Consider the following 52007-nt stretch of genomic DNA (forward strand, 5'->3'; position numbering starts at 1 on the left):
TACGCCAGCCGCGCAAAGGTGAGGCGCTACCCCAAAACTCACTTTTAGGCCAAGGCCGTGTCAGTATAGCCGTATACGGCTATACTGACACGGCCTTGGCCCACTTGGCATCGACACTGCGCTACCGCTCATCCTCCATCTCGTTTTTGAAGGCGTGCGATCTAGGCTCGGCGGCTTTCGTTGCGCGCCTTCCGCACCTCCCACATCCGTTCCGCATCGGCCCAGCGTTCGTAGTGCAGTTGGAAGACGGCAATCAGGTGCTTTCTGACAGGCCGCTACGTGCTAATTCCATGTAGGTGGTAGCTGTGAGCCAACACGCCTCCAGCGCCGTCGCTTGTCCTAATTTCACGTGAGTTTGCCGGTCGAGAGCAAGCCGATCGCCTATCATGTGGCAAGCTCGCCCTCATAAATTATTACGAGTAAATGGATGCCCTATGCCATGGGTGAGCCGTGGTGGTGGCGCTATTTCGTCGCCTGTGATTCCTAGATTGACGGGTAGAGACGATATGGCAGTTTATGCGGTTTGGAATAACAAGGGCGGTGTTGGAAAAAGCTACCTGACATTCCAGGTCGCGTCTGAATATGCCCGAACGCATCCTAATCAGCGAGTTCTTGTCCTCGACCTCTGTCCACAGGCTAATTCGTCCAGTATGATTTTGGGCGGGATTGAAGCGGGTGAAGCTGCTATTGAACAGCTTTCGGGGATGACGCCTCCCCGGACGATTGCGGGTTACATCAATGATCGCATTGTCAGTCCGTATGTCGACACGCACAGCGGAGCCAGTTATCTTACGCAAGCTCGGACCATTAATAACGCCGTTCCCGCCAATCTCTACCTTATTTGCGGTGACGAGGAATTGGAAATGCAAGCGTCGTGAATTCAACTTGCTTGTACGGCTGGTCCGCCCAACGCATGGCAGATTGTCCATACTTGGATACGAAACCTCATTGATGACGTTCGGAACTCGTGGAATCAACAAGATATAACGGTTTTTATTGACTGTAACCCAAGCTTCACGGTCTATACCGAGTTGGCGATTTCCGCCGCCGATCGGCTAATTATTCCTTTCTCGGCGGATGGCTCTTCAAAGCGAGCGGTTCGCTCGGTTTTATCGCTTGTATATGGTGTGGTCCGCCGCCCGGGGCAGATCCAATCTCAATACTACCGGAACACGCAACAGTTTCTTATGAGGCTTCCTCAGATATATAGCTACGTGGGTAACAGGCTCACGCAAATGAATAGCAGTTCGGCCACAGCATTTAGGACGGTCGTTCTTGAGATCTTTGCCGAGGTATTCAGGGTTTATCAGTCAAACCCTGGATTGTTTGCTATACACCCCGGGGGCAGCCCCGCTCCTATAAATAGGGCTACTTTTCGTGCAATGTTCGAAGAGCAGATCAATGATGCAAATACCGCATCGGTGGTTTCTGGTGCGAAAGGTATTCCGATTTGTTTCCTAACCTCGGGAACTAAGCAATTTTCAGGACGAACAGTTCAAGTGAATCAGTCGCAGCTAGATAAACAACAGCCAAACATTCGAGACTTTGTCGCCAGAATTGAATGATTCCGTTGGGCACCCGTCCTTTCGCGGCCTTCGCACTTTCCCTACTAGTATAACTGTATACGCCTATACCCGCCTACTTGCCCGGCTGCGTCCCTTCTTCACAAACAGGTCGTCCAGCGCCTCGCCCAGCAGGCTCTGCACAGTCGTCCCCTCCTCAGCCGCTAGGATGCGGAGCTGCGTGCTGACCTCCGGCGCGAAATGCCCACCGATCAGCTTGGTCCCTTGTCGTCCCGCCTGCGCGGGTTTGGCGGGGGTTGGCGTTGCCGCGACGGACGGGGCGGGCGTTGCCGGCGCGTCGCCGCCAGCCTTGGCCCGATCAAGCATCGCCTGAAGTGTATTGCCCTTCGCCATCATACCGCCTCCACTTCATCGTATAGGCGTATAGCCGTATACTCGTATAGACGCTTGATTTCCGCTGCGGCGGGGCCGTTAGGCTCGAACTCCTGCACTGCCTGGCCCGCAGCCTGAGCGCGGAAGAACGCCTTGCGGTTGCCGATCGTCACCGGACAAACCGCCGCGCCCAGCTCCTCTACCGCCTTCATCGCGTCGCCCGTCTCCTGTCCCTGCGGGGGGACGAATGTCAGCACGACGGCGAAGGCGCGATCGAGCTGCCGCACCACGTCGAGTGTGTGAGTCATGCTCATGGTGTCGAACACCGCCGTCTTCGTCGGTACGAGGATAAAGTCGGCGTGCCGCGCAGCCTCATAGGCAACATCGCGCGCAACGGCAGCGCCGTCGATCACCACAAGGTCTGTGCCGGCGTCGGCACACGCCTTGAGCATCGCCGCGAGCCGCACCGGCTGGATCGAAGCGACGGCCGGCGTATCGAGCTGGCGCACGTCTTTCCAGAACGATGCTGTCGCCTGCGGGTCCAGATCGATGATCGCGGCTTCCTTGCCCGCCTGCTCAGCCGCTACGGCGAGGCACGTCGCCAACGTCGTTTTTCCAACGCCGCCTTTCTGGGACAGGATGGCTAGAACCTTCATGCTGCACTCCTGCGGTATAGAATTATACTTGTATACTTATATACGACGTGGATGGGAAGGGAAGCGTTACGGCTTCGGATCATCGCCGTCAGTGTTGAGCGGATCATGATGCATCGGCCCGTGCCCCCAACCGGGCATAGCGGTGCGCCGGCCGTCTCGAGCCACTTGCGCGCGGTCCTGACGGTATAGCCACATGTCCCGCACTCGCATTTGAGCAACCGCGTCGCCTGCTTCTTCGGGCGCGTCGTCTCGCCGCCGGTATCGAGCCGGGCATGGGGAAGGGGGCCTGCAGCCGCGAGGATGGGCGCAACTGCGGAGAGGAAAGCATCGCCCGGCGTCGTGGCGGTCAGCCGCCAAGCGAGCGCGGGGCATCGCTGAATATTAGCAGCCGCTCTGGCTCGGCAGCAAACCAAGCGTAGCTGCCCCAAGCGAGGCTATCGACCGTCTTCTTGAATGGCCCAGCGCTGCGATCGAGAAACGCCGTCACGAATGCAACATGCTCGGCGGGGAAGCCCGTCTCGGCGACCAACGCCTCCAGCGCCTCCTTTCGACGTTCACTGATCGGGCCATCGGTCGCGACCACCTCTACGAACACCAGCAACGGATGCGTCGGCCCAAGGTCGACGAGGATCGTGTCGGGCAGGTTCCGGTCGGCTTGAATCGCGAGGCCGATCGACCGCGCCAGCTCGTCGTCGCGCGCGACCACCTTGTTGCCGCTCTCGCTGAGGAACAGGACGGCGGGATCGGTGAGGAAGGTGGGGGCGAACACCTCGACCACCGCCTTGGTGATCGCCGAACTGGGGCCGGGCTTCATCCGGCGCGTCTCGCCGTTCGGGAAGGTGACCAGTACCTGATCGGCGCTGACGCCGGCACCGCGGCGAACGATCGCCAGTCGGGCGAGCGCACCCTTGTTCAATGCCTCGGCCTGCCACGCCGCGATCCGGACCCGCAGCGCTTCGTCGGCGAGGTCCGGGTCGAACAAAGCGGCGAAGCCCGCCTTCAGCGCATAGCGCGGCTTGCTCGACGTAGTGGCAAGGTCGGTGCGCTCGGTCACTGCGCCGATCGCCACCAGTCCCTCGCGCAGCGTCTCATCACGGATCGGCTCGCGGGTGTTGTCCTGATACCAGCGTCGGCCCTCGACTTGGCTCCCGGTGCGCAGAACGCCGGTCGCATAGCTGGCCCGGTCGGCAGCATCAGTACGCGCCGCCCGTTCGTCGGTCATGCGATAGACGTGCTTGGGACCGAGATACGTCCCGCTGCCCTCAACCGCGTCGATATAGAGGGCGACGAACACTGTGCTCGCCGCCAGCATCCGGGTCAGATAGGCGCGATTGGGCGCTCCATCGGGGAAGATCTCCTGCAGCCGGACATGGACCTGTTCACGGGTTAGCAGCGGCGTCATGGGACGACCTGCCCATAGAGGCGCGCCAGTTCGTCCTCGATGGCGGCACCGCGGCGGACCAGCGCCTCCACCGTTTTCATCGCGGCGGGTGAGGGCAGGGGCAGCGCCTCCATCTCGAACGCCGATACCGCGACGCTACCGTTGATGCAGCGGAAGAGCTGATCGACGACCGCGCTGTTCAGCACCGCCGCGACCGTCGCCGGCGATACCGCGGGCCGCGCGGAGGGCCTGACCATGTTCAGGTGGTTCTCGACCACAACGCCGCCATGCTGCACGATGAAGTCCGCCGGCAGCTCGGCCGCGATCAGGCGACGCGCCTGCTCCTTCGCGGTGGTGCGCTGGACGAGGACGCATGCCTCCTCGACAAGCAGCCAGGCATCGCCCCGCTCGACCTTGAAATAAGGCGCGTGATTGCGCTTCTCGGCCCGGAACGCGAAGCGACCATCCGCCGACACCGCCTCCGCCCAGATCAGCGGATGTGCGCCGCGTGCGGGGCGGAGCCGCATCTGGTCCTTGTAGCGGTTCCACACCAGCGGTCCCGTCGAGACACGGTAACCCCAGTCGGCAAGCCGCGCTGGCATCGTCTCGGCCTTGGCGATCAAAGCGCTGTGCCGTGGCTCGCGCGGTGCGAGCCACGGTTGCGACGCCGGGGAGGGCAGGCCGATCGTACCGTTGCGGATGACGCGGGCCTCGCGCTCGTTCGCGACCTCGACATAATGGATCTGAGCGCGGCCAGGCTTTGCGCCGCGCTTGTAAGCCGCCAGCAACGTCTCCTGCAGCACGTCCTCGAACACGCCGCGCCGGGCATGGACGAAATCGATCGCGACGGGCGGCGCCTCCTTGGCGATCAGCTCACGCAGCGCGGAATAGTAACTGCCCGACAGGAAACTGGTCGGCGTCAGATAGGCGATGGTCCCGCCCTTCTTCGTCCAGCGCACGGCGATATCCGTGAACACGCCGTAGAGATTGGCGTGGCCGTAAAGGCTGCGTGCGAACCGCTGGCGCTGTTCGGGCGTGAGAGTGACACGGCCATAAGGCGGATTGCCGATCACCAGGTCGAAGCGGGCCACCGGCGCTTCCTCCAGCGTGTCGGCGACGCGCACGACGATCGGGGCTGCACGGCCTGCAGCGGCAGTCACATCCGCCAGCAGCAGTTCGATCGCATTCTGCCCGAAGCCCGCGGCATAGGGATCCAGCTCCAGCCCGGTCAGGCGGGTGCCGATCTGCCGCAGTACGATCGCCGGCTCGGCCGCGGGAAGCGCAGCGATCATCCGTTCGGCTGCAGGCAACAGGAACGCGCCTCCGCCGCTCGCCGGATCGAGCACGCGCGCACGGGTCCAGTCGATCCCCTGTTCCTCGGCCATGTCGAGCAACCGGTTCGCCAGCGCCGGCGGGGTGTAGAACGCCCCCATCGCCCCGCGCTCCCGTGCCGCGAGCAGGGTCGTGTAGAGGCCGGTCAGGAAATAAACCGCCTCGGCGATCGGCAACGGCGCGGCCTCACGCCCCACCACTGCAGCCAGCTCGGCGACCGCGCGATCGAGCCGGCCATAGGGTGCGGCGAATGGTGGACTGAGGATCGCATGGGGTCGGGCCTCGGCGCGATAGGTGTCGATCGCATCGCGAGTGAACAGCGCGGCCATGTCCCGGCGTCGCGGTTCGGGCAGCGTCTCTGCCCATGCCCGAGCGAGCTGGCGGGCACGGGCCAGCTCGTAGCGTTGCGCATCGAGGTCTGCAGGCAAGTCGCGGAGCAGGGCAGGGGCAAGGCTCATGCCACGGCCGATCGGTTACGATGGTCGCGAAGCACCCGCTGCACGGTGGAGCGAGAGACGCGGAACAGGCTGGCAAGCTGCGCCGGTGATCCTTGGCCGGATTCCGCTTTGGCGACGATCTCGGCGCGCTGCTGCCGAGTGAGGCTTGGTCGGCGACCCAGCAGACGCCCAGCTTGGCGCGCGTGCGCGAGCCCACTCATGGTGCGCTCGCGGATCATGGCGCGCTCGAACTCGGCGAAGGCGCCAAGCGTCTGTGTCATCAATCGTCCCGCCGGCGTCGTCGTATCCACGGCCTCGGTCAGCGAGCGGAATCCGGCACCGGCCGCCGCGACTTCCTCCAGCGTGAACAGAAGGTCACGCAGAGAGCGCGACAAGCAATCGAGCTTCCACACCACCAGCACGTCACCCGGCTGCAGGCTCCTGATCGCGCGCGCCAACTCGGGCCGATCGGTCTGTCCGCCTGAGGCTTCCTCGCGAAGGATCGGATCGCACCCCGCTGCAGCAAGCGCGGCGACTTGGGCATCGAGGTCTTGGTGATCGCCGCGAGACACCCGCGCATAGCCGATTTGCATACCGGCCTTCTGACACGGGATTCTGACACCTGTAAACCCGCGGAAATGCGTGTGTCAGTCGGTGGTGTCAGAACCGGACGGCTCCGACACCGTCCCGATTGGGATGGTATTTCGGGATTATGGAAGTAGATCGGTTAGCCGGTTCCACCTGAGACATCAGGAGCCACTTTGGGGTCTGGGTCCTGCGCCTTGCCGGTCGCGGGTGCCACCTTCTGGCTCGGCATAGCGGTGAGATAAGCAACGATCGCATCAACGTCCTTCTCGGCCACCGGCGCCTTGTACACCTCACGCATCTTGGTGACGGTCGCCTTCCACTGGTCCGCCGATAGCGCAGGCTGGGTCAGCGCCATGCTGGCCGAGTGGCACGAGGTGCAGTTGGCGTTGATAACGTCGGCGTGCGGGCCGTCGGGATAGGTCGCGTCGTCGACCGGCAGGTCAACGCTAGTTGAGGCAAGCGAAAAGCCGCGCGCCGACACGCTGGCGGGCGGCGCCGGCTCGGACGTCTCGGATATCGGAACGGGCGCCTTGCGGCTGCTCGGCGCGCCGATCGAGACGAGGATGATGCCGGTCAGGCCGATCAGGCCAGCGGCCAGCACGCCGGGGGAGAGGGTCTTCATGCTACTCGCTCCTCAAGCCGCGATGATGGTGGTGGTCTCAATGTTGCCGCGCATGAACCCGCCCGGGTTCCAGATCGGCTTCATCGGCTGGGCGACGCCGTTGGTATTCCAGCAGCGCACCATGATGGGGTTGGGCCCGCGTCGCAGCGGCACGCGACCATCCCAGCGCCGGAAGCTGTACCTGCCCTCGTCCGCGCCGAGCGTCGTCCTGTACCAGGTGCGGCCACCGTCCGACGACACATCGACCTTGGCGACGCCGCAATCGCCGCCCATCGCGATCCCGCCGACCGGGATCGACGCTTCATAGGCGATGGCCTGACCATCGGGCAGGCTCGTCATCCAGCTGCGCGGGATCATCCGGTTGATGGGGACAGTCGGGAAGTCCTTGGCACCGGGCGCGACATTCGCGCCGGGTGTCGCGGGGATCTTGTAGGCCTTGGCCATCCAATACTGGTCGTCAGGGCCGGGCAGTACCTCGATCGCGTTCAGCATCTTGACCCAGTAGGTCGAATACCAGCCCGGCACGATCAGCCGGCAGGGAAAGCCGTTGAGGAGCGGCAGTTGCTCGCCGTTCATGCCGAAGGCGATCATCACCTCGCCGTCGCGGGCATGGTCGATGTCGAGTGCCTTCTCGAAGTCAGGGGCGCCCGCCACGACCGGCTGATCGAGCGCGCCGAAGCGCACCTGTACCGCGCCTGCCTTGACCCCCGCGAGGTCGAGCACGTCGCGTAGCCGCACACCGAGCCATTTGGCGTTGCCCATCGCGCCGTTGCCCCATTGGGCACCGGCGACCCGCGGCTGGAATAGCCCGCGACTGTTGCCCGAGCACTGATTGACCGCCGCCATTTCGACCCGTGGAAGGCGCAGCAGCTGAGCGAGGCTGATCGACAGCGGCCGGTTGACGTGGCCGAAGACGTTGAGGCGGAAAGTCTCGACATCGATCGAGGTCGGGATGTCGGCCCAGTGCCAGCGGACGAAGAACTGGTCGTTGGGCGTGAACACCGACTTGTCGAACACGTCCATCGGCGTTTCCAGCAAAGGCGGATGGACACGCTGGAGGATCATGCTGCCCTTGCCGGGAAAGGCGCTGGTCATCGGCCGTTCGGCATTGCCGCCAGGCAGCTTCAGGTCGACGAGCTGCTGTGCCAGCGCAGGTGCTGCGGCAAGGCCGGCGCTGCCGAGCGCGGCATGCCTAAGAAAGCGGCGACGGCTGGTCTCACTCGCCAGCCCGGCGTCGAAATTGTCCATGACAAGGCTCTCCTGTGGCCAGCCACGCTGGCGGATCGAAGGGGCGTTCTGCAAGTGATCGAACCGACTGATCCGATCACCACGGCGGATCAGTTCGGGGTGGCGATGCAGGGCGAGACGAACAGGTTGCCCCGCCATGCGCCAGCCAGCGTCTTGGCACCGACCAGCAGCCACATCGCCGCAAGCGCGACTGTCAGCACCGTGCCAGCTATGCCGAAGAAGCCGAGGTTCAGCGTCGTGCCGAGGCGGAAGGTGGCGACGGTGTAGACGCCGAGCGGAAAGGTATAGCCCCACCAGCCCAGGTTGAACGGCACACCAGCGCGCCAGTAGCGGATGGTGATAAGCGTCGCGAGCGCCAGCCACCACAGGCCGAAACCCCACAGGCAGAGTCCGGCGACAACGCCGATCCCTTGAGCGACGCTACCGACATCGGCCAACCCGTGCGCCGCGAGGATCGCCGGCGCATCTGCCCCGAGCACCAGCATGCCCAGAGCACCCGTGCCGATCGGCCCCAGCGCCAGCCAGGAGGATGCCGCCATGCTTTCATGCGGCAACTTATGGAGTGCCATGCGCAGGATGAGGATGGCGAGGATGCCAAACGCGACCGGCACCGAATAGGCCCACAGCACATAGGAGGTCGCAAGCGTGACTAGCTGCGCGTGGGGATCGGCCAGATGCGGCGCGAGCAGCCCGCCGCTGGCACCCGCCACTTCGGCAGCGACGACCGGCAGCAGCCATACCGCGGTCATGCCGTCCAGGCTATGCTCGTGGCGGGTGAACATCAGGTACGGGATCAGCACGCCGCAGGCGAGCGACATGGCGACGTCGATCCACCACAAGACCTGCGCGACCGGTACGATGCCATTCCCGAACCGCGCGATGCCGAAGGCGAGGCAGCCGTTGATGATTGTCGCCAGCCCCATCGGGATGGTCCCGATGAACATTGACACGGTGTTGTGCCCGAAGATGCGCCGCGCCTCATGCCCGAACATCACCCAGCGCGCGCCATAGAGGCCGGCGAACAGCGCGAAGAGTGCGATGTTGAAGAACCACAACACCTCGCCGAATGGCTTCAGCGAGGGTCCAATGCCGGGTACCTGCGGCAGTGCGAGCGCGAGGATGCCCGTGCCCATCGTCGCGGCGAACCAGTTGGGCGTGAACTGGCGGATCATCTCGCGGGGGTGATCGAGCCGGCTGAGCGGCTTGAGGCCGCTCAGAACGGAGTGCGTGTCGGCAGTCATGCGACCTGCTCCTTGATGAGGTCCGTCAGCGCGTCGGCCGCGCGGGTGCGATAGCGTTCCTTGTGGCGCAGCGCGTGAAAGGCGCGGTCGGGCAGCCCGAGCGGCAGCTCGACAAGGTCACCGGCCTTGAGCGCACGAGCTACGACCAATCGCGACAAGACGGCAACGCCGGCACCGGCCTCGACCGCGGTACGCACCGCCTCGTTGGACGGCAGCGTCATCGCTATCGTCAGCTGGGCCGGATCAAACCCGCGCGTTCGCAGCACGTCCTCGAAGGTCGAGCGCGTACCGGATCCCAGCTCACGGACGATCCAGCGTTCAGTGCGCAGCCAGGCCTCGTCGACACGTTCGGCGTCCTCGCGGCCGACCAGCACCATCGGATCACGCCCGACAGTCCAGTGGGCGAGTGCCGGTTCGTCCACCTCGCCCTCGACAAAGCCGAGTTCCGCCGCGCCGCTCAGGACCTGCGCTGCCGCACCTTCGGTGTTGTCGATCGCGAGCTCAACCGCGATCTGCGGGTGGCGTTCGTGGAAGGCGGCGAGCTTTGCCGGCAACCAGTAGCTCGCGATCGTCTGGCTGGCGACGATCCGCAATGAACCACGGGCAAGCCCGGCATAGTCCGCCAGCATCGTCTCGGCATGCGCTGCCCGCCCCAGCACCGCGCGCGCTTCCTCCAGAAAGCCGCGGCCTGCTTCGGTCAGCTGGATGCCACGCCCGACGCGGTGAAACAGAGGAACCCCGTAGCGCGCTTCGAGGGCAGCAATCGCGCCGGAGGCAGCAGACTGCGTGACGTTCAGCACCTCCGCTGCCTTGGTGACGTGTTCGCGCTCCGCGACACCGACGAATATTCTGAGCTGCTCCAGGGTCATGCAGCTTATATCGCGCAATCTGATCGATACGACCAACCGTTTGATCTGCTCATTCCAATCTGGATATCAGAACGATCGGCAGCCTTTCGTCTGTGATGGTCTTGAAGACTTGAAGCGATCCGCGCGCTTGCGGCGTTTGTTCGTCCATGACCGATATGATCGAGCGCAAATCCGATCCCTACAACGCCGAGCCGACGCCCAGTGCGTTGATCGAGCGGTTCCTGACGCCGCAGGCGCTGTTCTACGTGCGCAGCCACGGGCCAGTGCCGGATCTGCCCGCCAATCATCGGATCGAGGTGAGCGGGACGGGCATGGCGAGCCGCTCTTTCTCGGTAGAGGAACTGAAAGCTACGTTCCCCACGCGGACGGTGACGGCAGTTCTCCAGTGCGCCGGCAACCGGCGCACTGACCTCCAGCAGGTCGGAAAAACGTCGGGTGATCCTTGGGATGTCGGCGCGATCGGCAATGCAGAGTGGACCGGCGTACGCCTGGCCGATGTGCTCGATGCGGTCGGCGCACCTGATTCGTCCGACCTGTTCGTGGCGTTCACCGGCGCGGACGAGGTGGACGTGGAGGGCGAGGAAGCCTTGTTCGGGGTATCGATCGCCATGAGCAAGGCGCGGCAGCCCGACGTCCTCCTCGTCTGGGCGATGAACGGCGAGCCGCTGACGCCCGAACACGGCGCACCGCTCCGCATGGTGGTGCCGGGCTATGCCGGCGTGCGCAGCGCCAAATGGCTGACACGGATCGAGGTGCGAGACATGCCTTCCGACGCACCGATCCAGGCGCACGACTACAAGCTGTTTCCCGCCGATGTGACGAGCGACACCGTCGACTGGAGCCGGGGTCTGACCATCAATGCCATGCCGCTCAACGCCGCGATCTGCGTGCCCGGCTCTGGCGAAAGCCTGCCGGCCGGGGAGGTGCGGATCGAGGGCTATGCCATCGCCTATGATCGCCGCGTCTCTCGGGTCGAAGTGTCGGTAAACGGTGGTCGCGAGTGGCAACAGGCGACGTTCGCCGATGATCCGGAGACGCACTGGGGTTGGCGGCGCTGGACCCTCGACGCCACGCTTGCCAAAGGTCGCCAGCACCTTGTCGTGCGCGCCTTCGACGGGGCTGGACAGGGACAGCCCGAACGGCCGGACACGATGTGGAACTTCGCCGGATATCTGTGCACCGCCTGGCATCACGTCCACGTGCTGGTCGAATGATCGAAGCGTCAGCGGCATCGGACATCGGCTTCTGGATCGATGCGATCGGGCGGCTGGTGGTGGCGACCGCGGCCGGGATGGTGCTCGGCTGGGAACGCTCGCGCGAGAACCGGCAGATCATGGGCTTGCGAACGCTGGGTCTGGTCGGTCTGGCGAGCTGCATCGCCGTGCAGGCGGTCGTGCATAGTGGCCTGCCAAATGTAAACGCCGACGCCGCAGGGCGGGCGATGCAGGGCATTCTGACAGGCGTCGGTTTCATCGGTGCCGGCGCGGTGCTGCGGGTCGGCCAGGGTCAGGAAGTGCATGGATTGGCGACCGCCGCGTGCATCTGGGTGACGGCCACGATCGGCGCGGCAGCGGGGTTGGCAGTGTGGCCGCTCATCATCGGCGGGGTGAGCCTTGCAATGCTCGTCCTGTTCGTCGGTGCGCCGCTGGAACGCCGCATCCGCGAGCGGGCTCGCCGGACGCCGGCCGAGGCCGACAGGAAGGACGTCGAGCGCAAGCCGTGATCCCGCTGGATCGCCCGGTGCCTGTCGGCGTCGGGAAGCGGCAAGGTGCAATCAGGACACCAGCGCCGCATCGGCCTGGCGCCGGACCTCGTCGGCGATCGGATGCAACTCGGCCGCGGGTCGCTCGCCCACCACACTATAGCCGATCCCATCAACCGCCCATGTGACCCGGCCCATGGTCCCGCTGGACGTGCTGGTCATGCTCGCGGTCTTGTCGATCTGCATAGGCCTCGTCAGCACCGCGAGTTTCGACGCTTGCGGTCCGTCGTAGAGGAGCAGTGCCGCAGGGCCGTGAGGCGTCGCGACCAATCGCCCCCCGCCATAGCGATAGCCGGCTGTGCTGAGGTCCGGGATGGTGACGCGCTCACCCAGTCGGGCGGAGGTCCACCGGATCAGCATGGCGCGCTGGTCGGGGCCGATTTCCGCCGGTCGTATCCGGTCGGCGGCATAGACACGGAAATTGTCACTCGCCTCGTTGGCCAGCGCCGCGATGCCCGCGCGGGGTTCACCGCTCCACCGCGCGCTCGACCAGCCCCCGCCAAACCCCAACGCCAGCAGAAGTGACGCGGCAATGGCGAGTTGCCAACGCGGTTGCCTTTGCCGTCCCCTGATCGCTGCCACGCGCATCGTCGCCGGAATGGGTTCGTCCGCGATCGTGGTGAACAGGGATGCGAGGGCTCGCGCCTGCTCCGCCTGCTCCCGCAAACGGGCATGCAGATCCGGCTGGCCTTTAAGGTAGGCGTCAACCAGGCGCTGCCGCTCGGGCGACAACCTGCCATCGATCCATGCGGCCAGATCGTCCTCGCCGATCGGGCCGGTCATTGCACGCTCCTCAATCGCGGCCGTTCACCCTCCCGGAGGAGTGTCGCCAGACGGTCGCGCCCCCGCGATATGCGCGACATCACCGTGCCCAGCGGCACGCCGACGACGGCAGCGACCTCCGCATAGGGCAGACCCTCGACCGATACGAGGAGCAGCACCGTTCGCTGCTCTTCAGGCAACGCATCAAGCGCGCGCAGCAGGTCGCGGTGGTGCAGGCCTGTGTCCTGATCGGCCGGACGGCCGAGCGCGGTGTCGTCCACGAGGTGGAGCGGAACCGCTGTGCCTCGCCGGCTACGCTGCCGCTGATGGTCGACCAACAGATTGTGCAGGATCGCGTAGACCCATGGGCGAACCTCCACCCCGCGCCGCTGTCGCCATCGCCCGACCGCGCGCTCGAGGCAATCCTGCACCACGTCGTCCGCCATCGCCCGATCGCGCAGCCACGACCGGGCATAGCGGCGCAGGCCGGGGATCAGGGGTTCGATCGCGGCGGCAAGAGGGTCCATTTTAGTCGCGCTGCACCTGCACGATGCGTCCAGGCGCGCCGTTCACCACCTCCGCCACCGCCAGAAAGCGGCGGGGCGTCGCGGTGCTGCCCTGAACGATCTGCCGGATCGGACCCGATGCGTTGACGATCGCCGCACCTGCCGGGTTGCTCATGAAGTTCGCAAGCGGCTCTACCGCACCACTGCCGTCCGCATTGGCGGTCAGCACGAGCATGTAAGGCTTTTTGGGCTGCAAACCGGTAACGGCACTTTGCACGACCTGAATGATGCCCTGGTCGAAGAGGGTGATGCTGCTTGCTGTACCTTTGCCGCCGATCGGCCCCATGGTCAGATGCAACGCCTTGCCGGCCGTGCCGAGCGGCTGGAGATTGTCGGTGCCGGGGCCTGTCGGAACTGCGTTCGACACATAGGCGATCGCCTGCGGTGCCTGTCCGACCGGCACGGTGGCAACGACCGTGTTGCCAGCGGTGTCGATCGCGGCGAGCTCATCGGCATTCTCCAGCCCGACGTAGATGCGCCGGCCGTCGCCCGATGGCCAGACACCGTGCGGCATCTTGCCGACCGGGATGGTGGCGACGGGCGCGAAGTCGGATGTGCGGAACACCTTCACCGCATTCTCTCCGCCGACCGTCACATAGGCGAACTGCCCCTTGGCCGTGCGGGCGAAGTTGACATGGTTGGTGATCGGCCCGGTATCCAGCACCTTCAGGATCGCGAAGGGTGGTCTCGCATCGAATGCGACCGTCTTGCCGATGTCCTTCAGCGTGAACCACACCTGCTTGCCGTCCGGCGTCGCGGCAATATTGGGACAGAACGGGCTTGGCTGTGCCACCTGTCCGACCTGCGCGTGGGTCGCGACATCGAACACGGCCAGCACCGGATTGAACGACGAACAGACATAGCCGTACCGGCCATCGGGAGAGAAGATCGTCATGCCCGGACCACCGGGCGTCTTGATGCGCCCCGTCTCCTTGTACGTCGTGGGGTCGAGCACGGCGATATAATCCTCGCCGCGGACCGTGACCCACACCTCCTTGCCGTTTGGCGTGAAGAACGCCTCGTGCGGACTGCGCCCGACATAGGTCGTGTGTTTGACCGTGTTGGTGGCGGTGTCGATCCACGACACGGCGTTCGATCCGATCGACACGACCGCCAAGGTCTTCCCGTCCGGCGAGAAGCCGAGGCCGTGGACCAGCACCTGTCCCTTGTAGAGCGGCGAAAAGTTCATCGGCTGCGGATCGCCGAGCTTGATGACGCCGAGCAGCCGGTTGTCGGCCGGGTCCGTCACCGACACCGTGTTGGAGAATTGTTCAGACGCATAGACGCGGTCGCGGTGGCTGACGGGCATGTCCTTAGCGTTCCACGGCGCCTGCTGGGCCATGGCGAGGCCCGGTGCGGCGCTCATCAGCAAGGCGGCCGAGCGCAGGATGGTCCGGATCATGTCAGTGCTCCATAGGGCTATGGTGGCCGCCGCCCTGCGTCGGGGCTGGCGTCGAAGGGGGTAGCGGCTGACCGATCGCCAGCTTCATGGCGGCGATCTCCTGCTGCTGGTCGATGATGATCTCCTGCGCGATGCGCTTGAGCTGCTCGTTATGGCCATAGCGCAGCTCCGCCACCGCCATATCGATGGCGCCCTGATGATGCGGGAGCATCATCGCCACGAAGTCGCGGTCGACGTCGCCGGACGGCTTGACCATCATGCCCGCCATCATCCGGTCCATCGCGGCAGACACTATGCTGGCGTAGCCATCGGCAGGGGAGGCCGCGGCTGCGCCTGTAAGTAGGGCCGGAGCAGTCAGACCCAGCATCCAGTTTCGTCTATGCATAAGCCTCCGGCGCATCAGTCCTGAAAGCATAGACGACGCTCGTCCGGGTTTATTCCATGGGTGAGCCGGTTATCAGCCTTCCCGATTGGGAACCTCCAACGGGACGGATCGGACCAGCATAAAAATGCGCCCGATGAACGCCGGAGCTTTCCCAAAATATGTTCCCGAAATATGAGTCCCGAAATTCGCTGTTCGAGTTGGGATAACGGGACTCATGCTGGTTGGTTATGCGCGTGTCTCGACGTCCGATCAGGACCTGACGCTGCAAACCGATGCGCTGACCAGAGCCGGGTGCGAAAAGCTGTTCACCGACAAGGTTAGCGGCGCGAAGCTGAACCGGCCCGGCCTGATCGAGGCCCTCAATTTCGTGCGGGCCGGCGACACGCTGGTCATCTGGAAGCTCGATCGGTTGGGCCGCTCGATCCAAGGCCTGATCGAACTGGCGGCCGACCTCTCGGCGCGCAAGGTCGATTTCCGGTCGCTGACGGATGGGTTCGACACGTCCACGCCATCGGGGCGGCTGCTGTTCCATATCCTTGCCTCGGTCGCGGAAATGGAGCGCGAGCTGATAAAAGAACGGACCATCGCCGGCCTAGCGGCAGCGCGTGCCAAGGGTGGCACCGGCGGGGGTCGCAAATCGGTGATGACGCCAGACATGCTCGACACTGCGCGCAAGCTGCTGGCGGCGGGCGACAGCCCCGCCAAGGTCGCCAAACTGCTGCAAGTCGGCCGCTCGACCTTCTACCGTCACTTCCCAGCCGGCGAACGATAGCCGGTGTCATAACCGGACGGTTTTGACACCTTCGTGCTATCCATGCGATATCAAAAGTCGAACGCTGTTAGGATAGGGCAGGGGCCTTCCGATCCAGTGCCGCACTCCTGCGCCAAGCGCTGAAGCGATGCACGAACACGGCTAAGTTCCTCGATCTGGGCATCCAAAGCCGCGATCCGCGCACTGGCAAGCTCACGGGCGCGAGCTCGATCATCGGTCGCGTCGAGCGCTACCAGCTCGCCGATCTGCTCCAGCGTGAAGCCCGCTGCCTGAGCCGATCTGATGAAACGCAGACGACGCACATCGTGCGCACCGTAGCGGCGAAACCCGCCGGCTGACCCGGAGCCCTCGGGCCGATCCGGCGTGTCGAGAAGTCCTCGGCGTTGATAGTAGCGGACCGTCTCGACACCGACGCCCCCCTCGCGCGCAAAACCGGCGATCGTGAGGGATACCATGCTTGACTCCGTACTATACTACAGACCCCATATAGGGGTCGCGAGTACACGGAGAAGACGATGGCAAACGCGGCCCCTAAGAGAGCGACGATCTATCGGATGGTGATGCCGGAGCACACCTGCCCTTACGGCCTGAAAGCGAAGGATCTGCTTCGGCGACAAGGCTATGAGGTCGAGGACCACTGGCTGCGCACGCGGGAGGAAACCGACGCGTTCAAGGCAAAGCACGGGGTCAAGACGACGCCGCAAACCTTCATCGGGAGCGAGCGGGTAGGGGGCTATGACGATCTGCGCCGGTTCTTCGGAAAGACGGTGCGCGATCCCAAGGCCGTCACCTACCGCCCGGTGATCGCGGTGTTCGCCATGACGGCGCTGATGGCCCTTGCCGCCAGCTACGCCGTGTTTGGCACGCCCGTCACGGTGCGTGCGGGAGAGTGGTTCATCGCCTTCTCGATGTGCGTGCTCGCGATGCTCAAGCTCCAGAACGTCGAGAGCTTTTCGAGCATGTTCCTCAACTATGACCTGCTCGCCAAGCGCTGGGTGCCCTATTCCTACATCTACCCCTACGCGGAAGGTCTTGCGGGCGTGCTGATGGCAGCGGGCGCGCTGACTTGGCTCTCGGTGCCGGTCGCGCTCGTCATCGGGACGATCGGCGCGGTGTCGGTCATCAAGGCCGTCTATGTCGACAAGCGCGAGCTGAAGTGCGCCTGCGTCGGCGGAGACAGCAACGTGCCGCTCGGCTTCCTGTCGCTGACCGAGAATGTGATGATGGTCGCGATGGCGATCTGGATGATCGCCGCGCCGGCAGCGCTCTCGATGGCTCATTGACATCGATCGTCGATCGGGATCGATAAGCCTGTGGATCGTCGACTGAACCGCCTTGCCCGCCCGCTTCGCCTGGCGGTGCTGACTATGCTGGCGGTGATGCTCGTCCTGCGCCTCGGCCCGATCTGCGAGGCCGTGGCGAACGCCGCGCCAGTCGCATCCGAGATGGCCGGTTGCGAGGGAAGTCACAAACCCACGAAGGCCCCGCAACAAGCGGCCTGCTCGACGCCCTGCCTAGCGGTTCGGGGGGAAGCCTTGGCACAGGCCGGGCCTACCGCCCCGGTTCGCATAGCGATCAAACCGCTACCCGTCGCGGGACTGATGGGAATGCCCGTTCCGCCTGCGACCCCCCCTCCGCGAGCTGTGTGACGATCCGAACCACACACATTCAATCGACGGAGTTACTGATGACCAAGTTCAAATTGATCGGCGCTGCCCTGGCGCTGGCGATTCCCGGCGTTGCATTCGCGGCCGATGCCGGCTGCTGCGGCGCGGACAAGACCTGCTGCAAGGACGGCAGCGACTGCTGCAAGAAGGATTGCTGCGCGGACATGAAGAAGGGCGGCGATCACGCCGGCCACGACATGTCGGGCATGAAGCACTAATCTGATGGCGGGCGGGAGCGGTTCACCGCTCCCGCCCGCTACCTAGCCGTGCCGGGCATAGATGCGGCGACCGCCAGGGCCGAACGCGATGACGGAGAATGGCTGGGACTTCATACCCGCCACCTCCATGCCGGGCGATCCGAGCGGCATCCCGCCGACTGCCAACCCACTCACGCCTCTGGGGCGCTGCGCCAGAACGCGCTTCATGTCGGCGATCGGAACATGGCCCTCGAAGGCCATGCCGTCGACGATGGCGGTATGACAGGAAGCCTAATCCGCCGGGACGCCGACGCGACGCTGCAAAGCGCCGCGATCGGCATCGTCAATGATCCGCACCTTGCGGCCGAATTGCTGGCGGACCTGCTCGGCCCACTTCTCGCAGCAACCACACCCCGGATCGCGGTGCATGGCGATGTCGGCTGCGGCCATCGCGGTCGCGGGAAGCCCCATCAACAAGGCGGCAATCGCGGCTCGAAAAGGTCGGTTCATCATCGGCTCCTCGATAGCTGCCCTGTGTCGCCCAAAGGCGAGGGCGGGTCGGCTACTGTGGGTTCTTGCCCATTTTGCGCAGCATGGCGTTCAACGTCGCGATCTCGCGATTTTGGCTGTCGATCGTCTTCTGCGCCTCACGACGGATTTCCGCATTCCGGGTGCTGCGGAGCGCCGTCTGCGACATCGTGACCGCGCCGCGATGATGCTCGATCATCTGACGAATCCACGTCTCACCGGCATCGGCGCCCTTCGCCGCCATCATCCGCTCATGCATCTTCATCATGTCGGGGCCGTAGGGGTTGGCCGCGCTCGGCTGCATCATGCCCGAATGATCCATCCCCTGATGGCTCATCCCCTGGTGCCCGGCCTGCTGCGCCAATGCCGGGGTAGCGGCGAGCAGTGCGGCGGTCATGATCGCGATCGTCTTCATGTCTGATTTCTCCTCGTCACCCCGCCCATGCGAATAGGTACGTGCGCCAGCACGCCACCCCTCAACCACGGCCGATCTATCGGATCGGCTGCAAGGTGTTGATGCCGGTGCTCTGATCCGTCTCGGGGGGCGGAGGCGGCACCTGCCGGTCACGATAGGAAGGCAAGTCCGGCGCGTTCGGGGGCGTGGGGTTCGCTTCCAGTCGGGCGATCATCTGCTTCATCTGCGTAATTTCGCGAACTTGGGCGTCGATGACGCCATCGGCGAGCTTACGCACTTCCGGGTCTTTGATATGCGCCCGCTCGCTCGTCATGATCGCAATCGAGTGGTGCGGGATCATCGCCTTCATGTAAGCAACGTCCCCGACAGTCTCCTGGCTGCGGACAAGCCACAGCGCGCCGGCGAACACGATGACAGCGCCTGCCACGATGCCGAGATTGGCGCGGCGGCTCGGGTACATGCCCCACATGAAACCGAGCATGATGATCGCCATCACGGCGCCCATGACGATCGCCATCCATGTCCGGGTCTGGCTATATTCGACGTGGCTCAGGGCATAGGTGTTGAGGTACATCAACCCGAACATTACGACGGTCGATGTCACGATCATGGCGGCGAAGCGCCCGTAGCTCATGCCCATTCCGCCACGTGGGCCGGATCGGTGCTGGTCGTGGTCCATCGCCCGTTCTCCTCTGGCGCCCCCACAAGAGACTACGCGGCGGTTCGGCCTGTCCCTTGCGCTTTTCTTCGACGGCGCCGGGGCCAGCGCATGAAAAGCAGGATCGCGCCCGCGACGCCGAACACGAGGCCGCCTGCGGCGAAGGCCATAAGCCAAGGCGTGTTGAACCGTTCGTGCTCGGTCCAGTCCATAATGTGAAGGCCCCAGAAGAAGTCGTAGAGCCGCCACGTTCCGGTGCGCACGGAGGTCAGCCGGCCGGTTTCGGCCGCCACGTAGATGCGCGTCGCATCGTCATCGGCGAACGACGCCCGCCATGCGGGAAGGGCACCCCGGTATTCGGTGCTCGCGCGCTCCACCCATTCGATCGTCGGAACTGCGGTTCCGCCCCGATAGGCCCTGCCGGCAATGGCCGCCGCGGCCCTCATGTCGATCGGCGGGAGCGGCGCGGCGGTCCGGGCGTCCAGCAACCGAATTTTGCCATCGGCAAGCTGCGCCTCGACGACGGGTCGCCCGAGCAGCATCCGGTGCTGAAGCTGGCGGACAGGCGCGCCGGCCGTCGCGAGCAAGGCGGGAACCGGCGCGAATGTCTGATCGAACGACAGCGCAGGCTCGGCGTTGCGATCGATCCGGTGATCGCCGTGCACCGTGTCGATCGGCAAGAGGCTCATAATGAGCCCGCTGGTGAACCAGACGATCACCTGCGCCCCGATCAGGAGAGCAAGCCAGCGATGGACCTTGCTCGCCCCGATATGAAGGCGCAGCCGCGGGCTCAGAACCAGGTCCTCACGCCCGCGACGAAGCTGAACCCGCCCGTGTCACCGCCGCGTGCCCGACTGTATCGCGCTGTGTCGCCGAACTGCCGTTCCCACGACACGCCGATGTACGGCGCGAACTCGCGGCGGCCCTCGTACCGAAGCCTCAAGCCCGCCTCCAGGTCGGTGAGCCCCGATCCGGTGCCGGTTTCCGGCACATCCTGCGCGGAGAAGTTGGCCTCGACTCTAGGCTGAAGCGTGAAATAGTTGGTGATGCGCTGGTCGTAATAGCCCTCGGCACGACCCAGCACTTCGCCCTTGTTCGACAGGAACAGCGCACCTTCTACCTCGAACCAGTAAGGTGCCAGCCCCTCGATACCCACGGTCGCATAGGTCCGGGAGGGATTGGGCTTGATGTCATAGCGGACGCCCGCCTGGAGGTTCCAATAGGGGTCGAGCGCATGGCTGTAGAGCGCCTGGACTTCAGCGCTGTCGAGCGACTTGCCGAAGCCACCTTCGCCCTCCGACTTCAGCCACAGGCGATCAATGTCGCCTCCGACCCACGCCTCGCCATCCCAACGATACCCATCGCTACCCTTGCGAGCCTGGTATTCGGCCAAATTGAAGAGCACCTGATAGTAGGTCATCCCGCCATGCTCGCGACGCAAATCGTCCTCGCGAGAGGTAGCCATCGCCTTTGCTCCCCAGAAACGATCAGCAAGATGATCGTCGGAAGGCGCGGGAGCGGGCTTGTTGCCGGGGGGCAGGTCGGTCCCGACCTTGGCGCCGCCCTGATCGCCAGCCATCGCCATGCCCGGCATCGCGCTCATGTCGTGCCCGGCGTGCGGGTCCTGCGGCGTGCCTGCCGGGGCATCCATCCCGGACATGGCGGACATGTCGTGGCCCGCGTGCGGGTTCGCGGCAGGAGCGGATTGCTGGCCGCCCATGTCCATCCCCTGCATCCCGCCCATATCGTGACCGGCATGCGGATCGGTCGCTGGAGCTTGGGCCTGCGCACGTCGGGACGCCGCCTGTCTGGCAGGTGCCTTGCGCTTGGACGCCGGCTTTGCGGTCGCCTTCCGCGTGGGTTTTGGGGCGGCCTTGGCGGCAGGCTTAGCCGGCATGGTCATGCCCGGCATGTTATGCATGGAATGATCCATGCTCTGGCCGAAGGCAGGTCCGGCGATGACGGCCGATGCAAAACCGGCAAGGAGGATCGACCGGCTCATGCTGCGGCCTCCCCTGCCTTGCGGACCTGGACGACGCGCATCATGCCCGCGTGCATGTGGTAGAGCATGTGGCAGTGGAACGCCCAGTCGCCTTCCTCTCCCGTCACGTCCCAACTGACGGTTCCGCCCGGTTGGACCAGCACGGTATGCTTTCGGGGCGCATAGGCGCCTTTCCCCGTCACCAGCTCGAAGAAGTGACCGTGGATGTGGATCGGGTGGCCCATCATGGTGTCGTTGATGAGGGTGACGCGCACCCGCTCGCCATGCAGCAGCGTGATCGGATCGGGGTTCTCCGACAGCTTTTCGCCGTCGAAGCCCCACATGTAACGCTCCATGTTGCCGGTGAGGTGGAGCTTGATCTCGCGCTCTGGTGCCCGCGTATCGGGGTTGCGATCGAGCGCCGTCAGGTCGCGATAGGTGAGGACGCGGTGCCCGACGTTCTCCAGCCCCTGTCCCGGGTCTCCGGTCCGGTCGACCGGCATCGCCGAGATGGTCTGCACACCCGGCCCCTTCTTGACCTCGGGCGCCTTGGAGAAGTCACGCATGTTCATGTTGCCCATGTCCATGCCGGCCATCGACTGATCGCCTGCCATGCCGGGCATCGTGCCCGAGCCATGATCCATCCCGGTCATCGTGCCGCTTTGGCCCTGCGGCATCGTCATTCCGGCCATCCCTCCGGCAGCGGCACCGGCCGCGCCGCGGTTCATCTGGGAATGGTCCATGCCCTGCATCGAGCCGGCGCCATGGTTCATCGCGCTGTGGTCCATGCCCGCCATCGAGCCGGCCTGCGCGCCTGTCGCGCCGTTCCCCATGCCTTGCATGGCGCCGTGATCCATGGTGCCCATGTCGTGGCCGCCCATACCCATGTCCTTCATGGTCGCGAGCGGACGCTTGCGTAAGGGAGGAACCTCGGCCGCCATGCCTTCGCGGGGCGCGAGCGTCGCACGCGCCATGCCTGAACGATCGACGCTTTCGCCCACCAGCGTATAGGCGCGCATGTCGGGAGGCGAGACGATCGCGTCATAGGTTTCGGCGGGACCGAACTGAAACTCGTCGATCTGGACCGGCCGCACGTTCAGGCCGTCCGCCGCGACGACCGTCATCGGCAAACCCGGAATGCGGACGTTGAAGGTGGTCATGGACGATGCGTTGATGAAGCGGAGCCGCACCCGCTCGCCGGGCTTGAACAGCGCGGTCCAGTTGTCGCGCGGGCCATGGCCGTTGACCAGATAACTGTAGGTCGATCCGGTCACGTCGGCGACGTCGGCCGGGTCCATCCGCATCTTGCCCCACATCAGCCGCTCTTGCAGCGGCTGATCCTTGCCCGCGAGCAACCCGGCCAGGGTCTGACGCTGGCGATTGAAATAGCCCGACTCCTTCTTGAGCCGATCGAACAGGTAGTGCGGATGCTGGAAGCTGTGGTCGGACAGCACGATGACGTGCTCGCGATCGAACTGCACCGGGTCCGGGTTCTTTGGATCGATCAGGATCGGGCCGTAATGCCCCTCCTGCTCCTGCAACCCCGAATGGCTGTGATACCAGTAGGTGCCGCTCTGGATAATCGGAAATTCATAGGTGAAGGTCGAGCGCGCCGGGATGCCGGGGAAGGAGATGCCCGGAACGCCGTCCATCTGGAACGGCACCAGCAGCCCGTGCCAGTGGATCGACGTTTCCTCATCCAGGTCGTTGACGACATGGATGCGGACGTTCTGGCCTTCGCGCAGACGGATCAGCGGCGCCGGCACGGTGCCGTTGATACCGATCGCGTGGCTTTCCCGCCCGTCGATCATCATCATCTGATGCGCGACCTTGAGCGTAATGTCCTCGCCCGAGACGGTCGGCAACGGCTTGGCGATACCCGCAGAAACCGGCTGCGCCCACGCCGGCATATACGCCGACAGGGCAAGACCGCCTCCCGCCATGGTGGCACCGCGCAGCACTTGGCGGCGATCGAGAACGCGCGACATCGAAGCTCCTCAAGGGTCGGGCCGCGATCGGCCCTCACCCCTTCTACGCGTCTCGCCCGTCCATCCCTTGGCCGGCGTTCAACTTTTCCATGAGCCGCGCACGCGCGCGGTAGAGGCGGGTTTCCACCGCCTTCTGGCTGATGCCCAGCACCTCGGCCGTCTCGGCCTGGCTCAACCCTTCGATCGTTCGAAGCACTAGCGGCTCCTTCAGATTGGCCGGCAAGGTCGAGATAGCGCGCGTCACCCGATCAAGCTCCTGGCGATCGGCTGCGCTGTCATCGATCGCCACGGCGTTGTCGGGGAGGGTGTCGGCCTGATCCTCGGCCGCGAAGCCGAAGGACAGAAAGCGGCGGACGGCGCGCTTCCTCGCCCAATCCCGGCATTTGTTGATCGCGATCGTCGACAACCATGCCTTCATCGCCCGCTGCGCGTCGTAGCGCGGCAACGCCTGATGCGCGGCGACGAAGGTTTCCTGCACCAGATCGAGTGCCTCGTCGGGCTCACCGACACAGGCGCGCGCGAGCCGGAAAACCGGCTGACGGTAACGGCGCATGATTTCCGCGAAGGCCGCCTGACGGCCGGCGATGCTGAGCGTCGCCAGTTCGCCGTCAGACAACGCGGTCCAGTCGAGGCTCACCCCTGACCGTCGGTGAGCGCCTTCACCACCGCGGCATCGAATTGGGAGGTCTGATCGGTTCGCAGCAACTGTCGCATGGCGAAGATATGCGCGAGCGTCGCCTTTTGCAGCTCGCCCATCGCCGCATGGCTCTGGTCCACCGCGGCTGCGACCTTGGGGCCGTTGCCGTGTTCGGTTTCGATCGCTTCGGCGAGCCGGGTGTTGGCAGCGCGCATTTCAAGCTCAAGCGCACGCCGCTGCATCGCGAAGCGATCTTCCAGCACCTTCAACCGTGCCTGCTGACCGTCATCAAGCGTCAGCTTATGGTGCAACACGTCATGCAGCGCGGCGCCTGGCTGCTGGGGTTGCGGCAACAGCGCCCGCCCGACGAACACGCCTCCGATCGCGGCCAGAAAGGCGAGCACGACACCGAGAACGATGCGCGTCGTCGAGGTCATTGCTCGCCCAGGAGCAAGGAGGAAGGCGCAAGCGGCGACGCTCCGCCAAGCGGGGCCAAGGAAACGGTCGGGCGGGCAGCGGCGGGCAGTTCGGCTCCCACGATGCCGATCGCGAGCGCCGCTGCCGTCACAACGCCAAGGCCGATGCCGGCCTGCCGCACGACGGGCCGCGAGCCGATCCGTGCAAGTACCTGCGTCTCGATGCCATCCAGCTCAGCCGGGGCGGGTGCGCCTGCCAGCCTCGCCAATGCCCTGTCCAGTTCGTCCATGCTTTCCACTCCGCCCCACTAGCATTTCATACGCAGGATTGCCCGACATCCCTCATCGGGCGGGTGAGGGGTGCGCGACCGCGGCGCGTAGATAGGGCACGAACCCACGGAGTAACCCCATGCGTCGCATCTTCCTCCCTACTGCCATTGCCATTCTCGGCGTAGCCAGCGCAGCGCAGGCTCATCCAAAGCTGGTGACAGCCTCGCCGGCCGCAAACGCGACTGTCGCCAAGCCGGCCCGTGTCGAGCTGCGTTTCAGCGAAAAGCTGATGCCGAAGTTCTCCGGCGCCGATCTCATGATGACCGGACATGGCGGGGCGACGCACGCGCCGATGAAGGTCACGGCGACGGCTGCCGTCGCCGGTGACGGCAGCACGCTTGTCCTGACACCCAAGGCGCCGCTCGCCCCGGGCCGCTACACGGTCGCCTGGCATGTCGTGTCGAGCGACACGCACCGCGTCGCAGGCAACTACGCCTTTGCGGTAAAGTGAAGTGGAAACCGACTGGCCGCTGATCGCTGCCCGCTTCGCACTCTATCTGGCGCTGGGCGGGCTGTTCGGCCTGTCGGCATTCGGCCTCTACGGCCTCAAGGCAGGCGAGCGCGCCAGTGCGTTCGCGTTGCGCCCCTGGCTCGTCGGGCTCGGGCTGCTGGGTCTTCTGCTCTCCGCCATCGCGCTAGCGCTACTCGCCGCGGCGATGGCAGGCACGCCGCTCTGGCCGATCGATCGCGAGGCGATCGGGATGCTGCTGTCAGGGTCGACCATAGGCACGGCATGGAAAGCACGCGTGATCGCGCTGGTCGTGGCGTCGGGCGCCGCATTGATGGCGGCCGGACGTACGCCCCTCCTTGGCGTCGTGGTGATCGCCAGCGCTATCGCGGTCGCAACGCTCGCCTGGACCGGGCATGGTGCAATGGACGAGGGCGCAAAAGGCTGGACGCACCTCCTTGCCGACATCCTTCACCTGCTCGCAGCCGGCGCATGGGTCGGGGCGCTGCTTGGCCTTATCCTGCTTGTGGCTCGTCCTGCCCGCCGGGCCGATACGGCTCATCTGATTCTTACGCATCGCGCACTGCACGGGTTCGGCCTGATCGGTACGATCGTGGTCGGCACCCTTATCGTTACCGGCCTCGTCAATACATGGCTGCTAGTTGGCTTAGGCAACCTTCCGAAGCTCGCCGCGTCCCTTTACGGTCAGCTCCTGCTTGCCAAGCTCGTCCTGTTCGGCGCGATGCTGGTGCTGGCATCGCTCAATCGCTACCGTCTGACGCCCGCATTGGAGCACGCGATGCCGCGTGGCGATCAACGCGGCGCACTCAGCACCTTACGTCGCAGCCTCGGCATCGAGGCGCTCTGTGCCATTACGATCCTCGCGCTCGTCGCATGGCTCGGAACGCTCGAACCACTCATGTCGGCGATGTGAAGAATGGGGCGGCCGATCACGGCCGGGTAGAAATTGCAAACCGCTGTGCCGCCCTTGGTGTCACAACCGAACGGTTGTGACACCAGGACGAAATTCAAGAAATTTGCACCGCCCTACCCTCTCTCTAGAGGCCGCCGTTCAATCTACGCCAAACGCGTTTACAAGGCTGGTCTCAGCGTCGTTCGAGTCTAACGACGATTCTCCATTCATCCGGCTGCCACGCCTGCCGCTTACACTCGACACAGTAGCTTGCGTTGTCTTCTCACAAATGACACCCTGTACCAAAGTGAGGGGCTCATATGAAAATCGAGAACGTCCGTATTCAGCGGCTTCGTGGATACGACGACGTTTCGATAGATTTTAACGAATACACCTGCTTTGTCGGAGCAAACGGCGCAGGCAAATCGACGGTTCTATGCGCGCTAAACATCTTCTTTCGTCAGACGGAAAATACCGGAACCGATCTCCTCAAGCTTGACAAAGAGGATTTTTATAGGGGATCGACGGAAGAGCCAATTAGAATAACCGTCACCTTCGGTGGGCTTTCCGATCGTGCATTAGAGGTATTTAAGGATTACGCTCGCGGCGGATCGCTAGTTATCACGGCACAGGCGACCTTTAGTGAGGACACCGGCCGGGCTGATGTAAAGCACTTCGGGCAGCGCTTAGGAATGGCTGCCTTCAAACCATTCTTTGCGGCATTCGGTGACGGTGCATCTGCAGCGGATTTGAAGGTTTTGTATGAGGGACTGCGCGAGGCATTTTCTGAACTTCCGAAGGCGGGCACCAAGGAAGCGAATAAGAGTCAACTCCTCGAATATGAGGCAAGTCGCCCGGGTGAGTGTGAACTCATACCCAGCGAAGATCAGTTTTACGGCGTGTCGAAAGGCGCCAACCGGCTCGCCGAGTTCGTACAATGGGTTTACGTACCTGCTATAAAGGACGCGGTTAGTGAGCAGGTTGAGGCTAAAGATAGCGCGTTAGGTAAATTGCTCGCTCGCACGGTTCGGGCTAAAACCAATTTCTCGGATGTGCTCGACGCATTGCGGATCGAAACCAGCAACCGGTATCAGGAGCTTCTAGACGCCAACCAAGCTGCGCTAGACGAAATATCGCAATCATTGACCGTACGACTTGCCGAGTGGGCGCACCCTGACACGTCTCTACGACTTCAATGGCAACAAGAGCGCGATAAGTCGGTGCGGATTGACGAGCCGTGGGCGCACGTAAAAGTCGGCGAAGGGCAATTCGCAGGCAAGTTGGCGCGCTTGGGGCATGGGCTTCAACGATCTTATGTCATCGCTCTTTTGCAGGAGTTGGCGGCAATCGACGGGGATGATGGACCGCGCCTACTACTCGCAATCGAAGAGCCGGAGCTCTATCAACACCCGCCTCAGGCAAGGCACCTCTCTGGAGTGCTTGCAAAGCTTTCCATGGAAAACGCTCAGGTCATGGTTTCCACCCATTCTCCCTATTTCGTCTCTGGGGAGGTTTTCCAGGACGTTAGAATGGTAAGACGCCCTAGTAACGAGGGCAGCGCAACAGTTACCTGGTCACAGCTCTCGGCGATCTCGGCAGATATGGAGAGCGCAACAGGCAAGCCGTTCGGAAAGCCTTCGGGAGTGATCGCTAAGCTTCAGCAGACACTCCAACCTAACCTGACAGAGATTTTCTTTGCTTCTAGGGTCGTTCTTGTCGAAGGCCGAGAGGATGTCGCTTATTTGCAGACCTATTTACAACTATCGGGTCTATGGGATGATTTTCGTAAGCATGGATGCCACATCGTACCAGCGGACAAAAAGAGCGAAATGCTACGCCCTCTGATCGTTGCGAAGCACACGAACATTCCGGCATTTGTCATCTTTGATGCGGATGGACACGAGCAAAAAGACGCTCGGCGCGCGATGCATCGTCAGGACAATACCTCGCTTATGAGGGCTTTAACCGGCAAGTGTGATAATCCTTTTCCAGACTCAATCGTCTGGAACGACAACCATGTCATTTGGCCGGATTGCTTTGGTGAACGTATTCGCGCTGATGTTGGTGATTTGGCATGGACGAAAAGCCAAGCTTCAGCAGATAAGCAATTTGAACATGCCGGTGACTTGAAGAAGAACGTTTTGCACATAGCAGCACGCCTGGAAGACCTCTGGAACGACGGTGCCCGGCCCGCCTGCCTTGAAAAACTAGCTGCTCAGGTTATGGCTTTTGCGAGAGCATAAGGGCATAGATCGGCGGCAAAACCTGATAAGGTATCACTGGTTGAAAATTCTCTGCTCGACCGATTTACCGTAAGCCCGTGCTAGCGTGCCGTTTCACTCGTCCACGTCACGAAAGAGTGCAGCAAGGCCCGATGACCGTGGTGTCGAACTGCTTACAGGCGCTGATGTGGAAGACGCAGGCTCATAGTCTTCTTCCATGGAGGCGACGGCAGTCTGCACTGCTTTTCTGAGGTCCGCTAGCGCAGCGGTATCGTCTGTTGCCACATCCTCTAAAATTCTCTTTACGGCTTGTTCCAAGTCGTAAAAGTAGTCTTCAGGCGGATATTCTTTATCCCATTCCGCTTTCAGACGGGCAACGTGGTTGCCAACCTTATTGAGCACTTCGTTTTTTGCCGTCTGCCGAGCGATGTTTAACTCGTCGGCGTCCAAGACGTTTTTTAGACTAGTCTCCTCGAAGATGCTGCTGTCTGCACTGTCAGCAATAGCTTCGATTACGGCCGTAGCGAAATTAGCGCGAGTTTCCTCATCCAACAAACCGAGAGCATGCAATCGCGCCAACAACTGTGAGTCTGGATCGTCCTTGATCGGAGTGACAAAGCTACTTAACCCACTTATCAGGTCGGGCCGTCGCTTGATAACCGCCTCGGTAAATGTCCGATTTGCACGGTATGTTACAAAGGTTCTGAGAAAGCTCTTGTCTATCCCAGCGAGTTTGTCAACGAGCACGTTGACCAAGGTATCGGGAATTATGAGCGGGGCCCCTTGAATTGATATACCCGCGCAAACGACTTCGTAGATGACCGAGTAGGGCTTAGCTCCACGCAGGTAAACTTCCACTAGTTCGGGCTTGCTAGCGAGGTACTTAGCAAAAGCGTCGCTGACGGTTGGGTGCTTATACGTCCAAAAACCGCCTGCCTTGTCTTGCGCTAACAGCAGTAGGCTTCCGTCCAAGGCTTCCAGCTGTGCACGCACACCACCAGGCTCTGCGCCGAAGGCCGTCGCGCCAGCAGCGATATTCTCTGAACTGACGGGCGACCGGGCGATCCCGCCATTCAGGAAAACGGTCGCGATCGCTGCCCGGCAGTCGATCGAGAGCGATACCACCGTGTCAAAAAGAAAGTCCTGTGGCTTTGCAAAGAACTTCTCGACGTTCGCTGCATCTGGCTTTAAGCCGTTAGCGAAGAAGCGTGACCCAAAGCGCCGGGCCGTTTCGGGCAAAAAGTCCTTACGCTCAGCCAAGGTCGGCAACAAGTCCTTTACTGCTGCTCGAAATGTGGCAGGCTGATCACCCATTTTTAGATGATTGTAAAGCATCTGCGCCTTCTCGGCGGTAGAAAGCTTTTGGACATTGATGACAACTTGGCTTTGGCGCAACGTTGGTATGGCGCTGAGCTTTAGGTCGCGTTGCGCTGCGTGCCAAATGTAGTCGCGAGAGGTTATCAGAAACCGCGTGTCCCGGCGCATAGCACCCTGCATAAGGGGAAAGACCTGGTTCCAGCGCTCTGCCGTTTGCTGTTGGTATTGGGTATTGCCCCAAGCGTCGTCGATCCAAAAAAACTGGGAGCCCTTGGGGTCGAGATGCCGCTGCACGTCCTCGGGTGAGGTCGCACGTATGGTATTGCTCTGCCAAATGTCGGCCGCGCCGATCGCAATGCTAGCCCCGATGGTCGACTTCCCGGCCGCTGGTGCTCCCAAGAGCAGCACAAGGTTATGTTCGCTTATCGCCCTGACACTACGCCGATGAGCGTCGGTCACAACCAATCGCTCCAGGTCGTTCCCCATGGCGCTCAGGATCAACTGCGCCTGCTCGTAGGCCCGGGCGTCTATCAGTTCAGTGAGATCGCCCATTCCGTATAAGCGCGGAGCCATCATCCGGAGTCGCGGTGACGTCTTGATTTGTCGGCTGATCCAGTCGCTACCGAAAATGCGGCACCGCCCTACACCTTCTTTCTGAAAAGCTTCCCGGATAACAAGATCGCTTGCACCGGTGACCGGGTGGTTGGTCAGTATTATATAATCATGCGCTAGGCCTTTTGCCGCAAGTTTGGCTGCCTTCGGTAGTTCGTCGGACAACATTGAAAGGGTAAGGTTCAAACCTTCCTTGGACGTGAATTTACATTGGATGGTCGACTCGCCGGAAGCTGGATCGTCGCCGTCCCACTTGCCCACGAAAGCACCGTCACGCCCTGCATCTGCCGATGGCAGAAAGTTTTGCACGGGTCGGCGAAGGCACTCCTCCGCCACACTGACGCATAGGTCCTGAAACGACTTCCAGCCAAGCCGATGCAGCGGATAGTCAGCGTTAGCGCTCAAAATTGAGCCGTCGATTCCAATCGTCATGCTCCATCATGTCAGTCTGGGGCCTAAGGCGGAACTACCGACGTGAGGTTCGTTTCAGTAAGCAGTCACGTCTGCGCTTTCAGCCCAAGCCGTGTCGTGTAGCGAGGCGAGAGGCGCGTACGCTTTGCGGTATAAAGACCAATGAGCTTGGAGGGATATCGGGTCGCAAGACGGAACGACGGCGATCATGCCGGCTCGTGGGGCTTCTACTCGGACGCCCGTAACCGTTGGCTGGATCTCGTCTATCCGACCGAGCGGGAAGCGACCGAAACGATGAAAGCTGTCGGGGCGAAGCCCCGCACTCGGCAGGTCCGCTGATCGCCGATGGTTGTGCGCGATCGACGGTCGATCTACGAGGCTGGCATGTCGCTCCGGGTCGTCCCGTTTTTCCAATTCGCGCGCACCGCGGCGATCGTCGTCCTGGCGGTGATGATGCTGGTGAGGCTCGGCCCGCTCTGCGAGACGGTAGCGATGGCCGCGACACCGATCGCGTCCGCGACGATGGATTGTGCGGACACGCCGGGCCATACGCCAACCAAGAAGATCCCACCCTCGGCGTGTGCCATGCCGTGCGCGGCGATGCCTGGCGAAACGATCGCGCAGATCGAACCGATACCGTTCGCGCCGCTCTCGCCCTGGGCGGTCGCCCATTCGGGCCTGCTTGGGCTGACCAGCGCGCCGGCTACACCCCCTCCGCAGATCGTGTGACGTCGAACCGACCCCACACGAATCTATTCAAACGGAGAATATCATGACCAAGATCAAGCTCATCAGCGCCGCTTTCGCCCTCACGCTCTCGACCGGCGCGTTCGCCGCGGTCGCGAACTGCTGCGCCGACATGGCGTGCTGCAAGGACGGTGCTGACTGCTGCGATCATGGCGACAAGGCGAAGGGCGGCGATCATGCCGGCCACGCCATGCCGAACATGAAGTAAGACGACGGGACGGGGGCGGGCGACCGCCCCCGTCTTCATTCCTTCCCGGTCGGCTGAGGGATCGATCGCGGCATCCGCGGTCCCCGCTTCACGGTCTCGCGCCACGGGCGCATCGTGGACGGCAGGGCGATACGCAGCATCGCCGCCCGGCCGCGGATAGCATCCTGGGTCCGGCCCATCTCTCTCGCGATAACCGTCACGGGTTCGCGAGAGACGACGCGCCGGCGCAGCTCAGCGTCCGCCTCCTGCGTCCAGCGCGCGCCCTTTCGCCCGGTCATATCGCCCTCAAGGGTGCAGGTGGTGATTATCCTCGCACGCTTCGGCCAGCGCCTCGGTCTGGATCGTGCAATGCTCGATGCCGAACTGGCGATCGAGCGTATCTGCGACCGCCTTCCTGACCGCATCGGCATCGGCGCCTTCGGCGAGGGTGACGTGCGCGGTGCAGGTGATGTCGTCCGACGACATCGACCAGACGTGAAGGTCGTGAACCCCGGAGACGCCGGGAAGCCCGGCGATTCCCGCGCGCAGCTCGGGTAGCTTGATCCCTCCGGGGACGCCTTCCAGCAGGACGTTGGTGGTATCGCGGAGCAGCACCCAGGTTCGTGGCAGTACCCATAGCCCGATGCCCACTGCGACGATCGGATCAACCCACGTCCACCCCGTGAAGCGGATCGCAACCGCGCCCGCGATCACGCCGATCGAGCCGATCATGTCCGCCCATACCTCGAGGTAGGCGCCCTTGACGTTCATGCTCGCGTCCTTGCCCGACGTCAGCAGCTTCATGGATACGAGGTTCACCACGAGCCCGATCGCGGCGACGATCATCATGCCGGTCGACTGGACGGCTTCGGGTTGACGGAAGCGCTGGATGGCCTCCACCAGCACGTAGATCGCTACCGCGAACAGCAGCAGCGCGTTGAAGGCCGCGGCGAGGATCTCGAACCTCTTGTAACCGAACGTCCGCTTGTCGTCGGCCGGCTTCTGGCCGAACCGGATCGCCATCAGCGCGATCACCAGCGCGGCGACATCGGTCAGCATGTGCGCCGCGTCGGACAGCAGGGCGAGGCTGTTGAAGACGAACGCGCCGACGACTTCGGCGACGAGATAGGCGGTGGTCAGCGCCAGCGCCCACCCCAGCATCCTGGCGTTGGCCCCGGCGGTATGATCGTGGGCGTGTCCGCCCGCTGCATGGTCGTGCATCGTCTGGTCTTTCAATGGGCCGGAGCGGGGAGGGGGGGCAGTTCGAGATGGTCGCTCGACGGTGCCGGCAGCGTGCGCGCGCCGAAGCGCGCGTAGAGCGTCGGCAGCACGAACAAGGTCAGCAGCGTCGCCGAGATCAGGCCACCGATGACGACGGTGGCGAGGGGCTTTTGCACCTCGGCACCGGCACCATGTCCCAGCGCCATCGGCACGAAGCCGAGCGAAGCGACGAGCGCGGTCATCGCCACCGGCCTGAGCCTGGCGAGTGCCCCTTGGTGCGCCGCCACGGCCCGATTCACGCCGGTACGCATCAGGTCGTGGATGGAAGACACCATGACCAGCCCGTTGAGGACGGCGATACCCGACAGCGCGATGAAGCCTACAGCTGCGGAAATCGAGAACGGCATCCCACGCAGCACCAGCGCCAGCACGCCGCCCACCAACGCCAGCGGCACGCCGGTGAACACGATCAGCGCGTCCCGCACCGAACCGAGCGCTCCGTAGAGCAACAGCATGATGACGGCGAAGCAGATCGGCACGACGATGGCGAGCCGGTCCCGCGCCGACGCCAGGTTCTCGAACTGTCCGCCCCATTCGAGATAGGTGCCGGCAGGCAGTTTCACCTGGGCGTCGATCGCAGCGCGCGCGTCGGCGACGACGCCCGCCACGTCGCGGTCGCGGACGTTCGCCTGCACCACGACACGCCGCTTGCCGTTCTCGCGGCTGATCTGGTTGGGGCCGTCGACCACGGCGATATCCGCAACAGTCGACAGCGGCACGAAGCCGCCGCTGGCTGTCGGCACGGGCACCTGCGCGACCGCAGTCAGGTCGGAGCGTGAGCTTTCCGCCATCCGGATCACGACGGGGAAGCGTCGATCCCCCTCGAAGATGACGCCCGCCTGTCGTCCTCCGATCGCCGCGGCGACCGTGTCCTGCACGTCGCCGGCCGTCACCCCGACCCGCGACATGGCGGTGCGGTTGGGGCGGATATCGAGCATCGGGAGCCCCTCGGTCTGCTCGACCCGCACGTCTGCTGCGCCTTGTGTCCGGCGCAGGATGCCGGCGATGCGATTGGCGGTCGCGTTCATCTCGCCGAAGTCGTCGCCGAAAACCTTGATCGCGATGTCGCCGCGCACGCCCGCGATCAGCTCGTTGAAGCGCATCTGGATCGGCTGGGTGATCTCGTAAGCGTTGCCCGGCAGAGTAGAGAGACGCTTTTCCAACCGCTCGACCAGCGCCTCCTTGGACAGGCCGGGGTCGGGCCATTCCTTCTTGGGTTTCAGGATGACGAAGGTGTCGGTCGCGTTCGCCGGCATTGGATCGGAGGCGATCTCCGACGTGCCGGTGCGCGAGAAAGCGAACCGAACCTCCGGCGCCTTGGCGAGCGCCTTTTCGACCTGGAACTGCATCGCCTGGCTTTGGTCGACCGACGTGCCGGGGATGCGGACGGCCTGCACGAGGACGTTGCCTTCATCGAGCTGGGGCAGGAACTCTTGGCCCAGGGTGGTGAAGGCGACGCCGGCGAGCGCCAGCGCGCCGATCGCGACGCCGATCGTCAGGCTCGGCCGGCGCATGGCCGCGTCGAGGCCCGGTTCGTAGCGTTGCCGCAGGAACGCCACGACGCGGCTTTCCTTCTCTTCCACCCGCTCGCTGAGCCAGATGGCGATGGCCGCGGGCACGAAGGTCAGCGACAGGATGAAGGCGAAGACGAGCGCGATGATGACGGTCAGCGCCATCGGCTCGAACATCTTGCCCTCGACGCCGGTGAAGGTGAGGAGCGGCGCATAGACGAGGATGATGATCGCCTGCCCGTAGACCGACGGGCGGATCATCTCGCGGGCGGACGCAGCGACTAGGCCGAGCCGCTGTTGCATCGTCAGCTCGCCCTCGCGACCGTGTTGGGCCTCGGCAAGGCGGCGTAGCGCATTCTCGACGATGATGACGGCACCGTCGACGATCAGGCCGAAATCGAGCGCGCCGAGACTCATCAGGTTCGCCGACACGCCGGCTTCCAACATGCCGATGCTGGTGAGCAGCATCGTGATGGGGATGACGAACGCGGCGATCAGCGCCGCCCGGAAATTGCCGAGCAGCGCGAACAGGACGACGATGACCAGCACCGCGCCTTCGGCAAGATTGCGGGCGACCGTGGCGATGGTGGAGTTCACCAGCTCGGTTCGGTTCATGACCGGCTTCACCACCACGTCGACGGGCAGCGATCGGCCGATCTGCGTCAGCCGCTCCGCGACGCCCGTCGATACGGTCCGGCTGTTCTCGCCGATCCGCATGACCGCGGTCCCGACCACGACCTCATGGCCGTTCTCGGATGCCGAACCCATGCGCAGTGCCTGGCCGGTGCGGACGGTCGCGATCTGGTTGAGCAGGATCGGCACGCCCTCGCGCGTGGCAACGACGGTTCGGGCAAGCTCGTCGGCATTGCGCACGCGGCCGTCCGAGCGGACGGCAAGTCCTTCGCCGTTGCGGTCGACGACGCCCGCGCCGGCGCTGGTATTGTTGCGGTCGAGCGCGGTCGAGAGATCCTGCAGCGTGAGGCGCATCGCGGCCATCCGCTGCACATCGGGGACGACGAGATATTCCTTGGTGTAGCCGCCGAGTGAGTCGACGCCGGCGAGCCCCGCCGCACTCTTGAGCTGTGGCGTGACGATCCAGTCCTGCACCGTGCGCAGATAGGTCGCCTTGTCGGCATCGCTGACGAGGTGATCGCCTTCGGGCGTGATGTAACTGCCGTCGCGTTGCAGCCCGGGTTCGCCGTTGCGATGGTGGACCTGATCGAGTTCACGATATTCGACCGTCCACATGAAGATGTCGCCGAGCCCGGTCGCGATCGGCCCCATTTCCGGGTTCACGCCTTGCGGCAGATCTTCCTCAGCGGTGCGCAGTCGCTCCGCGACCTGCGCCCGCGCAAAGTAGATGTCGGTCTTTTCGGTGAAGACGGCGGTGATCTGCGCGAAGCCGTTCCGACTGAGCGAACGGGTATATTCTAGGCCCGGGATGCCGGCGAGCGCCGTCTCGACGGTGAAGGCGACCTGCTTCTCGATCTGGTCGGGCGATAGGGCAGGAGCGACGACGTTGATCTGCACCTGGTTGTTGGTGATGTCGGGAACGGCGTCGATCGGGAGCTGGCGCAGCGCGCCGATCCCGAGCAACGCCGCGGCGATCGTGAGGAGCAGGACCAGCCAGCGCTTCTCGACGGAGAGGGTGACGATGCGACCGATCATGGCTCAGTCCTCGTCCTCGGCCGTGCCTTTGCCGAGTTCGGCCTTGAGCGTGAAGCTGTTGGTGGATGCGATCCGCTCCGAGCCGGTGAGGCCCGACGTCACGACGACCTGACCGCCGTTGGTCCGGCCGAGTGTCACCGGGGTCGCGCGGAAGCCGGTCGGGGTGCGGACGAAGACGAACGGCTTGTCCTCGATCATCTGCACCGCGGCCGATGGCACGGCGACGGTGCGGTCCCCGCTGGCGGGCACGAGGATCGACACGTTGACCGTCTCGCCGACCCGCCACGTGCTGCCGGCATTGTCGAGCGTCGCGATCACCGGCACCAGTCGGGTGGTCTCGTCCAGCACGGGCGAGACGAACGTCACGCGTCCCTCTTGGCGACGGCCGGGAGCCGTCACCTCGACGCGCGCACCCGGCTTCACCCGACCCGCATCGTTCGGCACCAGCGACGTCGTGACGGTGACTTTGGAGAGGTTGGCGACGCGGAACAGTTCGGCGTCGGCCGCGACCGTCTGGCCGAGCGTGGCGGACCGCGCGATGACCTGACCGCCGATCGGCGAGCGCACGGCGATGCGGTTGAGCGCACCACCCCCGCTACCGGTCGCCGACAATTGCTGCTGGGCTAGGCGCAGTGCGATGCCGGCTTCCGTGGCGGCCGTGCGCGCGGCGACGAGATCCTGTTCGGGCGATACGCGCTCGGCGAACAGGCGTTGCTCGCGGCGCAGGTTCGATTGAGCGAGGGCGGCGCGCGCGCGCGCCGCTTCCACCTCGGCCTTGAGCGAGGCCGCCTCCCGGCTCTCGATGATCGCGAGCGGATCGCCGCGCCCGACCGACTGGCCGAGATTGCGGGTCAGCGAGACGAGCCGTCCTCCGACCGCTGCCGACACCACCTGGACGCCCTGCGGGTCGCCCTCGATCGTCGCCGACAGCTCGATCGCGCCGGCTTCGCCGCCTACGGTCGGCCGCGTGACCTCGATACCGGCGTCCGCGACCTGCTGGGCGGACAGCGTGACGATATCCTTAGGGGCCTCCTTGCCCTCGGCACCTTCGGCCGCCTCCGTCTTTTCGGCGCCGGCATTGCCGCCTGCCTCGCTCCCGCCCTTGCCGCACCCGGCCAGGAGGATCGCCAGTGTCACGGGCGCGAGCGCCCGCACGATGTTCTTCTTCATCGGTCGTTTTCCTCGCGCGAGGGCGCCGCGGCAACGAGCCGTTCCAGGCGTGCCTTGGCGTCATGATAGGTGGCGAGCGCGTCGATCGCGGCAGTGCGCGTCTCGGACAGGGTGCGTTCGGCATCGAGAAGGTCGAGCTGCCCGAACTTGCCTTCGCGGTAGCCGATCCGCGCGATCCGCGCGGCCTCGGTCGCGGATGCGAGTGCCGGTCCGCTGGCGTTGCGGGCGGACGTGGCCGCATTCGCCACCTCGACCTGGGCGCGGGCGATGTCCTGCGCCGTGTCCAGCTCGGCCGCACGCCGGAGCGCCTGTGCCTGATCGCTCTGCGCGCGCGCCTGCGTCACGCCCGCGCGACCGTTGTTGAAGAGGGGAATCGGGATCGACACGCCGAACACCGCGGCGACGTCGTTCGTCGCTTCGAGACGCCGCGCGCTGGCGCTGAGCGTCACGTCGGGAATGCGCTGCGATCGGGCAAGCCTGACCTGGGCCTCGGCGCTGGTTGCATCGGCGCGCGCTGCGGCGAGCGCGAGCGTGCCGGCCGGTGCGATCGGCTGCGCCGGCCCATAGCCCTCGACGCGATCGTACCATGCCATGTCGAGGACGCCGGTGACGGGCTGCCCGATCCGGCGCGCCAGATTGTCGCGGGCGACGTCGGCAAGGCGCTGCGCGCGCTCCACGGCGGTCTCGGCGTTGATGCGCAGCACGTCGGCTCGCTGCTGTTCGAGCGGCGAGGCACGCCCGGCCTGCACGCGAACCCCGGCCGCACGCAATGCCTCGCGAGCGATGCCCGCCTGTTCGCGCGCGGTGACGAGACGCCGTTCCGCCGCAGTGGCCTCGATATAGAGTTGGGTGACGGCGAGACGTAGATCGGCCTCGGCAAGGGCCGAGCCGATCCGGGCGCGATTGCCGATCGCGTCGGCGACGGCGATCCGCGCCGAGCGCTTGCCCCCCAGCTCGATCGGAAACGCCAGCCCTGCCGTCGTCTCGGCGCTGCGCACGCCGCGGTACTGGCCGCTGCCGGCGATATTCTCGGTTTCGGCGACGATCGACGGGTTGGGACGATAGCCGGCAACGGTGCGACCGGCCTCGGCCGCGCGCACCCCCGCTGTCGCTGCTTCGAGCGTCGGCGCGGCTGCGCCGGCAAGCGCCAGCGCGCGTTCGAGCGTGAGCGGGGGACTGGTCGATGCCGGCTCGGATGATTGCGCGTGCGCGATCGACGCGCACGACGCCACGGCCAAAAGGGCCGCGATAAAACGCTGCATGGGTAACGGACTCCTGACGAACGCTGGATTCCGCGCGGGCGTGCCCGGCGGAGCTTAGACGTCGCTCAGGCTTGGGGTGGTCGAAGCGCCGGGTCCGAAGGTGCGCGCGGCATCGGACCCTTGTCCCATGCCGACAGGGCTACGCGCAGTCCGGTGACGGACGCCACGGGATCGGGCGCCATCGGAACGCCGATATCGTGGCCGTGGCATCCACCATGATGATGCGGATAGCCCTTCTGGCTATCGGCCGGCACCTGATCGCCATCGCCATCGGCATGGCCGATCGACGTCACCGTGGACACCTCGACGCCCGGCCCCTCGGCCGCGTGCGCGACCGATCCGAACCCGAGCGACAGCACGAGCATCAGACAGAGGAAAAGGGCCGACAAACGGTGCATCGACCCTGCCCGTAGCAGTTTACCGGCTGCCATGTAACGATCCCTGGAAATCGACGGGCGCGGAAGGCGGGAAGGACCGCAACTCAGCACGGGCCTGCCGCATGATCTGGATGCCGCCCGACAATCCCAGCGCGGCCATCAGCGCCGCGACGACAAGATCGGGCCAGGCACTGTTCAGGCCGAAGACGCCGCCCGCGGCCAGGACGACCGCGATGTTGCCGATCGCGTCGTTGCGCGAGCAGATCCAGACCGATCGCATGTTCGCGTCGCCCTCACGGAAACGGTAGAGCATGACCGCCACGATGAAATTCGCGATCAGCGCGGCGATGCCGACGATCCCCATCACCTCGGCGTGGGGCGCGGCGCCGTAAACGGCCGCCCAGCCCGCGGCGGCGAGAACATAGAGGCCGAGCAGCGCGAGAGTCGCCCCCTTCAACATGGCCGCACGGGCGCGCCACGCTATCGCCATTCCCGCGACGCCGAGGCTGATCGCATAATTTGCGGTGTCGCCGAAGAAGTCGAGCGCGTCGGCCTGGAGCGCCTTCGATCCGCCGGTGATACCGGCGACGATCTCGACGCCGAACATGGCGCCGTTGATCGCAAGCGCAATCCACAGCGCGCGCCGCCATTTCGGGTCGTTGAAATTGCCCGCCTTGTCGGACGCGCAGCTCGTGCAGGCCATGTTTCCGCCACCTCGATAGAATCGATCCGGCAGCCTATATGCACCCTCTAGTCACTAGAGGGTCAAGCGCCATGTCCGGCCAACTGACGATCGGAAAACTGGCCGGGGCGACCGGCACCAAGGTCGAGACGATCCGCTATTACGAGCAGATCGGCTTGCTGCCGGCGCCAGCGCGATCCGCTTCGAACTACCGGACCTATGACGCCGGGCATCTTCGCCGCCTGTCGTTCATCCGGCGCGCGCGCGATCTCGGCTTCTCGATCGACCAGGTGCGGGAATTGATGGGGCTTGCCGACCGGCGCGACCAATCCTGCATGGCTGTCGACGTCATCGCCAACCAGCACCGCGATGCGATCACCCGCAAGATTGCCGACCTGACGGCGTTGGCCAGCGAGCTGGATGCGCTGATCGATTCCTGTAGCCGCAACACCGTCGCCGACTGCCGGATCATCGAAGCCCTGGCTCCAAGCGTTTAGTGAAGCCGGCGCGGAGACAGCATTAGACAAGCTCCGTATATCCACTATGCTGGATACATGGAAAACGACTCAGCTATCGTTGCGCTAGGCGCACTTGCGCAGAGCACGCGCCTCGACGTGTTCCGGTTGCTGGTGCGTCACGAGCCGGACGGCATGGCCGCAGGCGATATCGCCCGCCAGCTCGACGTGCCGCAGAACACCATGTCGGCGCATCTTGGCATCCTCGCGCGCGCCGGCTTGGTCCGCTCCGAACGGCATAGCCGCTCGATCATCTACCGTGCCGATCTGGACGGCCTGCGCACATTGACGCTGTTCCTCGTCAAGGATTGCTGCGCCGGCAATGCGGCGCTGTGCGCGCCCCTTGTCGCCGAACTCACCCCCTGCTGCTGAAAGGACGTCCCATGGCCGTCGATATCGTCATCTATCACAACCCGGAGTGCGGCACGTCGCGCAACACGCTGGCGATGATCCGCAATGCCGGCATCGAGCCGCATGTGGTCGAGTATCTGAAAACCCCGCCCGCACGCGCGCTGCTCGTCGAGTTGATCGACCGCGCCGGCATGACACCCCGCGAACTGCTGCGCGAGAAGGGGACGCCCTATGCGGAGCTGGGCCTTGGCGACACGTCGCTGTCCGACGACGCGCTGGTGGACGCGATGATGGCGCATCCGATCCTCATCAACCGGCCCCTGGTCGTCTCGCCGCTCGGCGTGAAGCTGTGCCGGCCGTCCGAAGCCGTCCTCGACCTGCTGCCGAGCGACCAGCTCGGCGCGTTCGCCAAGGAAGACGGCGAGCAAGTGGTCGATGCTTCGGGCCAGCGCGTCGCCTGATGCTCCTTGCCGTCCTGATTTTCGTCGCCACGATCGCGCTCGTCATCTGGCAACCCAAGGGACTCGGCATCGGGTGGAGCGCGATGGGCGGGGCCGTCGTCGCGCTGCTCGCGGGCGTCGTCACGCTGTCCGACGTGCCGGTGGTGTGGGGTATCGTCTGGAACGCGACGGCCGCGTTCGTCGCGATCATCGTCATCAGCCTGCTGCTCGATGAGGCCGGATTCTTCGAATGGGCGGCGCTCCACGTCGCCCGCTGGGGCAGGGGGCATGGTCGCCGGCTGTTCGTCCTGATCGTGCTGCTCGGCGCGGCGGTGTCCGCGCTGTTCGCAAACGATGGCGCGGCGCTGATCCTGACGCCGATCGTCATCGCCATGCTGCGGGCGCTGGGGTTCAAGGACAAGGCGACGCTGGCGTTCGTCATGGCGGCGGGATTCATCGCCGACACCGCCAGCCTGCCGCTGGTCGTCTCGAACCTCGTCAACATCGTGTCGGCCGACTTCTTCCACGTCGGCTTCGGCGACTATGCGGCCGTGATGGTGCCGGTCGACCTGGTGTCGATCGCCGCCACGCTGGGTGCGCTGCTGCTGTTCTTCCGGCGCGACATACAGGCAGACTATGACGTGAGCGCTCTGCGCGCGCCGCGCGACGCGATCCGCGATGCCGCGACGTTCCGCGCCGGATGGATCGTTCTCGCGCTGCTGCTCGCCGGCTTCTTCCTGCTCGAACCGCTCGGCGTGCCGGTCAGCGCCGTGGCCGCAGCCGGCGCGATCCTGCTGTTGGTGATCGCGGGGCGGGGCCATGTGATTCAGACCGGCAAGGTGCTGCGCGGCGCACCGTGGCAGGTCGTGATCTTCTCGCTCGGCATGTATCTCGTCGTCTATGGCCTGCGGAACGCCGGCCTGACCGACCATCTGGCGGCGCTGCTCGATCGTACCGCGCAAGGCGGCGTATGGGGTGCGGCGCTGGGTACGGGCGTCATCGCGGCGGTCCTGTCGTCGGTGATGAACAACATGCCGACCGTGCTGGTGGGCGCGCTCTCGATCGACGCCACCCACGCCACGGGCGCGATCAAGGAAGCAATGATCTACGCCAACGTGATCGGCTGCGATCTCGGCCCCAAGCTGACGCCGATCGGGTCGCTCGCGACGCTGCTCTGGCTCCACGTCCTCGGGCAGAAGGGCGTTCGGATCGGATGGGGCTATTACTTTCGGGTCGGCGTCACGCTTACCGTGCCGGTGCTGCTCGTCACGCTCGCGGCGCTCGCGATCCGGATCAGCCTCGGGTGACGGGACTGACCATCACGGCGCTTGAACCCGCCGAGCTGGCCGGGCTGGCATGGTTTCTCGATGCCGCCAGCCTGCCGAGCGCTGATCTCGCCGATCCCGGCCGCCTGTTCTTCCGGTTCGAGGCTGATAGCCTCGTCGGATATGGCGGCCTGGAGGGGGAGGGGGCCGACCGCCTGCTCCGCTCGATCGTCATCCTCGCCGATCGTCGCGGGCATGGCCTGGGCCGGGCGCTGGTCGCCACCCTCGAACAACAGGCGCGCACCCTCGGGGTGCGGCGCCTTCATCTGCTCACAACCACGGCCGTGCCATTCTTCCGGGCGCTCGGCTATGCCGACGCCGATCGCGGCGCGGCCCCCGCGGCCGTGGCCGCATCGCGCGAGTTTACCGCGCTATGCCCAGCGTCGGCCGTCTATCTCGTGAAAGCTCTCTGATGCCGCTCCGCACGCTTCCCGATCCCGATACCCTGCCGGCACTCGATCCCGCCTATGCCATTCAGCGGCCGGCGCTGGGGCTTGGCCCGCTTGATCCCGCACCGCGTATCCTTCTGCTCTACGGTTCGCTGCGCGAACGGTCCTTCTCCCGGCTGTGTGTCAAGGAAGCGGCGCGCCTGCTCCGCTTCTTCGGGTGCGAGACGCGCATCTTCGATCCATCGACCCTGCCGTTGCCCGACCAACATGCCGGCGACGATCATCCAGCCGTCCACGAGCTGCGTGAGCTGTCTTTATGGTCGGAGGGTCAGGTGTGGTGCAGCCCGGAACGTCACGGGCAGATCACTGGCATCATGAAGCTGCAGATTGACCATCTGCCGCTGTCGATGGGCGGGATGCGCCCGACGCAGGGGCGCACGCTCGCGGTCATGCAGGTATCGGCCGGATCGCAGTCGTTTAACAGCGTCAACACGCTACGCGTGCTGGGTCGCTGGATGCGGATGGTGACGATCCCGAACCAGTCGAGCGTCGCCAAGGCGTTCAACGAGTTCGATGACGCCGGACGCATGAAGCCGTCCAGCTACTATGACCGGATCGTCGATGTGATGGAGGAGCTGGTCCGCTTTACGGTGCTGCTGCGCCCGCACGCCGCCCAGCTCGTCGACCGCTATTCCGAACGCAAGGAAGCGGGCGTGCCGGTCGATACGGCGACGGATCTATCAAGCATCGCGACTGCCCGCGAAGGATAGCAGCCAACTCGATAGATAGCCGAGCGGAGCCATAGACGTTATCTTGGTGGTCAATCGAACCTAGCCGCAAGAGGACAGGAGATGGCGATCAATACGATCATTCAGCTCGGCGCGCACAGGGCAAAGACCTGTAAGACGCGGTTCGGCAATGTGACAGTCACGGCTCCCCCGCCCTCTAAGGCGATGGTCCAGCACAACGTGAAGGCCAGCACGCAAGCGCTCGAACGGGTAACGAAACGTTTGGCTAAAGCCGGCGTCCGTCTTTACGCTAAAAAAGACGTTCCTCTCTACTCGCTCGACAGCGACAATCCCGACGTGATGATCCGCAAGCTAAACGGGAAGGTCGAGCGAGGGAGCTTCATCGACGGCGCGTTTAACGCGGAGGCAAGGTAGGGTCGGCAGGAGGGTCGTTCGCCAGGTTCGCGTTCAAACTCTCACGATTGACCACCCATGTGCATCATGGTTGTCCTTTGTCGCGTAGTTTTCTAGATAGAAGATACTCGCGGCCTTCCTTTGGAAGTGTCCGTTTCCCGTAAGGGAACTAACAGGCCAGGGCCGTCCGAAAGGGCGGCCCTTGGTTTATCCGCCGCATCGTAAGCAGTGCCACGTGGCACACCCTCCGGTTGTCAGCGCTGAGCGCGCGCGCTCTCGATCCTGATAGTACATTGAACCGGCTTCCCGGTTTTGGTTGCCGCGCGCTGACACCGCTCGACTGCTGTGCGATTGGCGGTGACGATCCGGTCGCCCGCGGCGATATTGGCGAAGGCATCCGGCGCTGCGGTCCGCATCATGCGCTGCCCGCCTTCCCACATCGGCATGTCGAGCGTGCGCGCAGCCATCCGCTCCGACCATTGCCAACCTGTCGGCACTGAACGTGCCACGACGCCGGCGAACACTGCCCATACGATCATGCCGACGACGATCCCGCCGATCGCCGCCCGGACCAGCCATCGGTTCTGCTCGTCACCGCGCCGGGCTGATGCCGCGACACCATGCAGGGCACGCGTGGCGTCGCGCAGCTCGCCCGCCGCAGTTTTCACCGCCTGCCGGTCCTCGGCGACGGCACCCGTGATGCGGTTGGCGACTTGGCGGGCGACCGCTTCCTCCTCGATCGCCTTCCGCATGAACTCGGCGCGCTGGAGGGTGGCGTTCGCCAGCTTTGTGATCTGACCCAGCGTCTCGCCATAATCGGGCGGTTCGGGTCGATCGTCGCGCGCCGCGATCCCCTCGATCGCGCGCCTGAGCAACGCCAGCTCGCCGCGCACGCCCTCGAACGCTTCGGCCGCGGCATCCCGTTCATGATCTTCGTCGTCCATCCCGCCTCCTTCTCGTATCCGAAAGCACGAACTCTAGCGGCTCATGCCCCTGTCACGGTCGAGCGCCGGCCCGATCGATCGCGCCAGCGCATCGCCGATCGACCGCTCACGCTCGATCCTGATTTCCAGCTCGGGCGCACGACGGCGCAGCGCGGACTCAAGTTGCGGATCGCGGGCAAGCCCGCCCGCCGCCTGCGCCATGCGCCCGCGCGTCTTCTCCGCACCTTCATGGTCGCCGGCCCGTTCCAGGCCGGCACGCTGGCGCTGCATCGCCTGCCAGCCCGTCACGAACCGATCGGCACGCGCGTCCGGATCAAGCCGGATACGCTGCTCCTCGGCCATCGCGCGCGCCGCACCGCCCGTGTTGCCGCCCGATGCCTGCTCGATCAGCGACGGATCGCGACGGATCGCCGCGGCGAGATCACGCGCGGCATCGGGCCGGACGGCGTCCAGCGCTGCGCCCGCCTTGCGCAGCGCGTCTTCCTGATAGGGCAGCACGGGCAAGTCCCTAGCCGTCTGCCGGGCGATATCGCCGGCGGCACGGGCATAGTGTCCGATCGCCCTGGCCTGGTCGGGACGGTCGTTACCGATCGCCGCCCCGCCCCTTTCGGTTGCCGGTGCCTTTTCCATCGCGGGCTTCGGTTTGAACCCCGCGAACATGCCCCGCGCCTTGTCGCGCACCTTCTCGACCACTTGGCGCGCGAGTTCCGGGAACCGGATCTCGCGCCGATCGGCGAACGCGCGGGCATGGTCCTGCTCGCCACGTGTCGGCGCATAGTCGCCGGCCATGTCCTTGCCGCGGTCGCGCGACAGGGCCCGGACGAGCTGACGCTGATCGGCGAAGTCGTCGCGGCCATAATGGAGCTGCACATCGTCGCGATGCCGCGACATGCCGACATAGGCGCTGTGCCGGTCCATGCCGGGGGTAGCGAGGATGTGCGCGCGATCGACCGTCACGCCCTGCGATTTGTGGAATGTGGCAGCGTAGCCATGATCGACATGGGCATAGTCCTTTGCGTCGAACGCGACCTGACGCCCCCCGTCCAGCCGGACGGTCATGCCCTCCGGCGTCACCTGCTCGATCGTGCCGAGCGTGCCGTTCTTCACCCCCAGCGACCGCTCGTTCCGCAGGAACATCAGGCGGTCGCCGCTCGCGAACTGGCGCGCGCCCCGATCGGCGCTGAACGTCACGTCGCCGCCAAGGTCGCCGGTCGCGCGAAGTCGCCCGCGCGCCTCCTCGTTCAGCTCGCGGACCTCGGCGTTGGTGTGGGTGAGGATGACGCGGGATTTGTCCGGCTCGACCTGCCGCGCGCGATCCCAACCGTCCACCAGCTCGCCCCGCGCCTGCTCACGCGTGTCGGCCGCGTGGACCATGCCCTTGGCATCATAGGCATGGATCGCCTCGCCGGTGCGCCCCGTCGCGAGCGCGCGCGTCGCGTCGCGCTGCCAGTCCTCACGCTGCCGCCTGATCTCGGTAATCTCGGCCGCGCCGTGCCGCTCGGTGACACTGCGGAACGCCGCGCCGGCCTCGATCGCCTGCAACTGCTCGGGGTCGCCTACCATGACGACCTTGGCACCGGCGTCGCGGGCTTGGCCAAGCACGCGCTCCATCTGGCGCGTGCCGATCATACCGGCCTCGTCCAGGACCAGCACGTCCCTGGGGCCTAGCTGCTCGCGCCCCTGGCCCCATGCGTGTTCGAGGCTGGCGATCGTCCGCGACGTGATGCCGGACCCGCCCTCAAGGTTCTCCGCCGCGATGCCGGACAAGGCTGCGCCGCGCACCGTGTAGCCCTCCCGCTCCCACGCCTCGCGCGCGACGCCGAGCATCGCCGACTTGCCGCTGCCGGCGTAGCCGACGACGGACGCCAGCCCGGCGCTGCCGGTGACATGATCGAAGGCGTCGCGCTGCTCGGCCGAAAGGACAAGCCCCTTGGCGCTGGCCGCGTCGATCGCGGCGTCACGGTGCCGATCGCCGACGCCATGCCCGGCGCGACCCGCCAGCTCGTCGCCGGCCCGCTCAAGCCGGGCTTCCGTCGCGATCATGTCGCGGGACGTGAACCGCTCCTGGTCGCGCCCGTCCTTCCCCAATGCTACCAGCTCGGAGCTGCCACGCACCGCGCCCATCACCTGGTCGAACTGATCCTTGCCGTCGCTATGCCGAAACGCGAACGTTGCAAGGTCGCGGGTGGTGAACGTCGCCTGGCTGCGCGTGATAGCGTCCAGCGCAATTCCCGGATCGGCGATGATCTTCTCGCCGTTTTCGCGGGCGATGCGCGTGTGATCCTCGATCCGCTCGGCCTCAAGCCCCTGCTCCGGTCGCCGGGACGCTGCGGGGCCGATCTTGTGCTGCGGCTCCAACCCGATCCCCTGCGCCTCGTAGGAACGGTGATCGATCCGCCCCTCCAGCCCCAGCTCGGCCATGCGCTCGTTGACGTGCGCCGCCCACGCCTCGCGCCACTCCTTCAACAGCTCGGTGCCGTTCCAGTCGCGGTTCTTCCTGCCAAACCCCTCCGGGCCTACGTCGCGCATGGTCATCATCACATGCGCGTGCGGCTTGGGGGTGCCGTCCTTCGCCTTGTCCCAATGCACGTTCAGGTCCGCGACCATCCCGCGATCGACAAACTGCCTCTTCACGAAATCCCGCGCGAGCTGGACGCCCTGCTTCTCGTTCATCTCGCGCGGAATCGAGAACTCCACCTCACGGGCAAGCTGCGCGTCCTTGCGCTTCTCCCCTGCCTCCACCTCGTTCCACAAAGTCGAGCGGTCGTTTAAACGTTCCGGCGCGCCCTCCGGCAACATCACTTCGGAATAGATGACGCCGGCCTTGTTGCTGAAATCATGATCGCGTCCGAGCCGGTCGTCGTGCAGCTCGGATGCCGAACGATAGGCAGCACTCGCGACGGCGCTCGATCCGTTCGCGCGGCTTACGATCTTGGCGGAGAAATGGTAGATCGCCATGACGCTTCGTACACTGCCTTACTTAGCGCACGTCGGCAACGACGTATAAGCGCGCACTCACGATCTGCTGCGCATCTCCTGACTGACTTGATGCTGCTTTCTGTTCGTTCCGGCTTTACCCATGTGCCGGACGCGCTAGGATGCTGCTGACCGATACGCGGAAAGGTGAAGGCGATGCGGAAGGTTCGCGATTACGATGCCGAGTTGAAGGCGCTGGGTGACAAGACTCGCGCACTCAAGGCGAAGCGGGTCGAACAGCTTGGCCAGCTTGTCACCGCGACCGGAGCCGACGCGCTCGATGCAGAAACCCTCGCCGGCGTATTGCTCGACGCGATCGGATCGAAGGATGCGGGTGCGAAGGAGGCATGGCGCGCGAAGGGCGCGGCCTTCTTTCAACGGCGTGGGCGCAAAGGTGGCGGCGCTGCTGCAATCGACGGATCGGGCGCTGCGGCTGAACCGGGCGGCGATGCTGCGGGCGGAAGCGGCGGAGCGGCGAACGGATAGCAGGGTCTGGGTCGTGCAACGTCGGACAAGAACACGCCATCTGATTGAGCTGGGCGGGCTGGTCCAGAAAGCCGGGCTTGTCGAACTGACGGATGACGATCGCGCCACGCTCTACGGCGCGCTGCTTGATATCGCCGGACGCGCGCGCGGCGATGATGCCGGTGATACGCTGGCGTTGTGGAAGCGCCGCGGCAGACGGGCGTTCGACGCGGAAGCGGAGAAGGTTGAATGACCGGGTTGAACATTGAAGCAATCCGCGCCGAAGTTCGCGCGCTCGACTATGTGCGGGGCACCCTGACCGACGCCGCGATGTGGCGCGAGGACGACGAGGATTCCCGGGCCAACCTCGCGATCGAAAACATGGCGCTGTCTGCTGAGGATGACGCGCTGTTCGACATGCTGCGCGACGAATGCGTGCCCCCTCCCCTCGCCACGCAAATACTCCTTAAACTGCTCGGCCATCCCGACGCCGATCCGGCGCTGGCGATCACGCCTGCCGGTGCGAGCTGCTGATGCCAGCGCGCATCGGACCGCTAGCGGCGCTGTTCATCGGCTTCGTGGTGCTGATGGCGAGCAATTCCTGGCTCAAAGGGATCTTCGGCGTCGGTGAAATCGCGACCGATGTGCCGTTCCTGCTGACGGGCCTGACGCTGTTCGCGATCTGGAAGTTCAATCGCCGCGGCGGCAACCGCGGTAACACCCTGTTCGGCTCGGCCCGGTTCGGCGATCGGCGCGATCTGGCGAAGCTTGAAGGCGCGGGCGATCTCATCATCGGCCGTTCGGGCAAGACCAACAAGCTGCTGCACTATGGCGGCGCGGCACACCTGCTGACGATGGCCCCTACCCGGTCGGGCAAGGGCGTCGGCACGATCATCCCCAACCTGCTGCTGCTCGATCGCGCCGTGATCTGCATCGATCCCAAGGGCGAGAACGCGCGCGTCACCGCCCGTGCGCGCGCCGCCAAGGGCAAGGTGTGGTGCCTCGATCCGTTCGGCGTCTCGGGTCAGCCGGTCGCGCGCTACAACCCGCTCGATCGGCTCGATCCCGCCTCGATCGACCTCGCGGAGGATGCCGGCACGCTTGCCGACGCACTGGTCCATGACGCGCCCGGCCAGGCCGGAGAAGCGCATTGGAATGAGGAAGCCAAGGCGCTGATCGCCGGGCTGATCCTCCACGTCGTCACCACCGAACCCGCCGATCGCCGCACGCTGGCGACGCTGCGCGAGCTGCTGACGCTTCCCCCTGCCCGCTTCGCGGCCCTGCTCGATGCCATGTCGGACAGTCCGGCCGCCGGCGGTCTGGTGGCGCGCGCCGCCAACCGCCACCTCGGCAAGTCCGATCGGGAAGCCGCGGGCGTGCTGTCTTCGGCTCAGCGTCACACCCACTTTCTCGACAGTCCGCGTATCGTGGACAGCACGTCCACGTCCGATTTTCGTTTTGCCGATTTGAAGGAGCGCCCCGCCACGGTGTTCCTCTGTCTGCCGCCCGATCGGCTTGACACTTACGCGCGCTGGCTGCGCCTACTGGTTGCGCAGGCCGTTACCGATATGGCGCGCTCCCCTGCCCGTCCCGATAAGCCCGTGCTATTCCTGCTGGACGAATTTGCCGCACTCGGCCGATTGGAGCCGGTGGAGCGGGCGATGGGTCTGATGGCAGGCTACGGGATGCAGCTCTGGCCGATCCTCCAGGACATGCATCAGCTCAAGGCCACCTATGGCGAACGTGCCGGCACGTTCATGTCCAATGCCGGCGTGATCCAAACGTTCGGCGTCAACGATCACGCTACGGCCGATATGCTCTCGAAGACGATCGGCGACACCACGATCGAATACACCACTTTTGGCTCGTCCGGCCCGGGAAGCGTATTCAGCAGCGGCACATATTCCGAAAGCTCCAGCAGCCACGTTGCGTCGCGCCGGCTAGCGACGCCCGATGAAATAATGCGGATGGACTCAGACAGCCTGCTACTGTTGCGGCAGGGCCAGATCCCTCTCGTAGTCGGCAAAATCCGCTATTACGCCGAGCGCGAATTTGCCGGCCTCTACGATCCGGGCTGAAAGGTCGTCGAAAGCACGAAAGGCATCCGAAATCCGCTTGCCAGTCGGCGCGACCACAGTGGTGGCCCTTCTGATCCATAAAATTTGCGGGCAGATTCGTGCTTTCGGCGACCGATTGATCCTGCCGCAGAAGGCCAGCCTAATCGCTGCCCTCCCTGTATACGCGTATACCGCGCAGACGTCTCCACCTGCCTGGCGTGAAAAGTGAGTTTTGGGGTAGTTCCTCACCGTTTGAGGGTAACAGTCGACACTGACCCGAACTGAACACCACAAGCGTCGCTGGCATCGCGGTTTAAGCGCCGCTGGTGGCGTGCGCTGCGTCCGGTACCCGGTTTGGTCCCGGAATGCCCTTCTCTCGCTCTCACAGCGCTTCTGTGCGGCTCTGGGGTGTAATCAGGCCCCGGCCGCCCTTCTTCTTCTCGCATAGCCTGCGGCGCTTGCGCCGCTCTGGTGACGGCGTAGCCGGCACGCGGCAAAAACGTATCGGCCGTATGGCCGATTCCTCATTATCTGTTTCTCTTGGTTATCCACAGATCGGCCTACCCTAAAGCTCACTTTTCGCCATTCAGATTCTCTAATTCTTCTGATTCAAGATTCAGGGTGCTGAAAGGCCAGGATTTCTGGGGAAAATCGGGCCTAACGGTGAGCTTTAGGGTCGATTCGCGTGAGTTTCGGGGTAGCGTGCGGTGAGCTTTGGGGCCGGTAAAAGTGAGTGTTCGGGCCGGTTGCGGTGAGCATTGGGGTAGCTGGCCGGCAGTGTCGGGAGTGACGGTGAGTTTTGGGGTAGCCCCTCACCGTTCTATCGGGGAGCCGGATCATTTGCCTGGCTCACTTTTCGCGTTTAAGGTGAGGCGATAAGTCCCTCTTGCTCACCGTTGGTCAAGTCTATGTCGCAACCTGCCGTGGTCGATATGTCGTTCCGCACACTGGCCCAGAAGGGGCGCGGCAACCCCTTTGATCCCGCCAACTATGGGGAAATCGTCAAACCCGGCGAGCTGGTCGATATTGTCGAGCTGAGCCCCCTCACCCTCGCCGATCGCCGTATCTATAACCTGCTCATCGCCAACGCCTGGGAGCGCATCGGCGAGCCGATCATCCATCGCATCGCAAAATCGGGACTGAAAGGGACGCATCAGGGCAATGAGCGCGTGGAAAGCTCGCTGCTGCGTCTCATGGGCACCATCGCGATCGTCACGATCCGCAAGGACGGCAAGAGCTACAAGCGCCGTGTTCAGCTCCTCGGTCCCAGCGATGAAAGCCTCGAGAAGGACGGCTTCCTTCACTACCGCATCCCGGAAGAGCTAATCGAGATACTACGGAACAGTCAGGTCTATGCCCGTCTCAAGACGCAGGTGATGTATTGCTTCGAGTCGAAGTACGCCCTTTGCCTCTATGAGATGATCGAGCGGCGTATCGGCCTCGAATACAAGCAGAAGGAGGAGTTCACGATTGAGGAGCTGCGTGGCTTGCTCAACGTCCCCGAAGGCAAGCTCGAACGCTTTGCCGATCTGAACAAATACTGCCTCAAGGTCGCCGTTGAGGAAATCAACAAGCTCTGCCCCTTCTATGTCGATTTCACGCCGATCAAGAACGGGCGCAAGGTCGAGCGGGTGGCACTCCATTGGTTCCCGAAAACGTCCAGCGGCAAGCGCGACGCACAGAACCTGATCGATCAACACAGCATCGTGCGGCGCGCCAAGCTGCGTGGCGGGATACCCGAACTGCCCGTGCTGGTGGATTTCAGTACGCCAGCCGCGCAAAGGTGAGGCGCTACCCCAAAACTCACTTTTAGGCCAAGGCCGTGTCAGTATAGCCGTATACGGCTATACTGACACGGCC

The 52007-nt window shown here is 64.5% G+C and carries 55 protein-coding genes and 2 pseudogenes; 24 read left to right on the top strand and 33 right to left on the bottom strand.

The genetic code is table 11. The features are described from left to right. Positions 1-506: 506 nt before the first annotated feature. Both FHS97_RS17295 and FHS97_RS17300 read left to right on the top strand, forming a co-directional pair. Positions 507-878 carry a ParA family protein gene (locus FHS97_RS17295; RefSeq protein ID WP_221233364.1) on the top strand — a complete coding sequence of 124 codons (372 nt, stop codon included), beginning with the start codon at positions 507-509 and terminating at the stop codon, positions 876-878. 153 nt (positions 879-1031) lie between these two features. After that, positions 1032-1565: a hypothetical protein gene (locus FHS97_RS17300; protein WP_221233365.1), complete on the top strand. Its 534-nt coding sequence runs from the start codon at positions 1032-1034 to the stop codon at positions 1563-1565. Positions 1566-1628: 63 nt separating this feature from the next. On the opposite strand, the gene FHS97_RS16360 is transcribed toward FHS97_RS17300, so the two are convergent. From FHS97_RS16360 to FHS97_RS16400, 10 genes and pseudogenes are all read right to left on the bottom strand, one after another. Then, positions 1629-1916 (bottom strand): ribbon-helix-helix domain-containing protein, encoded by a 288-nt coding sequence (locus FHS97_RS16360; RefSeq protein ID WP_221233366.1) that lies wholly within the window; start codon positions 1914-1916, stop codon positions 1629-1631. Continuing rightward, positions 1916-2551, bottom strand: coding sequence for a nucleotide-binding protein (locus FHS97_RS16365; RefSeq protein ID WP_184040597.1), 636 nt, complete (start codon positions 2549-2551; stop codon positions 1916-1918). The genes FHS97_RS16360 and FHS97_RS16365 overlap by 1 nt, the downstream gene beginning before the upstream one ends. Before the next feature lie 66 nt (positions 2552-2617). Beyond that, positions 2618-2901 (bottom strand): annotated as a pseudogene (locus FHS97_RS17580) (transcription elongation protein SprT); the annotation flags it as partial. Further along, a complete protein-coding gene (locus FHS97_RS16370; protein WP_184040599.1) occupies positions 2898-3953 on the bottom strand; it encodes a BsuBI/PstI family type II restriction endonuclease in 1056 nt (351 codons plus the stop codon). The pseudogene FHS97_RS17580 and the gene FHS97_RS16370, both read right to left, overlap by 4 nt. Then, positions 3950-5722, bottom strand: coding sequence for an HsdM family class I SAM-dependent methyltransferase (locus tag FHS97_RS16375; protein ID WP_184040602.1), 1773 nt, complete (start codon positions 5720-5722; stop codon positions 3950-3952). Before FHS97_RS16375 ends, FHS97_RS16370 begins: the two co-directional genes overlap by 4 nt. Continuing rightward, positions 5719-6294, bottom strand: a complete 576-nt coding sequence (locus tag FHS97_RS16380) for a recombinase family protein (protein WP_184040606.1) — start codon at positions 6292-6294, stop codon at positions 5719-5721. The genes FHS97_RS16375 and FHS97_RS16380 overlap by 4 nt, the downstream gene beginning before the upstream one ends. A 134-nt stretch (positions 6295-6428) precedes the next feature. Then, complete coding sequence (locus FHS97_RS16385; RefSeq protein ID WP_058734567.1) at positions 6429-6911, bottom strand: c-type cytochrome; 483 nt, start codon at positions 6909-6911, stop codon at positions 6429-6431. Positions 6912-6923: 12 nt separating this feature from the next. After that, a complete protein-coding gene (locus FHS97_RS16390) occupies positions 6924-8159 on the bottom strand; it encodes a molybdopterin-dependent oxidoreductase (protein ID WP_058734566.1) in 1236 nt (411 codons plus the stop codon). 89 nt (positions 8160-8248) lie between these two features. Continuing rightward, positions 8249-9400, bottom strand: a complete 1152-nt coding sequence (locus tag FHS97_RS16395; protein WP_093008091.1) for a TDT family transporter — start codon at positions 9398-9400, stop codon at positions 8249-8251. Further along, positions 9397-10269: a LysR family transcriptional regulator gene (locus tag FHS97_RS16400; RefSeq protein WP_058733710.1), complete on the bottom strand. Its 873-nt coding sequence runs from the start codon at positions 10267-10269 to the stop codon at positions 9397-9399. Before FHS97_RS16400 ends, FHS97_RS16395 begins: the two co-directional genes overlap by 4 nt. Positions 10270-10415: 146 nt before the next feature. Between FHS97_RS16400 and FHS97_RS16405 the strand changes: the two genes are divergently transcribed. Then, a complete protein-coding gene (locus FHS97_RS16405) occupies positions 10416-11483 on the top strand; it encodes a molybdopterin-dependent oxidoreductase (RefSeq protein ID WP_184040609.1) in 1068 nt (355 codons plus the stop codon). Then, positions 11480-11992: an MgtC/SapB family protein gene (locus tag FHS97_RS16410; protein WP_058733712.1), complete on the top strand. Its 513-nt coding sequence runs from the start codon at positions 11480-11482 to the stop codon at positions 11990-11992. Before FHS97_RS16405 ends, FHS97_RS16410 begins: the two co-directional genes overlap by 4 nt. A gap of 51 nt (positions 11993-12043) precedes the next feature. On the opposite strand, the gene FHS97_RS16415 is transcribed toward FHS97_RS16410, so the two are convergent. Genes FHS97_RS16415 through FHS97_RS16430 form a run of 4 tightly spaced genes read right to left on the bottom strand, consistent with a single transcriptional unit; the run spans position 12044 to position 15176 of the window. Further along, complete coding sequence (locus tag FHS97_RS16415; RefSeq protein WP_184040612.1) at positions 12044-12814, bottom strand: anti-sigma factor family protein; 771 nt, start codon at positions 12812-12814, stop codon at positions 12044-12046. Then, positions 12811-13320 (bottom strand): RNA polymerase sigma factor, encoded by a 510-nt coding sequence (locus tag FHS97_RS16420; RefSeq protein WP_058733714.1) that lies wholly within the window; start codon positions 13318-13320, stop codon positions 12811-12813. Before FHS97_RS16420 ends, FHS97_RS16415 begins: the two co-directional genes overlap by 4 nt. A gap of 1 nt (position 13321) precedes the next feature. Then, positions 13322-14725 (bottom strand): YncE family protein, encoded by a 1404-nt coding sequence (locus FHS97_RS16425; RefSeq protein WP_246346734.1) that lies wholly within the window; start codon positions 14723-14725, stop codon positions 13322-13324. 37 nt (positions 14726-14762) lie between these two features. Then, positions 14763-15176: a DUF305 domain-containing protein gene (locus FHS97_RS16430; RefSeq protein WP_484592885.1), complete on the bottom strand. Its 414-nt coding sequence runs from the start codon at positions 15174-15176 to the stop codon at positions 14763-14765. A 184-nt stretch (positions 15177-15360) separates the two neighbouring features. Between FHS97_RS16430 and FHS97_RS16435 the strand changes: the two genes are divergently transcribed. Further along, entirely contained in the window at positions 15361-15918 is a 558-nt protein-coding gene (locus tag FHS97_RS16435; protein ID WP_150426770.1) for a recombinase family protein, read from the top strand. Positions 15919-15968: 50 nt separating this feature from the next. On the opposite strand, the gene FHS97_RS16440 is transcribed toward FHS97_RS16435, so the two are convergent. Next, on the bottom strand, positions 15969-16373 hold the full coding sequence (locus FHS97_RS16440) for a MerR family transcriptional regulator (protein WP_184040615.1): 405 nt from the start codon (positions 16371-16373) through the stop codon (positions 15969-15971). A 60-nt stretch (positions 16374-16433) separates the two neighbouring features. On the opposite strand from FHS97_RS16440, the gene FHS97_RS16445 reads away from it, so the two are divergent. Both FHS97_RS16445 and FHS97_RS16450 read left to right on the top strand, forming a co-directional pair. Continuing rightward, entirely contained in the window at positions 16434-17201 is a 768-nt protein-coding gene (locus tag FHS97_RS16445) for a glutaredoxin family protein (RefSeq protein ID WP_184040618.1), read from the top strand. A gap of 404 nt (positions 17202-17605) precedes the next feature. Beyond that, on the top strand, positions 17606-17803 hold the full coding sequence (locus FHS97_RS16450) for a hypothetical protein (RefSeq protein ID WP_019368240.1): 198 nt from the start codon (positions 17606-17608) through the stop codon (positions 17801-17803). 42 nt (positions 17804-17845) lie between these two features. Here FHS97_RS16450 and FHS97_RS16455 read toward each other — a convergent pair. The 9 genes and pseudogenes from FHS97_RS16455 to FHS97_RS16495 all read right to left on the bottom strand — a co-directional run bounded on the left by FHS97_RS16455 (position 17846) and on the right by FHS97_RS16495 (position 24695). Continuing rightward, positions 17846-18253, bottom strand: a pseudogene (locus tag FHS97_RS16455) (DUF411 domain-containing protein). A gap of 91 nt (positions 18254-18344) precedes the next feature. Continuing rightward, a complete protein-coding gene (locus tag FHS97_RS16460) occupies positions 18345-18725 on the bottom strand; it encodes a DUF305 domain-containing protein (RefSeq protein WP_184040621.1) in 381 nt (126 codons plus the stop codon). A 76-nt stretch (positions 18726-18801) separates the two neighbouring features. Next, entirely contained in the window at positions 18802-19404 is a 603-nt protein-coding gene (locus FHS97_RS16465) for a DUF305 domain-containing protein (RefSeq protein ID WP_221233368.1), read from the bottom strand. A 32-nt stretch (positions 19405-19436) separates the two neighbouring features. After that, positions 19437-20183 carry a PepSY domain-containing protein gene (locus FHS97_RS16470; RefSeq protein WP_246346736.1) on the bottom strand — a complete coding sequence of 249 codons (747 nt, stop codon included), beginning with the start codon at positions 20181-20183 and terminating at the stop codon, positions 19437-19439. Further along, positions 20174-21385 carry a copper resistance protein B gene (locus FHS97_RS16475; protein WP_184040624.1) on the bottom strand — a complete coding sequence of 404 codons (1212 nt, stop codon included), beginning with the start codon at positions 21383-21385 and terminating at the stop codon, positions 20174-20176. The genes FHS97_RS16470 and FHS97_RS16475 overlap by 10 nt, the downstream gene beginning before the upstream one ends. Beyond that, positions 21382-23352 (bottom strand): copper resistance system multicopper oxidase, encoded by a 1971-nt coding sequence (locus FHS97_RS16480; protein WP_184040627.1) that lies wholly within the window; start codon positions 23350-23352, stop codon positions 21382-21384. Before FHS97_RS16480 ends, FHS97_RS16475 begins: the two co-directional genes overlap by 4 nt. Before the next feature lie 43 nt (positions 23353-23395). Next, on the bottom strand, positions 23396-23989 hold the full coding sequence (locus FHS97_RS16485; RefSeq protein WP_184040630.1) for a sigma-70 family RNA polymerase sigma factor: 594 nt from the start codon (positions 23987-23989) through the stop codon (positions 23396-23398). Further along, complete coding sequence (locus FHS97_RS16490) at positions 23986-24426, bottom strand: periplasmic heavy metal sensor (protein WP_184040634.1); 441 nt, start codon at positions 24424-24426, stop codon at positions 23986-23988. Before FHS97_RS16490 ends, FHS97_RS16485 begins: the two co-directional genes overlap by 4 nt. Then, the gene (locus FHS97_RS16495) at positions 24423-24695 is read right to left on the bottom strand and encodes a hypothetical protein (protein WP_184040637.1); all 273 of its coding nucleotides are present in this window, start codon (positions 24693-24695) and stop codon (positions 24423-24425) included. Before FHS97_RS16495 ends, FHS97_RS16490 begins: the two co-directional genes overlap by 4 nt. Before the next feature lie 119 nt (positions 24696-24814). On the opposite strand from FHS97_RS16495, the gene copC reads away from it, so the two are divergent. From copC to FHS97_RS16510, 3 genes are all read left to right on the top strand, one after another. Next, positions 24815-25186: a copper homeostasis periplasmic binding protein CopC gene (gene copC / locus FHS97_RS16500; RefSeq protein WP_184040640.1), complete on the top strand. Its 372-nt coding sequence runs from the start codon at positions 24815-24817 to the stop codon at positions 25184-25186. Between the two features lies 1 nt (position 25187). After that, positions 25188-26117 carry a copper homeostasis membrane protein CopD gene (copD, locus tag FHS97_RS16505; RefSeq protein ID WP_184040642.1) on the top strand — a complete coding sequence of 310 codons (930 nt, stop codon included), beginning with the start codon at positions 25188-25190 and terminating at the stop codon, positions 26115-26117. Positions 26118-26416: 299 nt separating this feature from the next. Beyond that, the gene (locus FHS97_RS16510; protein ID WP_184040645.1) at positions 26417-28339 is read left to right on the top strand and encodes an ATP-dependent nuclease; all 1923 of its coding nucleotides are present in this window, start codon (positions 26417-26419) and stop codon (positions 28337-28339) included. Positions 28340-28432: 93 nt separating this feature from the next. Here FHS97_RS16510 and FHS97_RS16515 read toward each other — a convergent pair whose 3' ends face one another. Further along, entirely contained in the window at positions 28433-30679 is a 2247-nt protein-coding gene (locus FHS97_RS16515; RefSeq protein ID WP_184040648.1) for an nSTAND3 domain-containing NTPase, read from the bottom strand. A 363-nt stretch (positions 30680-31042) separates the two neighbouring features. On the opposite strand from FHS97_RS16515, the gene FHS97_RS16520 reads away from it, so the two are divergent. Together FHS97_RS16520 and FHS97_RS16525 are read left to right on the top strand one after the other, a co-directional pair. Next, positions 31043-31387: a hypothetical protein gene (locus FHS97_RS16520; protein WP_184040651.1), complete on the top strand. Its 345-nt coding sequence runs from the start codon at positions 31043-31045 to the stop codon at positions 31385-31387. 43 nt (positions 31388-31430) lie between these two features. Continuing rightward, positions 31431-31613 (top strand): hypothetical protein, encoded by a 183-nt coding sequence (locus FHS97_RS16525; RefSeq protein ID WP_184040654.1) that lies wholly within the window; start codon positions 31431-31433, stop codon positions 31611-31613. 285 nt (positions 31614-31898) lie between these two features. Here FHS97_RS16525 and FHS97_RS16530 read toward each other — a convergent pair whose 3' ends face one another. The 6 genes from FHS97_RS16530 to FHS97_RS16555 form a co-directional block, all read right to left on the bottom strand. Continuing rightward, entirely contained in the window at positions 31899-32813 is a 915-nt protein-coding gene (locus FHS97_RS16530; protein ID WP_184040658.1) for a cation diffusion facilitator family transporter, read from the bottom strand. An 11-nt stretch (positions 32814-32824) separates the two neighbouring features. Continuing rightward, complete coding sequence (locus tag FHS97_RS16535; protein WP_184040661.1) at positions 32825-36052, bottom strand: efflux RND transporter permease subunit; 3228 nt, start codon at positions 36050-36052, stop codon at positions 32825-32827. A gap of 3 nt (positions 36053-36055) precedes the next feature. Then, positions 36056-37222, bottom strand: coding sequence for an efflux RND transporter periplasmic adaptor subunit (locus tag FHS97_RS16540; protein WP_184040664.1), 1167 nt, complete (start codon positions 37220-37222; stop codon positions 36056-36058). Next, positions 37219-38484 (bottom strand): TolC family protein, encoded by a 1266-nt coding sequence (locus FHS97_RS16545; protein WP_184040666.1) that lies wholly within the window; start codon positions 38482-38484, stop codon positions 37219-37221. Before FHS97_RS16545 ends, FHS97_RS16540 begins: the two co-directional genes overlap by 4 nt. Before the next feature lie 65 nt (positions 38485-38549). Further along, positions 38550-38915, bottom strand: coding sequence for a hypothetical protein (locus FHS97_RS16550; RefSeq protein ID WP_184040668.1), 366 nt, complete (start codon positions 38913-38915; stop codon positions 38550-38552). Further along, entirely contained in the window at positions 38902-39564 is a 663-nt protein-coding gene (locus FHS97_RS16555; protein WP_184040671.1) for a cation efflux transmembrane domain-containing protein, read from the bottom strand. Before FHS97_RS16555 ends, FHS97_RS16550 begins: the two co-directional genes overlap by 14 nt. A gap of 71 nt (positions 39565-39635) precedes the next feature. Here FHS97_RS16555 and FHS97_RS16560 point away from each other — a divergent pair, with 71 nt between their 5' ends. From FHS97_RS16560 to FHS97_RS16590, 7 genes are all read left to right on the top strand, one after another. Further along, a complete protein-coding gene (locus tag FHS97_RS16560; RefSeq protein WP_184040674.1) occupies positions 39636-40040 on the top strand; it encodes a MerR family transcriptional regulator in 405 nt (134 codons plus the stop codon). 57 nt (positions 40041-40097) lie between these two features. After that, the gene (locus FHS97_RS16565; RefSeq protein ID WP_184040676.1) at positions 40098-40430 is read left to right on the top strand and encodes an ArsR/SmtB family transcription factor; all 333 of its coding nucleotides are present in this window, start codon (positions 40098-40100) and stop codon (positions 40428-40430) included. Between the two features lie 11 nt (positions 40431-40441). Then, positions 40442-40870 carry an arsenate reductase (glutaredoxin) gene (arsC, locus tag FHS97_RS16570; protein WP_184040679.1) on the top strand — a complete coding sequence of 143 codons (429 nt, stop codon included), beginning with the start codon at positions 40442-40444 and terminating at the stop codon, positions 40868-40870. Further along, complete coding sequence (locus tag FHS97_RS16575; protein WP_184040682.1) at positions 40870-42156, top strand: arsenic transporter; 1287 nt, start codon at positions 40870-40872, stop codon at positions 42154-42156. Before arsC ends, FHS97_RS16575 begins: the two co-directional genes overlap by 1 nt. Then, the gene (gene arsN2 / locus FHS97_RS16580; RefSeq protein ID WP_343053481.1) at positions 42153-42587 is read left to right on the top strand and encodes an arsenic resistance N-acetyltransferase ArsN2; all 435 of its coding nucleotides are present in this window, start codon (positions 42153-42155) and stop codon (positions 42585-42587) included. The genes FHS97_RS16575 and arsN2 overlap by 4 nt, the downstream gene beginning before the upstream one ends. Beyond that, positions 42587-43333 (top strand): arsenical resistance protein ArsH, encoded by a 747-nt coding sequence (gene arsH / locus FHS97_RS16585; RefSeq protein WP_184040730.1) that lies wholly within the window; start codon positions 42587-42589, stop codon positions 43331-43333. Before arsN2 ends, arsH begins: the two co-directional genes overlap by 1 nt. Before the next feature lie 81 nt (positions 43334-43414). Continuing rightward, positions 43415-43726 carry a hypothetical protein gene (locus FHS97_RS16590; protein ID WP_184040685.1) on the top strand — a complete coding sequence of 104 codons (312 nt, stop codon included), beginning with the start codon at positions 43415-43417 and terminating at the stop codon, positions 43724-43726. Between the two features lie 233 nt (positions 43727-43959). Here FHS97_RS16590 and FHS97_RS16595 read toward each other — a convergent pair whose 3' ends face one another. Next, positions 43960-44649: a DUF6118 family protein gene (locus FHS97_RS16595; protein WP_184040688.1), complete on the bottom strand. Its 690-nt coding sequence runs from the start codon at positions 44647-44649 to the stop codon at positions 43960-43962. Between the two features lie 33 nt (positions 44650-44682). Then, positions 44683-47607, bottom strand: a complete 2925-nt coding sequence (gene traA / locus FHS97_RS16600) for a Ti-type conjugative transfer relaxase TraA (protein ID WP_184040691.1) — start codon at positions 47605-47607, stop codon at positions 44683-44685. A gap of 174 nt (positions 47608-47781) precedes the next feature. Between traA and FHS97_RS16605 the strand changes: the two genes are divergently transcribed. The 5 genes from FHS97_RS16605 (at position 47782) to FHS97_RS16625 (ending at position 51934) form a co-directional block, all read left to right on the top strand. After that, positions 47782-48111 (top strand): conjugal transfer protein TraD, encoded by a 330-nt coding sequence (locus tag FHS97_RS16605; RefSeq protein WP_184040694.1) that lies wholly within the window; start codon positions 47782-47784, stop codon positions 48109-48111. A 13-nt stretch (positions 48112-48124) separates the two neighbouring features. Next, positions 48125-48343: a conjugal transfer protein TraD gene (locus tag FHS97_RS16610; RefSeq protein WP_184040733.1), complete on the top strand. Its 219-nt coding sequence runs from the start codon at positions 48125-48127 to the stop codon at positions 48341-48343. After that, positions 48340-48624 carry a hypothetical protein gene (locus FHS97_RS16615; RefSeq protein WP_184040697.1) on the top strand — a complete coding sequence of 95 codons (285 nt, stop codon included), beginning with the start codon at positions 48340-48342 and terminating at the stop codon, positions 48622-48624. Before FHS97_RS16610 ends, FHS97_RS16615 begins: the two co-directional genes overlap by 4 nt. Beyond that, positions 48624-50168, top strand: a complete 1545-nt coding sequence (locus FHS97_RS16620; protein WP_184040700.1) for a type IV secretory system conjugative DNA transfer family protein — start codon at positions 48624-48626, stop codon at positions 50166-50168. The genes FHS97_RS16615 and FHS97_RS16620 overlap by 1 nt, the downstream gene beginning before the upstream one ends. An 887-nt stretch (positions 50169-51055) precedes the next feature. Further along, a complete protein-coding gene (locus FHS97_RS16625; protein ID WP_088368471.1) occupies positions 51056-51934 on the top strand; it encodes a replication initiation protein in 879 nt (292 codons plus the stop codon). The last annotated feature ends 73 nt before the right edge of the window (positions 51935-52007 follow it).

Source organism: Sphingomonas endophytica (genome assembly GCF_014199415.1).
In the GTDB taxonomy this organism is placed as follows: Bacteria; Pseudomonadota; Alphaproteobacteria; order Sphingomonadales; family Sphingomonadaceae; genus Sphingomonas; species Sphingomonas endophytica.

Coding starts and splice junctions, on each gene's coding strand:
- FHS97_RS16550 (WP_184040668.1), bottom strand. CDS start 38,915: ATGGCAGCCGGTAAACTGCTACGGGCAGGGTCGATGCACCGTTTGTCG.
- FHS97_RS16595 (WP_184040688.1), bottom strand. CDS start 44,649: ATGGACGACGAAGATCATGAACGGGATGCCGCGGCCGAAGCGTTCGAG.
- FHS97_RS16535 (WP_184040661.1), bottom strand. CDS start 36,052: ATGATCGGTCGCATCGTCACCCTCTCCGTCGAGAAGCGCTGGCTGGTC.
- FHS97_RS16385 (WP_058734567.1), bottom strand. CDS start 6,911: ATGAAGACCCTCTCCCCCGGCGTGCTGGCCGCTGGCCTGATCGGCCTG.
- FHS97_RS16405 (WP_184040609.1), top strand. CDS start 10,416: ATGACCGATATGATCGAGCGCAAATCCGATCCCTACAACGCCGAGCCG.
- traA (WP_184040691.1), bottom strand. CDS start 47,607: ATGGCGATCTACCATTTCTCCGCCAAGATCGTAAGCCGCGCGAACGGA.
- FHS97_RS16430 (WP_484592885.1), bottom strand. CDS start 15,176: ATGCTTTCAGGACTGATGCGCCGGAGGCTTATGCATAGACGAAACTGG.
- FHS97_RS16415 (WP_184040612.1), bottom strand. CDS start 12,814: ATGACCGGCCCGATCGGCGAGGACGATCTGGCCGCATGGATCGATGGC.
- FHS97_RS16375 (WP_184040602.1), bottom strand. CDS start 5,722: ATGAGCCTTGCCCCTGCCCTGCTCCGCGACTTGCCTGCAGACCTCGAT.
- FHS97_RS16440 (WP_184040615.1), bottom strand. CDS start 16,373: ATGGTATCCCTCACGATCGCCGGTTTTGCGCGCGAGGGGGGCGTCGGT.
- FHS97_RS16545 (WP_184040666.1), bottom strand. CDS start 38,484: ATGCAGCGTTTTATCGCGGCCCTTTTGGCCGTGGCGTCGTGCGCGTCG.
- FHS97_RS16520 (WP_184040651.1), top strand. CDS start 31,043: ATGTCGCTCCGGGTCGTCCCGTTTTTCCAATTCGCGCGCACCGCGGCG.
- FHS97_RS16420 (WP_058733714.1), bottom strand. CDS start 13,320: ATGGACCCTCTTGCCGCCGCGATCGAACCCCTGATCCCCGGCCTGCGC.
- FHS97_RS16555 (WP_184040671.1), bottom strand. CDS start 39,564: ATGGCCTGCACGAGCTGCGCGTCCGACAAGGCGGGCAATTTCAACGAC.
- FHS97_RS16435 (WP_150426770.1), top strand. CDS start 15,361: ATGCTGGTTGGTTATGCGCGTGTCTCGACGTCCGATCAGGACCTGACG.
- FHS97_RS17295 (WP_221233364.1), top strand. CDS start 507: ATGGCAGTTTATGCGGTTTGGAATAACAAGGGCGGTGTTGGAAAAAGC.
- FHS97_RS16560 (WP_184040674.1), top strand. CDS start 39,636: ATGTCCGGCCAACTGACGATCGGAAAACTGGCCGGGGCGACCGGCACC.
- FHS97_RS16540 (WP_184040664.1), bottom strand. CDS start 37,222: ATGAAGAAGAACATCGTGCGGGCGCTCGCGCCCGTGACACTGGCGATC.
- FHS97_RS16620 (WP_184040700.1), top strand. CDS start 48,624: ATGCCAGCGCGCATCGGACCGCTAGCGGCGCTGTTCATCGGCTTCGTG.
- FHS97_RS16445 (WP_184040618.1), top strand. CDS start 16,434: ATGGCAAACGCGGCCCCTAAGAGAGCGACGATCTATCGGATGGTGATG.
- FHS97_RS16410 (WP_058733712.1), top strand. CDS start 11,480: ATGATCGAAGCGTCAGCGGCATCGGACATCGGCTTCTGGATCGATGCG.
- FHS97_RS16475 (WP_184040624.1), bottom strand. CDS start 21,385: ATGAGCCGGTCGATCCTCCTTGCCGGTTTTGCATCGGCCGTCATCGCC.
- FHS97_RS16495 (WP_184040637.1), bottom strand. CDS start 24,695: ATGGACGAACTGGACAGGGCATTGGCGAGGCTGGCAGGCGCACCCGCC.
- FHS97_RS16510 (WP_184040645.1), top strand. CDS start 26,417: ATGAAAATCGAGAACGTCCGTATTCAGCGGCTTCGTGGATACGACGAC.
- FHS97_RS16530 (WP_184040658.1), bottom strand. CDS start 32,813: ATGCACGACCATGCAGCGGGCGGACACGCCCACGATCATACCGCCGGG.
- FHS97_RS16425 (WP_246346734.1), bottom strand. CDS start 14,725: ATGAGCGCCGCACCGGGCCTCGCCATGGCCCAGCAGGCGCCGTGGAAC.
- FHS97_RS16400 (WP_058733710.1), bottom strand. CDS start 10,269: ATGACCCTGGAGCAGCTCAGAATATTCGTCGGTGTCGCGGAGCGCGAA.
- FHS97_RS16465 (WP_221233368.1), bottom strand. CDS start 19,404: ATGGACCACGACCAGCACCGATCCGGCCCACGTGGCGGAATGGGCATG.
- FHS97_RS16450 (WP_019368240.1), top strand. CDS start 17,606: ATGACCAAGTTCAAATTGATCGGCGCTGCCCTGGCGCTGGCGATTCCC.
- FHS97_RS16480 (WP_184040627.1), bottom strand. CDS start 23,352: ATGTCGCGCGTTCTCGATCGCCGCCAAGTGCTGCGCGGTGCCACCATG.
- FHS97_RS16625 (WP_088368471.1), top strand. CDS start 51,056: ATGTCGCAACCTGCCGTGGTCGATATGTCGTTCCGCACACTGGCCCAG.
- arsC (WP_184040679.1), top strand. CDS start 40,442: ATGGCCGTCGATATCGTCATCTATCACAACCCGGAGTGCGGCACGTCG.
- FHS97_RS16365 (WP_184040597.1), bottom strand. CDS start 2,551: ATGAAGGTTCTAGCCATCCTGTCCCAGAAAGGCGGCGTTGGAAAAACG.
- FHS97_RS16590 (WP_184040685.1), top strand. CDS start 43,415: ATGGCGATCAATACGATCATTCAGCTCGGCGCGCACAGGGCAAAGACC.
- FHS97_RS16615 (WP_184040697.1), top strand. CDS start 48,340: ATGACCGGGTTGAACATTGAAGCAATCCGCGCCGAAGTTCGCGCGCTC.
- arsH (WP_184040730.1), top strand. CDS start 42,587: ATGCCGCTCCGCACGCTTCCCGATCCCGATACCCTGCCGGCACTCGAT.
- FHS97_RS16370 (WP_184040599.1), bottom strand. CDS start 3,953: ATGACGCCGCTGCTAACCCGTGAACAGGTCCATGTCCGGCTGCAGGAG.
- FHS97_RS16490 (WP_184040634.1), bottom strand. CDS start 24,426: ATGACCTCGACGACGCGCATCGTTCTCGGTGTCGTGCTCGCCTTTCTG.
- FHS97_RS16360 (WP_221233366.1), bottom strand. CDS start 1,916: ATGGCGAAGGGCAATACACTTCAGGCGATGCTTGATCGGGCCAAGGCT.
- FHS97_RS16390 (WP_058734566.1), bottom strand. CDS start 8,159: ATGGACAATTTCGACGCCGGGCTGGCGAGTGAGACCAGCCGTCGCCGC.
- FHS97_RS16525 (WP_184040654.1), top strand. CDS start 31,431: ATGACCAAGATCAAGCTCATCAGCGCCGCTTTCGCCCTCACGCTCTCG.
- FHS97_RS16565 (WP_184040676.1), top strand. CDS start 40,098: ATGGAAAACGACTCAGCTATCGTTGCGCTAGGCGCACTTGCGCAGAGC.
- FHS97_RS16380 (WP_184040606.1), bottom strand. CDS start 6,294: ATGCAAATCGGCTATGCGCGGGTGTCTCGCGGCGATCACCAAGACCTC.
- FHS97_RS16575 (WP_184040682.1), top strand. CDS start 40,870: ATGCTCCTTGCCGTCCTGATTTTCGTCGCCACGATCGCGCTCGTCATC.
- FHS97_RS16460 (WP_184040621.1), bottom strand. CDS start 18,725: ATGAAGACGATCGCGATCATGACCGCCGCACTGCTCGCCGCTACCCCG.
- FHS97_RS16515 (WP_184040648.1), bottom strand. CDS start 30,679: ATGACGATTGGAATCGACGGCTCAATTTTGAGCGCTAACGCTGACTAT.
- FHS97_RS16395 (WP_093008091.1), bottom strand. CDS start 9,400: ATGACTGCCGACACGCACTCCGTTCTGAGCGGCCTCAAGCCGCTCAGC.
- copC (WP_184040640.1), top strand. CDS start 24,815: ATGCGTCGCATCTTCCTCCCTACTGCCATTGCCATTCTCGGCGTAGCC.
- FHS97_RS16605 (WP_184040694.1), top strand. CDS start 47,782: ATGCGGAAGGTTCGCGATTACGATGCCGAGTTGAAGGCGCTGGGTGAC.